Here is a 55,932-nt window from a genome sequence, read left to right as displayed (position 1 = left end):
GGCCAGCTCGCCCTGGATGGCGCCCGATGCCTGGGAACAGGCCGCCGTGCGACACGAAGGCTCCTGGTGGGAGGCCTGGAACGACTGGCTCAAGGCCCGCAGCCGTGGTACGGTCCAGCCTCGCACCATTCCCAGCGAGGCGGTGCTGGACGCAGCACCGGGCCGTTATGTGCACGAGTGCTACAACGACTGACGAACGTCAGGCCCCCTCTCCCACCGTCGGCACCCACCGAGGCACGCGGGCCCTTGCCGGCCTGCTGCTCGGCGCGACGCTGCTGAGTCTCTCTGGCTGCTACGTCGGCGTCGGCTACACCTGGACCGACGACGACCCGCCCAGCGTCAGCCTGGCGGTCAGCCCCAGCAGCGCCCCCCCCGGCAGCACCTTGACGCTGGCCGCCGCGGCCAGTGACGACGACTACGTCGAGCGGGTCGACTTCTACCGCATGAGCGGCGGCGGCGCCGCCTACCTGGGCAGCGACCACGGCTCGCCCTACGCGCTCACCACCGTGCTGCCCGAGACCACCGCCAGCAGCGTGAGCTACTTCGCCCGCGCGGTGGACAGCTGGGGGCAGACCACCGACAGCGAGTGGGTCAGCGTCACCGTGCTGCGCTGACCGGCTGCCGCGCCTTGCCGCCCGGAGTGCCCTGGGCGCCCTGCAGGTACACCTCGCGGATCGAGGTCGAGCCACGCTGGCCCACATCGGCGAAGTGCTCGGCCAGCCAGCGCTCACCGGCGCCGCGGCCCAGGTGGAACAGCGCATCCAGCAGCCGCGGGTCGGTGTTGCGCATGCTGGAGGTGTCGTAGGGCGCCAGCCCCTCCTCATCGGCCACGCGGTGCAGGCGCAGGTTCTTGTAGGCTTTGTCGTCCAGCCGCCCCTCGCCGACCAGCCGCTGCACGAACTCGATGGCCCGCATCTGCGCCACCAGGCTGGCGTTGAAGGTGATCTCGCTGAGCCGGTCGCTGATCTCGCCGGCCGTCTTCGGCACCCCCGGGCGCACGCGCGGGTTGATCTGCACCAGCAGCAGGTCCAGCGCGTCGGTGTGGTCGACCAGCGGCCACAGCGCCGGGTTGCCGGCGTAGCCGCCGTCCCAATACGCTTCACCGTCGATCTCCACCGCCTGGAACATGTGCGGCAGGCAGGCCGACGCCAGCAGCGCGTCGATCGTCAACTCTGCGCCGCTGAACACCCGGGCCGCGCCGGTGCTGACGGCGGTGGCGGTGACGAAGACCTGCATCGCAGGGTTCGGCTGGCACAGCCAGCGCGGCTGCACATGGCGCTCCAGGATCTGGCGCAGCGGGTTCACGTTCAGGGGGTTGAGCTGGTAGGGGCTGAACTGCTGCATCCAGGCGTTCCACATGCCGTACATCGGCCAGCTGTCCAGGTTGAACATCCAGCTCGGCCACAGCGAGTCGCTGACCCCGGCATGGCCGGGGGAACCGGCGCTCCCCGCATGGGGGCCAAAGCAGCCCGACGCCCCGCCGATCTCGCTCCAGAAGTCGCGCAGCGCCTTGCGCGCCTCACCCCGCGCCGCGGTCGCGTCGCCGTGGCTGACCGCCAACCCGCGCTCATAGCCGCAGGCCAGCACGGCCGCATTCATCGCCCCGGCGCTGGTGCCGGAGACCCCGTCAAACGCCAGTCGCCCGTCCTCCAACAGTGCGTCCAGCACACCCCAGGTGAAGGCGCCGTGCGAGCCACCGCCCTGCAGGGCGAGGTCGATGGGGGTGGATGGGGTCGTTGTACTTGCTGCGCTGTTCTTGGCCATGCTGCCTCCCGGGCGGGTGGATGAGTCGCGATGGCTGCGATATTGCCACTTCGGGTTGACGCGGATGTTGCAATGCACAAACGGTCACAAAGCGGCGTGGCGGGCGCTGCGCCCCCGCACCCCCGAACTTCACCACCCGCCGTACCGCCTGACCCGCCTGGTGACCCGGGCAAGGTAAAGGGGTAAGGGATTCAAGGGGAAAGCTGCCTCACGGCAGCATCCGGGCAAGACGGAAGCCGATGTCGAGGTCGCGGTTGGACGGCACGCTGCGGAGGCGGAAGGCGGAGCGGGCGAACCTCGGGCCGTTGAACCAGCCGCCGCCGCGCAGCAGGCGATTGCCGTCGGCACACCCTGTCGTCCAGGCCTGTCCGTCGGCCGGTGCGCTCTGGTAATTGGGGTGAGAGCAGTCCTGCACCCACTCCCACACGTTGCCGTGCAGGTCGTACAACTCCCAGGCGTTCTTCGCCAGGCTGCCCACCGGCAGGGTCTTTGACCCACCAAAGTTGGCCTGCGCCTTAATGTGGAAGACACCCAAGCGCGGACGTGTGGCTGCCTGACCTGAGGCTGGTCGGGGCCGCAAGGTCAGCAGGCAAGCGAGTCTCAGGTGGCGGTGGGGGTGGCGATGAAGCCGTGCTTGCGCAGCATTTTGAGCCAGCGCGGGGCGTTGCGCTGGACGTTCAGGGCCTCGTAGTCGACCTCCTTGTCTTGGTAGTGGGTGCCGTTGGCCAACATGGCGTAGACGGTACGCAGCATCTTGTGGGCCAGCGCCACGATGGACTTCTTGTGTCCCTTGCGAATGGCCAGCGCGTCGAACTTGGCCTTGAGCGCGCAGCGGGTACGCGCTGCAGCCTGGGCGAACTCGCACAGCAGCCTTCTGACCCAGGCGTTGCCCTTGCGGATGCGCCCGGTCTTGCGCTTGCCCGCGCTCTCGTTGTTGCCCGGGCAGATGCCCACCCAGCTGGCCAGCCGCTCGGCACTGCCGAAGACGTCCATGTCCGCGCCGATCTCCACCAGCAGCATCGCCGCGCCCTGGATGTCGATACCCGGCAAGGTCTGCAGCAGCTTGAGCTGCGGCTGCCAGGCGCGCAGTCCGTCCAGCAGGTATTGGTCCATGCGGGCGATGCGGGTCTCGATGTGCTCGATGTGCTGCATGATCTCCTGGGCCACGAAGCGGTGCGCGGCGCTGAACTGCTCGGTGCTCAGGGCCTCGAACAACTCGTCCCGGCTGGCCCGAAGGCGCCCCTTTTGATCCAGCACCTCGTACATGGCTTGGCCCGCAATGAGCGCCTTGACCATGGCGCGTGCACTGGCACCGTGGATGTCGCTGACCACCACGTTGATGCGCATGCCCGCATCTACCAGCACCTTGTGCAGCCGGTTCTTCTCGGCGCTGCACATGCCCACGAGCTTCTGCCGCTGACGCGCCACCAGACGAAGCTGGCGCAAGTCCACCGGTGGAATGAACGAGGCGCGCAACAGGCCCGCACGCGCCAGCGTGGCCAGCCACTGCGCATCGGCCATGTCGGTCTTGCGCCCGGGCACAGCTTTGACATGGCGCGCGTTGACCACCCACGCGATGATGCCCACCGCCTCCAGCGCCGCAAACGGGCTCTTCCAGTACACCCCCGTGCTCTCCATCACCACCACCTCGGGCCGAATCTCCAGCGACCATTGCGCCAAGGCACGGCGGTCGCGTCTGAAGGCTCCGAAGTCGCGCTTGGTGACCTCCACTCGGCCATCGTCATGCTCGACCACCGCACAGGCGGTGATCTTGGCCTGGTGTACGTCCAGCGCGATCACGCGTTTGTGCATCGGGGTCAGATCCATTGCCGGGCTCCTGCAGCTTGAACAACAATCACAAGCGTGCGGGCCCGCGCAGGTGCCGCCGACCAACGGCCTGCCGGGACAAAGCCTGGCGGCTCTCTTTAATGTGGGCTGTCGGGCGCCCGGGCTCCGCAAGGAACTCAGCAGCGCCCGCAGGCAATCCTGGGTACGAGTGGTCGGCAGCGGGTCAAGTTAGCGATCGCGGTCGAGTGCCATCAAAATATTGACCGACCTCTACCCGCTCAGGCCCGCACACCCTCAGTGTCTTCCATCATCCAGGGTGACCCGCCCGGGCCATGACAGTTCGTGAGACTCTCACCAAATGCATAGGGCGTGATGGTGCCGGCCCGCGCCGCGTACTCCCACTCGGCCTCGCTGGGCAGGCGGTAGGTCTGGCCGGTCTTGCCGCTCAGCCACTTCACGTACTGCTGCGCGTCGCTCCAGCTCACATTGATCACCGGGCGCTGACCGCGACCCCACCCCTCATCGCCCGGCTTGTGCTTGCAGCCACCGGCCCCCACGCAGGCATCCCACTGGCGGAAGGTCACCTCGTACTGCCCGACCGCGAACGACGCCACCTTCACGCGGTGCTGCGGGCCTTCGTCATCGTCGCGCCCCGGCTCGCTCTCGGGCGACCCCATCATGAAGCTCCCGGCCGGCAGCACGACCATCCAGGGGCAGCTGTCGTCGTCGCAGTCGCGGAAGCGTTGGCCGACGGCGAGCGGCTGGGGCTGCGGCGGGGGCTCCTTGGGCTTCAGTTGGAGGCTGTTGTAGATCTCCTGACCGTCCGGCTTGGCCTGGCGCAGCGCCTCGGCCTGGGCGGCCGTGAGGGCGGGTGGTACCGCCGGGCTGGCCGCCGCGGCGGGCTCTGCCTTCGATGAGGGCGGCGCTTGAACCGGGGCAGAAACCGGGTTGGGCGCGACCGACGCTGCCACCTCGGCGGGCGCAGCGGCCAGTGCCGGCCTGGACGGCTGGTTGGCATACCAGACAGCGCCAAGCGCCAGGGCGCCCACACCCGCGGCCATTCCGGCGGTCTTCGCCGTCCAGCCGGGGCCAGCACCGACAGCGGCGCCCGCGGGCTTGGGGGTGGCCTCACCGGCTGGCGCGCCCGGCAGCATCCTGCGCAGGCTGCCGACCAGCCGGCCAATGTCGGCATCGAAGCGCTGGAAGTCCAGGTCGATCTTCTGCCGCCGCGCCAGCGGCTCCAGGTCGGCCGGCAGGTCCACCGTGCGCGGCATGGGGGCACCGTCCAGCAGCACCGGCACCACGCGGATGTTGCGCTGCAGCGCGGTGCGCAGCTCGATGCGCACAAAGTCGTTCACATCATCGAGCCGCCGCCGGCCGCTGCCGTCCTTCGCGTCAATCCACCCCGGGCCGATCAGCGCCAGCATCACCTGGCAATGCTGCAACTGCCGCTCCAGCGAATCGACGAAATCCACCCCGTAGTCCAGCCCCTCCTGGTCGATGAACACCTGATGGGCGCCGAACTCGCGCGACAGTCTTTCAAAAATCGCCCGCGCCTCCTTCAAGGAATCCTGGCGGCGGTAGCTGATGAAGATGCCGGCGGGCATGGTGCTTGGCGTTGTTCTGTGGCGCCGAAGCCCCTCCCCGGCGTGGGGGTCATTCTAGGCAGCGTGGGGGTTTTCGCAGATCGGTGCCGGCGACAGCGGGCGACAACGCGGTGGTTCAATCCCCCGCCGCCAGCACCCGCAGGATCTCCACCCCATAGGCTTCCAGCTTCTTCGCGCCGACGCCGGTGATCTCGCCCAGCTCGGCCGGGTTGCCCGGCTGGCGGCGGGCCATCTCGGCCAGGGTGGCGTCGTGGAAGATGACGTAGGCGGGCAGGCTGTGCTCGCGGGCGATCTCGGCGCGCCAGCGCTTGAGCGCCGCGTAGCGCGCCTGGGCGGAGGCGTCCAGCTGCCCCTCGGCCGCGCCCCGGCTGCCCGCCGACTTGCCGCGTGCGCCCTTGCCGCCTCGACGCGATGGGGCCTCCGGCGCCTGGCGCAGCAGCACCCGCACCTCGCCCTTGAGCACCGCGCGGGCGCTGTCGGCCAGTGTGAGGGTGTTGTATTCGCCCTCGGCCACCACGTGGCCCTGGGCGACGAGCTGGCGCAGCACGGCGCGCCACTGCTGCTCGCTCAGATCCGCGCCGATGCCGAAGGTGGTCAGCTCGGCGTGGCCGTACTGGCTGACCTTGTCGGTGGTCTTGCCGCGCAGCACGTCGATCAGGTGCCCGGCGCCGAAGCTGCGCGCGCCAAAGCGCTGCTGGCCATGCTGCTGGAATCGATAGATGCAGCTCAGCAGCTTGCGCGCCGCCTCGGTGGCATCCCAGATCGCTGGCGGATGCAGGCAGTTGTCGCAATTCCCGCAGGGTGAACTCTCTTCACCGAAATAGGCCAGCAGCGCCACGCGGCGGCAGGCGGGCGACTCGGCCAGGGTGAGCAGCGCGTCGAGCTTGCTGCGCTGGACGCGCTTGTACTCTTCGCCCGCCGGGCTCTCGTCGATCATGCGGCGCTGGTTGACCACGTCGGCCAGGCCGTAGGTCATCCAGGCGTCGGCGGGCTCCCCGTCGCGGCCGGCGCGGCCGGTCTCCTGGTAGTAGCCCTCGATGTTCTTGGGCAGGTCCAGGTGGGCGACGAAGCGCACGTCCGGCTTGTCGATGCCCATGCCGAAGGCGATGGTGGCCACCATGACGATGCCGCCGTCCTGCGACTCCTGGCGCAGGAAGCGGTCCTGGTGGCGGCGGCGCAGGTCGGCGTCCAGGCCGGCGTGGTAGGGCAGCGCCTGGATGCCCTCGTCGTTCAGCCAGGCGGCGGTCTCCTCGACCTTCTTGCGGCTGCCGCAGTAGACGATGCCGCTGTCGTGGCCGTCGCCGCCCTCATGCTCGTCGCGGATGAAGCGCAGCAGCTGGCGCTTCGGGTCGCTCTTCTCGACGATGGTGTAGCGGATGTTGGGCCGGTCGAAGCTGCTGATGAAGAGGCGCGCGGCCTGCAACTGCAGCCGCTCGACGATGTCGGCGCGGGTGTGGTCGTCGGCCGTGGCGGTCAGCGCCACCCGCGGCACGCCCGGGAACTGCTCATGCAGCACCGACAGCTGCAGGTACTCCTCGCGGAAGTCGTGGCCCCACTGGCTGACGCAGTGCGCCTCGTCGATGGCGAACAGCGCCAGCCTGCCGCGCTCGTGCAGCGACACCAGCATGCCCTGCAGGCGCGGCGTCATGAGCCGCTCGGGCGCCACGTAGAGCAGCACCAGCCGGCCCGAGAGCAGCTCGCGCTCGACCTGCTGGGCCTCGTCCAGGCCCTGGCTGGAGTTCAGGAAGGCGGCGTGCACGCCCACCTCTTCGAGCGCGCCGACCTGGTCGTGCATCAGGGCGATCAGCGGGCTGACAACCACCGTCACGCCCCGGCCAGCACGATGGCGCACGATGGCGGGCACCTGGTAGCACAGGCTCTTGCCGGCACCGGTGGGCATCAGCACCAGCGCGTCATGGCCGCTGACGACGTGATCCACCACCGCCTCCTGCTGGCCGCGGAAGGTGGCGTAGCCGAAGACGTCGGCCAGCACGCGGCGGGCGGCGCCGAGATCGGCGTCGGCGGGGAAGGCAGGGTCCAGGGCGGCAGCAGGGGTCATCGCGGCCGAGATGGTAGCGGTGCGGCCACATCCGGCCACACCCCGGCCGGGCAGCGGCGGTCGCACCCTGGGGTGAGTGCTGCAGCAGCGGCGCTGGTTCTTTGTCACACTGCGCAGGCAATCCCGCGCTCCGGCCCCGGCCGGCGGCTCCTCGCTTCCAACGACGGCAGGTGATTCCACGTGACGCCCATCCCTTCCTGGACCCCGACCCAGCCCTCCCGGGCCCGCCGTTGGCGGTTCACCGCAGCGCTGGTCGCCTGCGCGGGCATCGCCCTGCCGGCCATGGCGCAGAGCCCTGGCGCCGCCACAGCCGCGCCCGCGGCAGCCGCGTCGCCCGCCGCTGCCCTGCCGGTGGCCCCGGTGCGCGACGTGCCAGAGACCTTCTACGGCACCACGGTGCCCGACCCCTACCGCTGGCTGGAGGACAAGTCCGGTGCCGAGGCGCAGGCCTGGATGCGCGCCCACAGCGACCACGCCCGCGCGACGCTGGAGCGCCTCCCGGGGCGCGCGGCGATGCTGGAGCGGCTGCTGAAGGTGGACGCCTCGGTCACCGGGCGGGTCTCGGCGGTGGTGCGCGAAACCGGTGACCGCTGGTTCTTCGAGCGCCGCGGCGCGCAGGACAACCAGTTCAAGCTCTACCTGCGGCAGGGGCTGGCGGGCGCCGAGCGCCTGCTGGTCGACCCTGAGGCGATGGAGAAGGCCACCGGCAAGCCCCACGCCATCAACTACCACCGGCCCGCGCCGGGCGGGCGGCTGCTGGCCTACGGCGTCTCGCAGCAGGGCTCGGAAGAGGCCGTGCTGCACCTGCTGGACACGCGCAGCGGCAAGGCGGTGGGTGAGCCGATCGACCGGGTCAACTGGGGCATCCTGGGCTGGTCGCCACGCGGTGACGCCCTGCTGTTCAACCGGCTGCAGGCGCTGAAGCCCGGCATGGCGGAGACGGAGAAGTACCAGAACAGCCGGGTCTGGCTGCTCAGGCCGGGCGCAGCGGCCGACAAGGCCGTGCCCGTGTTCGGCCCCGGCCTGCCCGGCGTGACGATGAGCCCGGCCGAGCTGCCGGCCGTGTCGATCACGCACGACGGCCGCTGGGCGCTGGGCCTGGCCATCAACGGCACGCAGCGCGAGCTGGGCCTGTACCTCAGCCCGGCCGCCGACCTGCTGGCCGGCCGCCCGCGCTGGCGCCAGCTCTTCGACGCCCGCGCCGAGATCACCGGCGTGAGCTACCAGCGCAACACGCTCTACCTGCTCAGCCACCAGGGCGCCAGCCGCTCCCAGGTGCTGAGCCTGGACCTGGCGCGGCCGGACCTCGCGGCGGCGAAGGTGATCGTGCCCGCCAGCGAGCGGGTGGTCACCGGCATCGCCACGGCGGCCGACGCGCTGTACATCGAGCTGCGCGACGGCAACGTCAAACGCCTGTTCAAGCGCGCCCACCGCGCCACAGCGCCGGTGGTGGAGGTGCCGCTGCCGCTGGCCGGATCCTTCCAGCTCAATGACGACGAAGGCGGCCCCAGCAGCGCCGACCCGCGCCTGCCCGGTGTGGTGATCGACCTGCAGGGCTGGACCCGGGCGCGGCAGATCTACCAGGTCAGCGCCGACGGCCGGGTGCGCAACACCGGCCTGCAGCCCAGCGGGCCCTACGACGAACTCAAGGACGTCGAGACCCGCGAGGTGCTGGTCAAGAGCCACGACGGCGCGATGGTGCCGATGTCGGTGATCCTGCGCCGCGGCACCGCGCTCGATGGCAGCCGCCCGACGCTGATCTACGGCTACGCCAGCTACGGCGTGACCGAGGAGCCCTTCTACAGCATCAGCCGCACCGCCTGGCTGGACGCGGGCGGCGTTCTGGCGGTCATCAACCCGCGGGGCAGCAGCGTCTACGGCGAGGACTGGTACCGCGCCGGCTTCCAGACCACCAAGCCCAACACCTGGAAGGACACCATCGCCTGTGCCGAGTGGCTGATCGCGCAGGGCTACACCCGGCCGGCGAAGCTGGGCATCTGGGGCGGCAGCGCGGGCGGCATCCTGGTGGGCCGGGCGATCACCGAGCGGCCGGACCTGTTCGCCGCTGCGGTGCCGATGGTGGGCGCGCTGGACATGGTGCGCGCCGAGGTCACGCCCAACGGCGTGCCCAACATCCCCGAGTTCGGCACGCGCACCACCGAGGCGGGCTTCCGCGCCCTGCTGGCGATGAGCACCTACCACCAGATCCGCGACGGGGTGAAGTACCCCGCCGTGCTGCTGACGCACGGCGTCAACGACCCGCGGGTGGAGGTCTGGCACAGCAGCAAGGCGGCGGCGCGCCTGCTGGCCGCCAGCACATCCGGTCGGCCGGTGCTGCTGCGGCTGGACTGGGACGCCGGCCATGGCATCGGCAACACCAAGCGGCAGATGTGGGAGGAGCGCGCCGATGTGTTCAGCTTCCTGCTCTGGCAGATGGGTGAGCCGGGCTTCCAGCCACCACCCTGAATCACACGGGACACCCCCGCAGGGGTGAAAGCCACCGCCAACCCGTCGGGCAAAATCCACGGTTTCGCACACACACAGCAGCAACCCGCCCCCGCCCCGCCGTCATCGGCACCGGGTGGGGCGGCGCAAACAGGAACAGCAGCCATGGCATCGGTCAACAAAGTCATCCTCGTCGGCAACCTCGGCCGCGACCCCGAAGTGCGCTACTTCCCCAACGGCGGCGCGGTGTGCAACGTCACGCTGGCCACCACACGGAACTGGAAGAGCAAGGACACCGGCGAGCGCCAGGAGGAGACCGAGTGGCACCGCGTGGTCTTCCGCGACAAGCTGGCCGAGATCGCCGGCCAGTACCTGCGCAAGGGCCGCTCCGTCTACGTCGAAGGCCGCCTGAAGACCCGCAAGTGGCAGGACAAGGAAGGCCGCGACAGCTACACCACTGAGATCCTGGTCGACGAGATGCAGATGCTCGGCGGCCGCGAGGGCATGGGCGGGCCCGGTGGCGCGGCCGAGGGCGGCGACGACATGGGCGGTGGCTACGAGCCGGCCCCCGAGCGCCGCGCCGCCCCCGCCCCCAGGGCGGCGGCCCCCGCACCGCGCGCCCCGGCACCGGCACCGGCACCGAAGTCGGCCACCGGCTTCGATGACATGGACGACGACATCCCCTTCTGACCCCCAGGTGCCGGGCTGAGCCCGGCCCGGCGTCTCAGGGAGGGCCGCGAACATGCGGCACCGGGGGAAGTCCGCTGAACCGGCAATCCTGCCGCGTCGGGTCTGGCCACCCCCTTGATTCCGGAGCCTCGCGCCCGATAACTAGGGATAACCCCTAGAATCGGCCGCCATGGATACCGCCACCACCTCCACCGGGGCTGCCCAGCCTCCTCTGCGCCGCTGGCTGGGCCCGCTCGGCACGGCGCGCTGGTGGGATTGGGTGCCCATCTGCCAACTGGGCGAGCAGCACGGGCCGCTGATCGAGGCGCACTTGCTGGCGCTGGGTGACCGTGATCGCTACCTGCGTTTTGGCTACCCGGCCACCGACGAGCGCATCCGTCAGCACGCGGCACAGCTGGACTTTGGCCGGCACGAGCTGTTCGGCATCTTCAATCGCCGCCTGCAGCTGGTGGGCACCGCCCACCTGGCCTACGCCGACCTGTCACGCAGCATGTGCGAGTTCGCCGTCTCGGTGCTGCCGCACACACGCGGCCGTGGCTATGGCAAGCGCCTCTTCGCCCACGCGGTACGGCACTGCCAGAATCGCCGCGTCGACCAGCTCTTCATCCATGCCCTGAGCGAGAACACGGCCATGCTGCGCATCGCCCGCGGCGCGGGCGCCCGGCTGCAGCACGAGGGCGGGGAATCGGAAGCCTGGCTGCAACTGCCACCCGACAGCGTGGGCTCGCACATGACCGAGTTGGTGGACACGCGCGCTGCCGCGCTCAACCACCTGTTCAAGCGCCAGCAGGAGCTGCTGCGCTGGAGCCTCGGCTTGGTGGTCGATGTGAAGGCCCGCCTGGCGCACCTGCGCGGCATTGCCAGCCAGTGAGCGCCCCCATCCCCCGATAAAAGGCCACCCTCGCGGTGGCCTTTTTGCTGGTTTGCTGCCGCTTCAGCGCCTGGCAGAACCCCGGTCCACCCGACGTTGGCGGCCGATTTCGCATTCGGGCGGCCTGGATGGCCCTTCATCGCACTCAGCCCAGGGATTCACAAGTAGTTACAAACTTTCGTAGGATGCAACCCGAAGTGAAACGCCGAAATTGCCGATGACCTCTGGCAACCCCCGGTGTCACCAACCTTTGGAACCCCCATCACCATGTCCATTCCCGCCTGGATCTTCGCCGTCGCCGCGGCTGCCGTGGTCGCCGGCCTGGTCGTGCTGGCCATGCGGCGCGGCGCACCCGGCAAGGCCGGAGAAACCGAACTGCCCGAGGAGTGGCCGCTGATCCAGCGCTCCATCTTCTCGGCCGAGGAACGCGCGCTGTACCGCCAGCTGCGCGCCGCGCTGCCGCACCACACCATCCTGGCCAAGCTGCCACTGGTGCGCTTCTGCCAGCCGATGGACCGCAACGATCTGGGCTACTGGTTCAAGCTGCTGGGACCGATCCACGTGAGCTTCGTCGTGTGCGCCGAGAACGGCCGCGTGCTGGCTGCGCTGGACATCGAGAAGGCCTCGCGCCCCACCGCCAAGCGGGTCGCCACGATCAAGCAGTCGGTGCTGGAAGCCTGCCGCATCCGCTACGTGAAGTGCCGCAGCGACCAGCTGCCCACCGCCGCCGAGCTGCAGCTGCTGGTGCCGCAGCAGGGCGAGATGTCGCGCCCGCTGGTGCCCCCCCACGTGCAGGACCTGGCCGAGCGCCGCAGCACGCTGGCCCATGCGGTGCGTGATCCGCGCGGCGAACGCGAGACGCAGTGGTACGAATCCGGCTATGCGCAGGACTCCTTCTTCGCCCCGGACAGCCAGCGCGACACCTTCAGCGAGCAGGCCACCCCGAGCGCAGCGGCCACCGAGCGCCGCTCGCCGCTCGACTCCGGCCCGCGCCGCCCGTCCGTGGCGGCCCGCCATGCCCCGGCCGGCGGGCCAGCGGGCAAGCTGCCCGGCGAGGACGACCTCGGCGCCAACATCATCGGCCGGCGCTGACGCGGCCGCCCCAGCGGCGCGAGCACATCACGATCACGCCACTGGTCTAGGATGCGTCGGATGACTTCCGACGCGCACGCCCTTGCCCCGCCACCAGACGCCCTGTCAGGCCAGCCCTATGCCGGCCTGACGCCGCACGAGGTGCTCGACGCGCTGGACGCGGCGGGCCTGCGCGGCGACGGCCGCATCCTGCAGCTCAACTCCTACGAGAACCGCGTCTTCCAGGTGCACCTGGAGGACCCCCACCCCACGGGTGGCCCGGTGGTGGTGGCCAAGTTCTACCGCGCCGGGCGCTGGAGCGATGCGCAGATCCTCGAAGAGCATGGCTTCGCGCTCGAACTGGCCGCCGCCGAAGTGCCGGCGGTGCCGCCCCTGGCCCTGAGCGTGGCCGCTGACGATGTGCGCCTGGTCGGCGAGCCGCCCACGCTGGCCCAGCGCGGACCGTGGCGCTACGCCGCCAGCCCGCGCTGCGGCGGCCGTGCGCCGGAGCTGGAAGACCCGCAGGTGCTGGAGTGGATCGGCCGCTTCCTGGCCCGGCTGCACGCGGTCGGCCAGCGCCGACCCTTCGTCCACCGGCCGACGTTGGCCGGCACCGGGCCAGCACGCGCCTCACTTGCCTGGCTGCTCGACCAGGACCTGCTGCCGCCCACGGTGCGCAGCCGCTGGCACGAGGCGGCACAGGCCGCGCTGGCCGCCGTGGATGCCGCCTTTGCCCGCCACGGCCAGCTCCAGCTGCTGCGCCTGCACGGCGACTGCCACATCGGCAACCTGCTGTGGACGCCCGATGGTCCGCATTTCGTCGACCTGGACGACGCGGTCAACGGCCCGGCGGTGCAGGACCTGTGGATGCTGCTGGGCGGTGACCGCCCCGAGATGCAGGCCCAGTTGGGCGCGCTGCTGGACGGCTATGAGTCGATGCGCGAGTTCGACCGCCGCGAGCTGGCGCTGATCGAGCCGCTGCGCACGCTGCGCGTCCTGCAGCACAGCGTGTGGATCGCGCGGCGCTGGGACGACCCGGCCTTCCCGATCGCGTTTCCGTCATTCGAGAGCCCGGCCTACTGGGACCAGCAGGCCATGCTGCTGCGCGAGCAGATCGACGCCATCGACGCACCGCCACTGGTGGCCTGAGCCGCCGCGGCGTTGGCCGCACCGACGGCGTCAGCTGGCTCAGGGAATCACGAGGTCGAAACCGCAGGTCGCATTGCCCAGCCCGCCGATGCAGCTCACCTCGCGGGCCTGCACGTCCTTCTTCAGGATCGAGCCGACGGCGCCCGCGATCAGCCCGCCCTCGAAGTGGCAGAGCACCCGCCCCACCGGCGTCATGCCCGAGCAGGTGACGCACTCGCAGACGTCGACGTGGATGAGGTGATCGGTCAGGGTCGGGATCTTGATCAGCCCGATCTTCAGCTGGTCGCACAGGGCCAGGAAGTCATCGAGCTTGGTCAGCCCCAGCTCGCGGCCGAGCTTCTTGCCGGCGTAGTAGGTGACGGCCGAGGCGCCGGCCCCCAGGATGTCCTCCATCGCCACCAGGCGGACGAGGCGGAACAGCGCGAGCCCGACGGTATCGCCGAGGACGGGGCGGTGGATTTGCAGCGCGTTGTGCAGTTCGACGGGATTCATGGCGGGCGGCGCAGGCTGGCCGGAGTGCGACCGCCCGGACCCCTCGACGCACCCCCATGGCCGTGCCCGGATCCGATCGGCCGGGCCATGCTAGTGCCCGGCCTGCACAGCACCGCCGCACATGTCGGTGCTCAATGACGAGGGTCAAAGCCCTGCACGCAGGGCAGGGGTGCAGCGTGCAAAGTGGGCGCTTGCCTGTGCGGCCCGATCCACAGGAGCAGGCCGCACCAGGCGTTGGCAGGGAGCCTCAGCCCAGGATCAGCGCCTGGATGCGGCGCACGTGCGCGGCCGGATCTTCCAGCTGGCCGCCTTCGGCCAGCAGGGCGTTGTCGAACAGCACCTGCGCCAGGTCGTCGAAGGGCGCCGCGCCCTCCGGCAGCGCGGCCAGCTTCTTCACCAGCGCATGCTCGGCATTGACCTCCAGGATCGGCTGCGAAGCCGGTGCGCTCTGGCCGGCCTGCTTGAGCAGGCGCGCCAGGTGGCCGCTCATGTCACCCTCTTCGGTGACCAGGCAGGCCGGCGAGTCCACCAGTCGGGTGGTCACGCGCACGTCCTTGGCACGGTCGCCCAGCGCGGCCTTGATGCGCTCCAGCGTCGGCTTGAAGGACTCGGCGGCCGCTTCGGCCTGCTTCTTCTCTTCCTCGTCCTGCAGCTTGCCGAGGTCGACGGCGCCCTTGGCCACGCTCTGCAGCGACTTGCCCTCGAACTCGTAGAGGTGACTGAGCATCCACTCGTCGACGCGGTCGGTCAGCAGCAGCACCTCGATGCCCTTCTTGCGGAAGATCTCCAGCTGCGGGCTGTTCTTGGCGGCAGCCAGGGTGTCGGCGGTGATGTAGTAGATCGCCTCCTGGCCTTCCTTCATGCGCGACACGTAGTCAGCGAAGGACACGCCCTCGTCCGCCTGGGTGGAGGCAAAGCGCAGCAGCTTGGCCAGGCGCTCCTGGTTGGCGTGGTCCTCGCCGATGCCCTCCTTGAGCACGGCGCCAAACTGCTTCCAGAACTCGGCGTACTTGGCCTTGTCGTCAGCGCTCTCGCTGTCGGCCAGCGATTCGAGCATCGACAGCACCCGCTTGGTCGAGCCCTCGCGGATCGCCTTCACGTCGCGGCTTTCCTGCAGCAGCTCGCGGCTGACGTTCAGCGGCAGGTCGGCCGAGTCGATCACGCCCTTGACGAAGCGCAGGTAGACCGGCATCAGCGCCTCGGCGTCGTCCATGATGAACACGCGCTTGACGTACAGCTTCACGCCGCCGCGCTTGTCGCGGTTCCACAGGTCGAAGGGCGCCTTGGCCGGGATGTAGAGCAGCTGGGTGTACTCGCTGCGGCCTTCGACGCGGTTGTGCGTGTAGGCCAGCGGGGCGGTCTGGTCGTAGGTCAGCTGCTCGTAGAAGGCCTTGTACTCGGCGTCCGTCACGTCGCTCTTGCTGCGGGTCCACAGCGCGGCGGCCTTGTTGACGGTCTCCCACTCGTCGGAGATGACGTTCTCGCTCTTCTCGGCGTCCCAGGTCTCCTTGCGCATCAGGATGGGCAGGGAGATGTGGTCGGAGTACTTGGAGATGACCGACTTGATCTTCCAGGTGGAGAGGAACTCGTCCTCGCCCTCGCGCAGGTGCAGGATGACGTCGGTGCCGCGCTGCTCGCGGGTGATGGTCTCGACCTCGAAGTCCCCGGTGCCCTCGCTGCTCCAGCGCACGCCCTCGCCCTGCGGCAGGCCGGCGCGGCGCGATTCCACCGTGATGCGGTCGGCCACGATGTAGCCCGAGTAGAAGCCCACGCCGAACTGGCCGATCAGGTTGGCGTCCTTCTTCTTGTCGCCTTCCAGCGCCGCCATGAACTCCTTGGTGCCGCTCTTGGCGATGGTGCCCAGGTGGTCGATGGCCTCCTGCGCCGACAGGCCGATGCCGTTGTCGCTGATGACGATGCGGCGCGCCAACTTGTCGTAGCTCACCCGCACTTCAAGGTTGGGCTGGTCCTCGAACAGGCCGGCGTTGTTCAGCGCCTCGAAGCGCAGCTTGTCGCAGGCGTCCGAGGCGTTGGAGATCAGCTCGCGCAGGAAGATCTCCTTGTTGGAGTACAGCGAGTGGGTGACGAGGTGCAGCAGCTGCTTCACTTCGGCCTGGAACGACAGGGTCTGCTTCGTCATGGTCGGTGGCTTTCTGGGAATGAACAAAAGAAAAGGAAAGGAGGGCGGAAACGACGATGGCCGGGAAATGGCGCTGCCTGCGCGGATTTCAAGGGCGCGCCCAGGGCCGGATCGGCCCCGCGGCTGTGACAGGTCGCGGCAATTTGCAAGCAAATGCAGGCCCGAAGCGCCATGCCGGCGCCGCGTGGACGTGCTGGCCCCGGTACCGCAGCCTGGCAACGCCGGAATGATCCCCCGGGCGCGGGCTTGCGTGCCACAATTTACGGCGCCCCACGTGGGCCACCTTCCCAGCCTCTGCGCCCCCATCCCAGCTCGTTTCGTACCGCCCTGACTCCAACGTGGCCACCGAGATCGTCACCGAACCGCCCCAAAGCACCCTGTCGGGAGTCGCCCGTGTGCTGGTGCATGCCGGCAAGCTCAATGCCCGCACAGCCGAGGAGGTGGCCCGTTCGGCGCGCGACCAGCGCCGCAGCTTCGTCTCCGCCGTGATCAGCGCACAGGCGCTCACCTCTGCCGAGCTGGCGCATACGCTGTCGAGCGCATTGGCGGTGCCGCTGCTGGACCTGGACGCGGTGGACGTGCAGCGCCTGCCGCAGAACCTGGTCGACACCCGCACGCTGTCGCAGTTCCAGGTGCTGGTGCTGGGCAAGCGCGGCAACCGGTTGTTCATCGGCGGGGCCGACCCGACCGACCAGGAAGCGGTCGACCGCATCAAGTTCGCGACCCAGCTCACGCCCGAGTGGGTGATCGTCGAGTACGACAAGCTGATCAAGATCGTCGACGCGAAGTCGGCCACCGCGAGCGAGACGCTGGAGTCGATCGTCGCGGGCGATTTCGACTTCGACGTCGAGGAACAGGACCCCAACGCCAAGGCCGACGAGGACGTCAGCACCGAGGTCGAGGACGCGCCGGTGGTGCGCTTCCTGCAGAAGATGCTGATCGACGCGATCAACATGCGCGCCTCGGACCTGCACTTCGAGCCCTATGAGGCCACCTACCGGGTGCGTTTCCGCATCGACGGCGAGCTGCGCGAGATCACCCAGCCGCCGGTGGCGATCAAGGACAAGCTGGCCTCGCGCATCAAGGTGATCAGCCGCCTGGACATCGCCGAGAAGCGCGTGCCGCAGGACGGGCGCATGAAGCTGAAGTTCGGCAACCGCGCCATCGACTTCCGCATCAGCACGCTGCCCACGCTGTTCGGCGAGAAGATCGTGATCCGGATCCTGGACCCGTCGTCGGCCCGCCTGGGCGTGGACGCGCTGGGCTACGAGAAGGACGAGAAGGACCGCCTGATGCAGGCGATCCGCCGGCCCTACGGGATGATCCTGGTCACCGGCCCGACCGGCTCGGGCAAGACGGTGTCGCTCTACACCTGCCTGAACATCCTGAACCAGCCGGGCGTGAACATCTCGACCGTCGAGGATCCGGCCGAAATCAACCTGCCGGGCATCAACCAGGTCAACGTCAACGACAAGGCGGGGATGAACTTCGCCACGGCGCTGAAGGCCTTCCTACGCCAGGATCCGGACATCATCATGGTTGGCGAAATCCGCGACCTGGAAACCGCCGACATCGCGATCAAGGCCGCCCAGACCGGCCACCTGGTGCTGTCCACGCTGCACACCAACGACGCCCCGACGACGCTGACCCGGCTGTCCAACATGGGTGTGCCGGCCTTCAACATCGCCTCCAGCGTGATCCTGATCACCGCCCAGCGCCTGGCACGGCGGCTGTGCGAGAGCTGCAAGGCGCCGGCGGACTACCCGCGCGAAGCGCTGCTGCGCGCCGGCTACCGGCCCGAGGAGATCGACGGCAGCTGGAAACCCTACAAGGCGGTGGGCTGCTCGGCCTGCAACAACGGCTATCGCGGCCGCGTGGGCCTGTACCAGGTGATGCCGATCACGGAGAGCGTGCAGCGCTGCATCCTGTCCGAAGGCACCGCGCTGGACATCGCGCAGCAGGCCCTGCGTGAAGGGGTGCGCGATCTGCGCCAGTCCGGCCTCATCAAGGTCCGCGCCGGGGTGACGACACTGGAGGAGGTCATCTCGGTGACCAATCAGTAAGCACGGCAAGCGCAGCCGGCGGTCAACCGCCGGCAACGAGCGGCGCGCCGCCCCGAGGGCACGGCGACCTCGCCCGCATCAATTTTCGGAGGCTCAATGGCCACAGCAGCTGCACCGGCGGCGAAGAAGATCAAGGAATACGTCTTCGAATGGGAAGGCCGGGACCGCAACGGCAAGGCGGTGCGCGGCGAGCTGCGCGCGGGTGGCGAGGCCATGGTCAGCGCCAGCCTGCGCCGCCAGGGCATCCTGGTCAGCAAGGTCAAGAAGCGCCGCACCTCCGGCGGCAAGTCGATCAAGGGCAAGGACATCGCCGTGTTCACGCGCCAGCTGGCCACGATGCTCAAGGCCGGCGTGCCGCTGCTGCAGTCCTTCGACATCGTGGCGCGCGGCAGCCCGAACCCGCGGCTGACGCGCATGCTCACCGACATCCGCTCCGACGTGGAGACCGGCACCAGCCTGTCAGCGGCGTTTCGCAAGCACCCGATGCAGTTCGATGCGCTGTACTGCAACCTGGTCGAGGCGGGCGAGGCCGCCGGTATCCTGGAAACTCTGCTGGAGCGCCTGGCGGTCTACCAGGAAAAGACCATCGAGCTGCAGAACAAGATCCGCTCGGCACTGATCTACCCGGTGGCGGTGCTGGTGGTGGCCTTCGTGGTGGTGGCGGTGATCATGATCTTCGTGATCCCCTCATTCAAGGAGATCTTCCAGTCCTTCGGCGCCGACCTGCCACTGCCCACGCTGATCGTCATCGCGATCTCGGAGTTCTTCGTCCAATACTGGCTGCTGATCTTCGGCGGCATCGGCATGGGCGTGTACACGCTGCTGGAGAGTTGGAGGCGTTCGCCGAAGATGCAGATGAGCATGGACCGGCTGCTGCTGAAGGTGCCGATCTTCGGGCCGCTGGTGCACAAGGCGGCGGTGGCGCGCTGGTCGCGCACGCTGTCGACCATGTTCGCCGCCGGCGTGCCGCTGGTCGAGGCGCTGGACTCGGTGGGCGGCGCCGCCGGCAACGCGGTGTTCACTTCGGCCACCGAGCAGATCCAGCGCGACGTCTCCAGCGGCACGGCGCTCACCGCCTCGATGCAGGCCACCGGCATCTTCCCGAACATGGTGCTGCAGATGAGCTCGATCGGCGAGGAGTCCGGCTCGCTGGACCAGATGCTGGGCAAGGTGGCGGACTTCTACGAGCAGGAGGTGGACGAGGCGGTCAAGGGCCTGTCCACGCTGATGGAGCCGATCATCATCGTCGTGCTGGGCACCATCATCGGCGGCATCGTCGTCTCGATGTACCTGCCGATCTTCAAACTGGGTCAAGTCGTCTGATCACCCACCCCCGTAGCGACTCACGCCGCTCCCCCTCAAGGGGGCGCAACCAGTGGACCGGCAAAGCCGGATCCACGGTTGCCGCTTGAATGGGCAGCAACGCAACCCCCGGCAGTCGCCTTTGAGATGTTGATGGTCATTGATCTGCAGGGCGCGCTGGCCGCGCTGAGTCATCCGCTGGGCCTGGCGCTGCTGGGCCTGTGCATCGGCAGCTTCCTGAACGTGGTCGTGCACCGCCTGCCGCTGATGATGGAGCGGCAGTGGTGGAGCGAGGTGTCGCACCAGCTCGCCGACGAGGACGGGCACCGCCGCGTGCTCGGCGCCGAGCCGGCGGCCGGCATGGCAGCGATGGCAGCCACCCTGACCAAGGCCCTCTCCGGCCTCACACCGCTGGGCCTGGCGCGGCCGGCGTCGCGCTGCCCGCACTGCGGCCACGTGATCCGCTGGCACGAGAACCTGCCGCTGCTGGGCTGGCTGCGCCTGCGCGGGCGCTGCTCGGCCTGCCAGGCACCGATCGGGGTGCGCTACCCGCTGGTCGAGGCGGTCACCGCGCTGCTGTTCGTGGCGATCGGCAGCCGCTTCGGTGGCGCGCCGGTGGCGCTGCTGTGGTGCGGCTTTGCCGCCGTGCTGCTGGCGGCCAGCCTGATCGACTGGGACACCACGCTGCTGCCCGATGCCCTGACCCTGCCGCTGGCCTGGGCCGGGCTGATCGCTGCGGCCCTGGGCTGGACGCTACCGCTGGCCGAGGCGCTGTGGGGCGCGGTGGCCGGCTACCTGAGCCTGTGGTCGGTGTACTGGCTGTTCAAGCTCACCACCGGCAAGGACGGCATGGGCGGCGGCGACTTCAAGCTGCTCGCCGCGCTGGGGGCCTGGCTGGGCCCGACGATGCTGCTGCCGGTGATCCTGGGCGCCTCGGTGATCGGTGCGGTGGTGGGCATCGGCATGAAGCTCTCGGGTGCGCTGCGCGAGGGTCGCTACGTGCCCTTCGGCCCCTTCCTGGCCGGTGGTGGGCTGGTCGCGCTGCTGGCCGGGCCGGAGCGCGTGATGCGCTGGATGGGCTGGGCCTGATGAGCGCCGCCCCCACGATCCGCAAGATCGGCCTGACCGGCGGCATCGGCAGCGGCAAGAGCACCGTGGCGAACCTGCTGCGCGACCTCGGCGCCTGGGTGATCGACAGCGACGCGGTGGCGCACGAGCTCACCGCCCCGGGCGGCGCGGCGATCCCGGCCATTGCCGAGCGATTCGGCGCCGCGGCGATCGATGCCAGCGGCGCGCTGGACCGGGCCCATATGCGCGAGCGGGTGTTTGCCGACCCGGATGCCCGCAAGGCGCTGGAGGCGATCCTGCACCCGATGATCGGCGTGGCCACCCAGGCCGAGGCCGACCGGGCACCGGCCGATGCGCCGATCGTCTTCGACGTGCCGCTGCTGGTCGAGTCGCGCCACTGGGCCGGCCGGGTCGAGCGGGTGCTGGTGGTCGACTGCGCCGAGGCCACCCAGGTGCAGCGCGTGATGCAGCGCAATGGCTGGACGGCCGAAGCGGTCGAGCGCGTGATCGCCCAGCAGGCCAGCCGCAGCGCCCGGCGCGCGGTGGCCGATGCGGTGATCTACAACGACGGGCTCACGCTGGCACAGTTGCAGGCCCAGGTGCGCAGCCTCTGGCAGGCCTGGATCGGGCCGCTGCCGCCTTGAATGCCGCCGCTCGCTGCACTGCTGTGAAACAATCCCGCTGGTCGCCACAGGGCATTGCTGCGCACCCCCTGTGACCCCCTTCCCGATGTGCTGCCAGCGCGGGAGCCCGCTGCCTTGATCTTCTACGAATACCCGTTCAACGAGAGCATCCGCACCATGCTGCGGCTGGAACACCTGTTCCGCCGCCTGACGCTGCTGCTGCCGCGCGACGACGCGGTGGACCACCACTTCGCACTGGCCACGCTGTTCGAGGTCATGGACGTGGCCTCGCGGGCGGACCTCAAGAGCGACCTGCTGCTCGAACTCGACCGCCAGCGCCTGCAGCTGGCGGGCTACCGCGGCAACCCGTCGATCTCCGAGGCGGCGCTGGACCTGGCGATCCGCCGCCTCGACCAATCGCGCGAGCGCCTCGTGTCGCTGCCCGGCAAGGCCGGCGCGAGCCTCTCGAACAACGAGTGGCTGATGGGCATCCGCAGCCGCATCAACATCCCCGGCGGCACCTGCGAGTTCGACCTGCCCGGCTACTACGCCTGGCAACAGGAGAGCGCGCAACATCGGCGCGGCGACCTGCTGCGCTGGGTCGGCACGCTCGACCCGCTGGCCGAAGCGCTGGAGGTCTGCCTGGCGCTGCTGCGTGAAACCGGCTCGGCCCAGTCGGTGCGGGTGCGTGGCGGCGTGTACCAGCAGAGCCTGGGCAACGGACGCAGCTTCCAGCTGGTGCGCCTGCGCATCGACCCGGCGCTGCGCATCGTGCCGGAGATCAGCGGCAACCGGCTGCTGCTGGCGGTGCGGCTGATGCGCGCCGATGCCGATGGCCGCCTGCGGCCCGCGCCGGAGGACGTGTCCATCGACCTGACGCTGTGCGCCTGAGAGGCTGAGAACCCACCGTGACGACCGACCTCACGCCGGGCAGCCGGCGCCCGCCACCCACCGTCGCCTGCCCCACCTGTCGCCGGCCCAGCCTGTTCGCCCCCTCCAACCCCTGGCGGCCCTTCTGCTGCGAACGCTGTCGGCAGATCGACTTCGGCGCCTGGGCGGCCGGGGACTACAGCGTCCCCGCCGACGCGCCGCCAGACGACGATCCACGCCAACCCCCGCCGCGCGGGGACTGACACCCGCACCCTGGCCCCCGGCCGCAGCCGGTGCTTCAATCGCCGCGGTGCGTGGCACCGGCGAATTCGCGCTCGGCCGCCAGCCACTGCAGCACCGGCACCGTGCCCGGCAGCACCGGCACGACCTCGGTCGGCAGCGTCTGCCAGGCCATCGCCTGCTGCTCGCGCATCTCGAACTCGCCCGACCAGCCGAACACCTTGCAGAAGTGCAGGCGCACGCGCGCGTGCGGGTAGTCCATCACCAGCTCCTGCCAGCGCTCCACCTGGGCCGTGTCGATGGTGACGCCCAGTTCCTCGTGCAGCTCGCGCGCCAGCGCCGCCTCCACCGATTCGCCCGCCTCCAGCTTGCCGCCCGGGAATTCCCAGTAGCCGGCGTAGACCTTGCCCTCGGGCCGCGAGGTCAGCAGGAAGCGGCCTTCCCGGCCGGCGGCATCGCGCTCGATCAGCACGCCCACCGCCACGTCCACCGGCGTGCGCTCGCCCGCTGGCCCCGGCACCGCTTCAGACATGGTCCAGCCCGGCCGGGATGTCGTCACTTCCTGCGGCCATCGCGCCGGCGGCCGCACCGCCAACATCGCCCTGCGGCAGGCCGCGGCCGACGTAGTCGCGCGCAAACTGCTGCGCCACCCGGCCCGAGCGCGACCCGCGCTCCAGCGCCCAGACCAGCGCCTCCTGACGCGCCGCGGCGATGGCCGTCTCGTCCGCACCGAAGTGGCGCAGCCACTGGGCCGCGATCGCCAGGTACTCGCGCTGGCTGAAGGGGTAGAAGCTGATCCACATGCCAAAGCGCTCGGACAGCGAGATCTTCTCCTCCACCGCCTCGCCCGGGTGCAGCTCACCCTCGTCGGTGTAGGTGGCGCCGAGGTTGTCCAACATCCGCTCGGGCAGCAGGTGGCGGCGGTTGCTGGTGGCGTAGATCAGCACGTTCTCGCCGCCCTGCGACACCGTGCCGTCGAGCATCGACTTCAGCGCCTTGTAGCCGGCCTCGCCCTCCTCGAAGCTGAGGTCGTCGCAGTAGATGACGAAGCGCTCCGGCCGCCCGGACACCAGCTCGGCCAGGTCGGGCAGGTCGGTCAGGTCGGCCTTGTCCACCTCGATCAGCCGCAGGCCCTGCGGCGCGAACTCGTTCAGGCAGGCCTTGATCAGCGAGCTCTTGCCGGTGCCGCGCGCGCCGGTCAGCAGCACGTTGTTGGCCGGACGGCCGGCCACGAACTGCGCGGTGTTGCGCAGCAGGCGCTCCTTCTGCGCGTCGACCTCCTGCAGGTCGCCCAGGCGGATGGTCGCCACGTGGCGCACTGGCTCCAGCCAGCCGCTGGCGCCGCGCTTGCGGTAGCGGAAGGCCACGCCGGCATCCCAGTCGGGCGCCGTGAGGGGGTGAGGGAGAACGGCCTCCAGGCGCGCCAGCAGCGCCTCGGCCCGGGTGAGAAAAGTATCCAGATCAGCCATGGCGGGAAGTGTACGGGCCGCCCAAGGTCGGCCGCAGCCCCGGCCGCTGCGGTCAGCCGCCCGGCAGCGCCACCACCGCGTCGTCAGCGATGACGTACAACCGCTCGTCCGCCTGCGGCCGCACCGGGTGCATGCCGGTGAAGGCGCCGAAGGCCGGCAGCACGCCCGCCTCGGCCCCCAGCTGGAAGCAGGGCAGCCGCAGCCGGTCCCGCGCCCGCCCGCCCAGGTTCACGCAGGGGTGGACGTGCCCGGCCAGGGCGTAGGCGCCCGCCACCGTCTGCGGGTGGTGGCACAGCGCAAAGGGGCCGACGCGCCATGGTTCGTCGACCAGGGCGATGCCCAGATCGGCGGGCGGATCGCCGGCGCGGTCATCGTGGTTGCCGCGCACCAGTGTCACGGCCAGGCCGGCGTGGCGCTGCCGCCAGGCGCGCAGCAGCGCCGCTGGCGCCTCGTCGTGGGCGTGGCGCGAGTGCAGCAGGTCGCCCAGGAAGACCAGCTCTTCTACGCCCAGGGTGTCGATCAGCCCGCTCAGCCGCGCCAGGGTTTCACTGCCACTGCCACCCGGCACCGGCACGCCCAGGCGGCGAAAGCTCTGCGCCTTGCCCAGATGCACATCGGCCACCAGCAGCATCGCGCGTGCCGGCCACCACAGCGCGCGCTCGGGCAGCAACCAGAGGGCTTCGCCTGCCAGTGTCAGCGCCAGGGCGCCAGCGGACGGGGATCGGTCGTGGTTCAGAGCACCAAGTGCCGCAGCGCGGCGTCGAGGTGCTCGGTCGGGCTGCGCTTGAAACCCGAGCGCGCGTAGCGCTGCAGCCGGCCAGCGCAGAAGCTGGTCAGCACCGAGGCCAGCGCGCTGGACTCCACCGTCGGCGTGGCCGAGCCCCGCGCCTCGGCGGCCAGGCGCAGGCTCTGGCGCAGCTGCGACTCGATGCGGTCGAAGAACTGGTTCATGCGTGCCTGCAGCCGCTCGTGCTCGAATACCAGCGCGTCGCCCACCATCACCCGTGTCATGCCCGGGTTCTTCTCGGCGAACTGCAGCAGCACCGCCACCGTGCGCGCCGCCTGGGCCTGGCCGGTCGCCTCGCGCTCGCTGATCTGGTTGACGAGGGTGAAGATGCTGGTCTCGATGAACTCGATCAGCCCCTCGAACATCTGCGCCTTGCTGGCGAAGTGGCGGTACAGCGCCGCCTCGCTCACCTCCAGCCGCGCGGCCAGCGCCGCGGTGGTGACGCGCTCGGCGCCGGGCTGCTCCAGCATCTGCGCCAGCGTCTGCAGGATCTGCACCCGGCGCTCGCCGGGCTTGGGCCGCTTGCGGGCCGGCGCGGCGGCCGGGGCCGCTGCGACCAGGGCGGCGTCATCACGGGCCGAAGGCTCCGGCAATGGCGACAGCGATGGTGGCCCCGCGGCATCCGTCCCCTCGGCCAGCGGCTGCACGAGGTCATCGGCGGGCAAGCCAGGAGCAGAGACGGACGACTCGGTCATGGGTGACAGCAGGGGGAGCGGGCAGAGCGGGGGGAACGGCGAAAGGGGCAGCGATGGCCGCTGCGCCGCGGCTCGAATCCATCAAGGCACTCAGGCGCGACCAGCGATCAGCCGCACCGCCGCAGGACCACCGACCGGGTCAGCGCCTGCAGGCTGCGGATTCTGTCACACACGTACACAGGTCGGCGGTGCAGGCGGACCCCCACCTCGGGGCCGTGCGCGTTGCGCCGCAGCCAGCGCTGCATCCACACGGTGCCCATGCCCACGCGCCGCGCCGCCTTCTGGTGGCCCAGCGTGTCCTCGACCAGCACGCAGCGCCCGGGCGGCACGCGCAGCTGCACCGCCACGCGGCGCAGCATGCGCACGTCCGGCTTGGGGCGCAGCTGGCCGAACATGCGCATCTGGTCGATCGCGATCACGCCATTGAACAGCCGCGCCATGCCCAGTGCGCCCAGCACCCGCTCGGCATAGGCCAGCGGCGCGTTGGTCAGGATGAACTTCGCCCCCGGCAGCCGCGCCAGCGCGGCGAGGTCATGCGCGTGGGCACGCAGCCGGCTCTCCAGCCCCGGCAGCACATGGGTGTGATGCAGGAAGTGCGGCGCCTTCACGCCGTGGTGGCGCATCAGGCCGAGCAGCGTGGCGCCATAGCGGTGCCAGTAATGCCCGCGCAGCCGGTTGGCCTCCTCGGCCGACACCGCCAGCTCGCGCTCGATGTAGTCGTTCATCGACCGGTCGATCATCCCGAACGCCGCGTGCGAGGCGTCGTGCAGGGTGTTATCGAGGTCGAACAGCCAAACCGGCCGGCCTGACCTGGATGAGCGGGCAGCGCGGTCGCCGCTCACGCCTGCAGGTCGCCGAAGGTGTCCGCCGCGGTCAGGTCCAGGCCGATGCTGGTGAGCGGCAGCAGCGCGGCATCGCCCTCGCCCACCGGTTCGTGCAGCACCCAGCCCACCGTCTCGCGGCGGAACAGCTCCAGCCGGCGCGCATCGATGTCGACCAGCAGGTACTCCTGCAGCGAGGGCAAGCGGCGATAGGCCGCGAACTTGGCGCCCCGGTCGTAAGCCGCCGTCGAGTCCGACAGCACCTCCACGATCAGGCAGGGCGCCTGGATCGCCAGCGCGCGTGAGCGGTCCGCCTCGTCGCAGCTGACCATCACGTCGGGGTAGAACACCGCGTCGGCCGCCTCGACCTCCAGCTTCATGTCCGTCGGGTAGGCACGGCAACGCGTGCCGCGCAGGTGTTCGCGAAAACGGGCCGCCAGCGCGAGCGCCACCAGCGCATGCTCCTGGCGGGCGCCCACCATGGCGAAGACCTCGCCGGCCACGTACTCATTCTTGGTCGGCTGCTGGGTCTCCCAGGCAAAGTAGTCCTGGCGGTCGAAGGGCACTTTCGGCTGGGGCAGTCCCATGGCGGCAGTCCTCGGAGGGCAGGTGGAGGTCGGGCGGTCAATGCGACCGGATCATCGTCCCGTAGGCCTGATCCGTCAGGATCTCCAGCAGCATCGCGTGCGGCACGCGGCCGTCGACGATGTGCACCGTGTTCACGCCGCTCTTGGCCGCGTCCAGCGCGCCGGCGATCTTGGGCAGCATGCCGCCGGAGATGGTGCCGTCGGCCACCAGCTCGTCGATGCGCCGCGCGGTCAGGTCGGTCAGCAGGTTGCCCTCCTTGTCCAGCACGCCCTTGATGTTGGTCAGCAGCATCAGCTTCTCGGCCTTGAGCACCTCGGCCAGCTTGGAGGCCACCAGGTCGGCGTTGATGTTGTAGCTCTCGTTGGCCGCGCCGAAGCCGATCGGGCTGATCACCGGGATGAACTGGTCGTCCTGCAGCGCCTTGACCACGCTCGGGTCGATGGACTCGATCTCGCCGACCTGGCCGACGTCGTGCTCCTTGCTCGGGTCGTCCTTGTCCAGCAGCTTGAGCTTGCGCGCGCGGATCAACCCGCCGTCGCGGCCGGTCAGGCCCACGGCCTTGCCGCCCGCGGCGTTGATCAGGCCGACGATCTCCTGCTGCACCTCGCCGGCGAGCACCCACTCGACCACGTCCATGGTCTCCTCGTCGGTGACGCGCATGCCCTGGATGAAGGTGCCCTTCTTGCCGATCTTGGCCAGCGCCGAGTCGATCTGCGGGCCGCCGCCGTGCACCACGATGGGGTTCATGCCCACCAGCTTGAGCAGCACGATGTCCTCGGCGAAGTCCTGCTGCAGCGCCGGGTCGGTCATCGCATTGCCGCCGTACTTGATCACCAGCGTCTTGCCGTGGAACTTGCGGATGTAGGGCAGCGCCTGCGACAGGATCTCGGCCTTGTCGCGCGGAACGATGTGGGAGAGGTCGATGGGCGCGTGCGTCATGGCGGGCTCCGTTGAAATCGGTTGGCAGGCAGTTCGAGGAAGAACCTTTTCAGCCGATTCTAGGGAAGCCCCAGGGCAGGGGCGCCCCTGCCTCTGCCGTGAATGCAGTCCGCCTCAGCCCAGGTAGCGCCGCTCCAGGTGCGCCCGGTAGTGCGCCGGGTTGAGCGGCTCGCCACTGGCGCGCAGGGCCAGCTCGGGCGTGGGCCAGCGCGAGGCGGGCAGCCAGATGTGCTCGCGCAGCCAGCCGAACACCGGCGCTAGATCGCCCGCGGCGATGCGCGCGTCCAGGTCGGGCGTGGCGCGGCGCATCGCGGCGAACCACTGCGCCGCGTACATCGCCCCCAGCGTGTAACAGGGGAAGTAGCCGAAGGCGCCGCTGGGCCAGTGCACGTCCTGCATCGCGCCGTCGCGGAAGTTGCCCCGCGTGTCCACGCCCAGGTAGGCCGCCATCTTCTGATCCCAGAGCGTGGGGATGTCCTCCACCTCGATCTCGCCGCCGATCAGGGCCTGCTCGATCTCGAAGCGCAGCATCACATGCGCCGGGTAGGTCAGCTCATCGGCATCGACGCGGATGAAACCGGGGTGCACCCGCGTCAGCAGGCGCGCCAGGTTGGCCGGCGCGAAAGCCGCCTGGTGCCCGAAGTGCTGCTCGATCAACGGCACCAGCAGGCCGATGAAACCGGGGTGCATGCCCAGCTGCATCTCGAAGGACAGGCTCTGGCTCTCGTGGATGCCGAAGGAGCGCGCCCGGGCCACCGGCTGGCCGAGGAGGCTGCGCGGCAGGCTCTGCTCATAGCGGGCGTGGCCGGTCTCGTGGATCACGCCGTACAGCGCCTGCTGCAGGTCGTCGTCGAGGTAGCGGGTGGTCAGGCGCACGTCCTCGGGCACGCCGCCGGAGAAGGGGTGGGTGCTCTCGTCGAGCCGCCCGGCATCGAAGTCGAAGTCCAGCAGCCGCATCGCCGCCTCGCCCAGCGCCTTCTGCGCCGCCCGGTCGAAGGGCCCCGTCGGGCGCAGCACCGTCTCGCCGGCCTGGCGCTCACGCACCCGCGCGATCAGGTCCGGCAGCCAGCCGCGCAGGTCGCCAAACAGCCGCGCCAGTTCAGTCGCACGCATGCCGGGCTCGAAGCGGTCGATCAGCGCGTCGTACGGCGCCAGCCCGGTGGCCTGCGACAGGCAGATCGCCTCCTCGCGGGCGATGCGCACCACCGGGCGCAGGTTCTCGACGAAGCCGGCCCAGTCGTTGGCCGGGCGCTGCGTGCGCCAGGCGTGCTCGCAGCGCGCGGTCGCCAGGGTGCGCTGCTCGACCAAGCCGCCCGGCAGCGCGTTGTTGGCCACCCAGTCGCGCCGCATCTCGCGCAGGTTGGCACGCTGCAGAGGGTCCAGCGGCTCCTGCTCGGCGCGGTCGAGCAGCTCGGGCAGGAGCGGATCGGTGGCCAGGCCGTGCAGCAGCGAGCCTAGCTCGGCCAGCGCGGCGGCGCGCGCCTCGTTGCCCTTGGGCGGCATGTTGGCGGCCTGGTCCCAGCCGGCGATGGAGCCGAGGTGCTCCAGGCGCCAGGCACGCTCGTTGCGGCGGGTCAGCTCGTCGTAGGCCGGGGTGGTGGGTGCGGTCGTGCCGTTGGTCATGCCGGTGCTTGTGCTGGTGGGCGTCATCGTCGGGGCTCCTGGTGCGCAGTATGAACGGCGCCCGCCGATCGGCTCTCCCGCCAAAGGGGGAAGGCCGCAGACCCGCGAGGGGCAAGGCGCACACCCGGGCCGCCTGGATCCGTTCGGACCGGACGGCATCAGGGCGTGAACGTGCCCGGGAAGAACCACAGCAGCGCCGCGGTCATCACCACGTAGCGGCCGAACTTGCCGATCGCCATGTAGAGCACGCAGGGCCAGAAGGGCAGGCGCAGCCAGCCGGCCACGGCGCACAGCGGGTCACCGACCACCGGCAGCCAGCTCAGCAGGCAGGCCTTGGCGCCAAAGCGCTGCAGGATGACCAGCGCGCGCACCTCGGGGCTGTGGTGGGTGACGCTCTCGTAGGCCTTCTCCGCCCCCCAACCCATCCACCAGGAGATCGCCCCGCCCAGCGTGTTGCCCGCGGTGGCCACCAGCACGGCCGGCCAGAACAGCTCCGGGTTGAGCTTGACCAGGCCGAACACCGCCGGCTCGGAACCCAGCGGCAGCAGCGTGGCGGAGATGGTGGCGACGATGAAGACGGTCGACAGCCCGTACTGCGGCAGCGCGAGCGCCGTGAGCAGGGAGGCGACCAGGGATTCGAGCCAGGCTTCCATCGGATCATTGTCCTCGTTGCGGGTCGACACAGGATCGCGCCGGGGATCGTGCAAAGGTTCACGCCGCTATACTCCTGCCTCCTTTTGCAGCACCTCACGCCCCGCCCCATGCACATCGGGCCCCACGAACTGCCGAACCGCCTGTTCGTCGCGCCGATGGCCGGCGTGACCGATCGCGCCTTCCGCCAGCTCTGCAGGCGCCTGGGCGCGGGCCATGCGGTCAGCGAGATGGTGAGTTCGCAGCCCCAGCTGCGCGACAGCCGCAAGACCCGCCACCGCCTGAACCACCAGGGCGAACCGGGCCCGATCGCGGTGCAGATCGCCGGCACCGAACCGCAGGTGATGGCCGAGGCCGCGCTTTTCAACATCGACGCGGGCGCGCAGATCATCGACATCAACATGGGCTGCCCGGCCAAGAAGGTGTGCAACGTCTGGGCCGGCTCGGCGCTGATGCGCGACGAGCCGCTCGCGCTGGCCATCGTCGAGGCCGTGGTGGCCGCCTGCGCACCGCGCGGCGTGCCGGTGACGCTGAAGATGCGCACCGGCTGGTGCGAGGCCGAGCGCAACGCGCTGCGCCTGGCCCGCGCCGCCGAGTCCGCCGGCATCGCGCTGCTGACCGTGCATGGGCGCACCCGCGAGCAGGGCTACAAGGGCGCGGCCGAGTACGAGACCATCGCTGCGGTGAAGGCCGCGCTGCGCATCCCGGTGGTCGCCAACGGCGACATCGACGGGCCCGAGAAGGCCGCCGCCGTGCTGGCCGCCACCGGCGCTGACGCGCTGATGATCGGCCGTGCCGCCCAGGGCCGGCCCTGGATCTTTGGCGAGATCGACCATTTCCTGCGCCACGGCGAGCACCGTGCCCCGCCCGCCACCCAGGCGGTGCGTGGCTGGCTGCTGGCCCACCTGGACGACCACTACAGCCTCTACGGCGAACACCTGGGCGTGCGCAGCGCCCGCAAGCACATCGGCTGGGCCGTGCATGCCCTGCCGGGTGGGGGAACCTTCCGCGCGGCGATGAACCGCATCGACAGTGCCCGCGCCCAGCACGAGGCGCTCGACCACTTCCTGGGTGAACTGGCCGAGCAGCACCCGAGCTGGCCGCTGCCCACCGCTGCCGATCCCCTCGCCGCGAATCAAGCCCTCTTCGAACTGGACCACGCCGCATGAGCAGCGACGACACCCTGCAGCCGACCGATGCCTCCCACCCCGCCGCCACGCCGGACGCTGCTGCCCCTGCCGACGCCGCACCCCTGCCCATCGACGCTGCCGTGCGCGCCAACCTGGGCATCTACTTCCGCGACCTCGAAGGCATGGAGCCCAACGGCCTGTACGACATGGTGATCAAGGCCGTGGAGCGCCCGCTGCTGGAAGTCGTGCTGGCCCAGGCCGAAGGCAACCAGAGCCGCGCCGCCGAGTGGCTGGGCATCAACCGCAACACGCTGCGCAGGAAACTCCTGGAGCACAAATTGGCCGAATGAGCCGGGCTCCCTCGACGCGTCCCAAACAACTCACTTCCTACCTGAACACACCATGACCACCGCCCTGCTCTCGGTCTCGGACAAGACCGGCATCGTCGAATTCGCCCAGGCCCTGCACGGCCACGGCATCCAGCTGCTGTCCACCGGCGGCACCGCCAAGCTGCTGGCCGGCGCCGGCCTGCCAGTGACCGAGGTGAGCGAGATCACCGGCTTCCCGGAGATGCTCGACGGCCGCGTCAAGACCCTGCACCCGCGCGTGCACGGTGGCCTGCTGGCGCGCCGCGATGTGCCCGAGCACATGGCTGCGCTCAAGGAGCACGGCATCGGCACCATCGACCTGCTGATCATCAACCTGTACCCGTTTGCCCAGGCCACCGCCAAGGCGGACTGCACCTTCGAGGACGCGATCGAGAACATCGACATCGGTGGCCCGGCCATGCTGCGCGCCGCGGCCAAGAACTGGCAGGACGTGGGCGTCGTGATCGACCCGGCCGACTACCCGCAGGTGCTGGCCGAGCTCGCTGCCTCCAACGGCAGCAGCCTGACGCGCGCCACCAAGTTCAGGCTGGCCAAGAAGGTGTTCTCGCACACCGCCGCCTACGACGGCATGATCAGCAACTACCTGACCGCCATCGAGCCGGGCGCCGAGGAAAACACCGCCGCCGTGCCGAAGCGCGAGGAGTACCCCGCCGTCTTCAACCTGCAGCTGCACAAGGTGCAGGGCATGCGCTACGGCGAGAACCCGCACCAGTCGGCCGCCTTCTACAAGGAGGCCGCCCCGGCCGCCGGCCTGCTCGCGGGCTGGACCCAGATCCAGGGCAAGGAACTGAGCTTCAACAACATCGCCGACGCCGATGCGGCCTGGGAATGCGTCAAGGCCTTCGACGTGCCGGCCTGCGTGATCGTCAAGCACGCCAACCCCTGTGGCGTGGCCATCGGCGCGACCCTGCTGGAAGCCTATGAGAAGGCGCTCAAGACCGACCCGACCTCGGCCTTCGGCGGCATCATCGCCTTCAACCGCCCGCTGGACGCCGACGTGGTCGAGAAGATCAACGCCAACAAGCACTTCGTCGAAGTGGCGATCGCCCCGGCCATCACCCCGGCCGCCCGCGCCGCCTACGCCAGCAAGGTCAATGTGCGCCTGCTGGAGGTGCCCATCACCACGGCCGTCAACGCGCTGGACTTCAAGCGCGTGGGCGGCGGCATGCTGCTGCAGTCGGCCGACAACGTGGACATCGTCGGCGAGGTCAAGGTGGTCACGAAGCTGGCGCCGACCGAGCAGCAGATGCAGGATCTGCTGTTCGCCTGGAAGGTGGGCCGCTTCGTCAAGAGCAACGCCATCGTCTTCTGCAAGGACGGCATGACCTTCGGCGTCGGCGCCGGCCAGATGAGCCGCCTCGACTCGGCCCGCATCGCCAGCATCAAGGCCCAGGCCGCCGGCCTGAGCCTGCAGGGCACCGCGGTGGCCAGCGACGCCTTCTTCCCATTCCGCGACGGCCTGGACGTGGTGGTCGATGCGGGCGCCACTAGCGTCATCCACCCGGGTGGCTCGATGCGCGACCAGGAGGTGATCGACGCCGCGAACGAGCGCGGCATCGCGATGGTCTTCACCGGCACGCGCCACTTCCGCCACTGACCCAGCGCGCATGGCCGTCCTGCGCATCCTTGGCATCGACCCCGGGCTGGCCACCACCGGCTTCGGGCTGATCGACGCGGACGGCCAGCGGCTGGCCTACGTGGCCAGCGGCACGGTGCGCACCAAGGAGGCCGCACTGGGCGACCTGCCCGGGCGGCTGAAGATCCTCTTCGACGGCATCCGCGAGGTGGTGGACACCTACCAGCCGGACTGCGCGTCGGTGGAAATCGTCTTCGTCAACGTCAACCCGCAGAGCACGCTGCTGCTCGGCCAGGCCCGCGGCGCGGCGCTGACGGCGCTGGTGTCCAAGGACCTCGCGGTGACCGAGTACACCGCGCTGCAAATGAAGAAGGCCGTGGTCGGCCACGGCCAGGCGCGCAAGGCGCAGGTGCAGGAGATGGTCAAGCGCCTGCTGAACCTGGCCGCCGCGCCACCGCAGGACGCCGCCGACGCGCTCGGCCTGGCGATCGCCCATGCCCACGCTGGCGCCTCCATGGCCGCGCTCGGCAAGGTGACCGAACTGACCCGGCGGCAGCACGCCCACTTCCGCGGCGGACGGGTGTATTGACACACTCTCACCCAGGATCAGGACGAAGACCATGAGTGACTCTCCCATCCGCACGCAGTGGATCCGCCTCGGCGAGGCCGGCGTACTGCCCTTCGACGCCTACCTGGCCCTGCCGCCCGCCGGTCACGGCCCCGGGCTGTTGCTGCTGCAGGAGATCTTCGGCGTCAACGCGCACGTCCGCGCCGTGGCCGAGCAGTACGCGCTGGCTGGGTACGTGGTACTGGCGCCGGACCTGTTCTGGCGCCAGGCGACGCGCATCGAGCTGGGCTATGAAGGGGCGGAGCGTGATCGGGCGATCGCGATGATGAAGGCCGCGGCGCCGGCGGAACTGGGCGCGGACGTCGCCACCGCCATGCAGGCGCTGCGCGCGCGGCCCGAGGTGGCGGGGCGCCGCGCCGGTGCCATCGGCTACTGCATGGGCGGCCGGCTGGTCTGGGCAGCGGCAGCCGCCGGGCAGGTCGATGCCGCGGTGGCCTACTACGGCGGTGGCATCCAGGACCAGCTGCAGCTCGCGCCCGCCGTCGGCTGCCCCATCCAGCTGCACTACGGCGACCGCGATGCCGCGATCCCGCTGGAGGCGGTGGAGCGGGTGCGCGACGCACTGCAGCCGCAGATCGAAGCGAACTCAGCCGAGGTGCACGTCTACGAGCAGGCCGGCCACGGCTTCAACTGCTGGGCCCGCCCGGCCTACCAGCCGGCAGCCAGTGCGTTGGCGCTGGGCCGCTCGCTGACCTTCCTGGCGCAGCGGTTGTTCTGATCCGACCGGAGCGGGTTCACACCGCGATCGCGATGCGCTCCAGCAGCAGCACGGCAAAGAAGGCCAGCCCGGCGATCACGGTCCACTTCAGGATCAGCAGGCCGCGGCTCATCCAGCGGCGGTCCTGCGTGCCGATGTAGAGCGCAAAGCTCAGTGCCGAGCCCACCAGCAGCCCGATGATGACGAAGCGGAAGATCAGCATGGTGGCTCAGTGGCGTATCGGTGGGCAGCTCACCAGGCCGGGGCCAGTTCGGCGAAGCCGGCCGGGGCACGGGCCTCGTCCTCGAAGGTGACGATCTCCCAGGCGCTCTGGTCATCCAGCAGCGCGCGCACCAGCCGGTTGTTGAGCGCGTGGCCGCCGCGGAACGAGCTGTAGGCGGCCAGCAGCGGCTTGCCGGCCAGGGCCATGTCGCCGATGGCGTCGAGGATCTTGTGCTTGACGAACTCGTCGTCGTAGCGCAGCCCCTCGGCATTGAGCACGCGGTAGTCGTCCACCACGATGGCGTTGTCCATGCTGCCGCCCAGTGTCAGGCCGCGCGAGCGCATCATCTCCACGTCCTTGGTGAAGCCGAAGGTGCGCGCCCGGGCGATGTCGCGCCGGTACTGGCCGCTGCCCATGTCAAAGACGTAGCGCTGCCCGGTGGCGTCCAGCGCGGGGTGGTGGAACTCGATCTCGAAGCCGAGCTTGTAGCCATGGTAGGGCTCCAGCTTCGCCCAGATCGCGCTGGACCCCTCACCCTGGCGCACCTCCACGGGCTTCTTCACCTTGATGAAGCGCTTGGGCGCGTTCTGCAGCTCGATGCCGGCGCTTTGCAGCAGGAAGACAAAGGAGGCGGCCGAGCCGTCGAGGATGGGCACCTCGTCGGCGGTGATGTCGATGTACAGGTTGTCCAGCCCCAGGCCGACACAGGCCGACAGCAGGTGCTCGGTGGTCTGCACCTTGGGTGCACCCGGGTCGCCGCCGACCGAGATCGTCGAGGCCATGCGGGTATCGCAGACCATCGTCGCCAGCGCGGGGATGTCCATCGGCTCGGGCAGGTCGGTGCGGCGGAAGACGATGCCGGTGTCCGGGGCCGCCGGTCGCAGCGTGAGTTCGACCTTCTGTCCGCTGTGCAGGCCCACGCCCACGGCGCGGGTCAGGGACTTGAGCGTGCGCTGTTTGAGCATTCCGTGATTTTAGGCGGCGCCCCTTTTCCTGTGGGTGTCCAGCGGGTGTCCGGAAGCATCCGGTTTCCTGTTGCCGCCATGACGAACACCCCGGCACCTGGGGCGGGCGCCGGGGTGAGAGCGGAGGAGCAAGGATCACTGCGTGATGAGCAAGCGGCCAACCGGCAGCTCACCCACCCCCGCCTCAGTCGGCCTGCTTGCGCAGGAAAGCCGGGATCTCGATCTCTTCCATGCCGTTGGACGCCAGCGCGTCCACCCGGGCCGCGGCCTGGGTGCGGTTGGTGCGCCAGACGCTGGGCACGGCGTAGTCCGGCGCGGCGCCGACGCCCGGGTGCGAGGGCTGCACCGGCGAGTTCAGCGGCTGGGTCAGCACCGGGATGTTGTCGGTGCCGGTGCGCTGCTGTGGCTGCATGTGCGCCTGGGCAACCTGCGCATGGACATGGGCATGGGCGTGCACCTGGGTGTTCTGCACCACGCTGATCGGCGCGGCCACGCGCTTGGCCGGGGCCAGGCCGGTGGCGATCACGGTCACGCGCAGGGCGTCGCCCAGGGTCTCGTCGTAGGCGGTGCCGAAGATGACGTGCGCATCGTCCGCGGCGTAGCGGCGGATGGTGGTCATCGCGTTGCGGCTCTCGGCGAGCTTGAAGGTCTGCTTGCTGGCCGCGATCAGCACCAGCACGCCGCGCGCGCCGGACAGGTCGATGCCCTCCAGCAGCGGGCAGGCCACGGCGGCCTCGGCGGCCTTGGTGGCGCGGTCCGGGCCGCTGGCGGTGGCCGTGCCCATCATCGCCTTGCCGGGCTCGCTCATCACGGTCTTGACGTCTTCAAAGTCGACGTTCACCAAGCCCGGGATGTGGATGATGTCACTGATGCCACCCACGGCGTTCTTCAGCACGTCGTTGGCTTCGGCGAAGGCCTGCTCCTGGGTGACGTCGTCGCCCATGACTTCGAGCAGCTTCTCGTTGAGCACCACGATCAGGCTGTCGACGTTGGCCTCCAGCTCAGCCAGGCCGGCGTCGGCCTGCTTCATGCGGCGGTTGCCCTCGAACTCGAAGGGCTTGGTCACCACGCCGACCGTCAGGATGCCCATGTCCTTGGCCAGGCGGGCGATCACCGGCGCGGCGCCCGTGCCGGTACCGCCACCCATGCCCGCGGTGATGAACACCATGTGGGCGCCTTCGAGCGACTGCCGGATGCGGTCGGTCGCCTCTTCGGCGGCCGCACGGCCGGCGTCCGGGCGCGAGCCCGCGCCCAGGCCGGTGTGGCCCAGCTGCAGCAGACTGTGCGCCTGGGAGCGGTTCAACGCCTGTGCGTCGGTGTTGGCGCAGATGAACTCCACGCCCTGCACCCCCAGGTTGATCATGTGGTCCACGGCATTCCCACCGCCGCCACCCACGCCGATCACCTTGATCTGCGTACCCATGTTGAACTCTTCGATCATCTCGATACCCATGCCGTTCTCCTTGCTTGCTCCGTACCGGCCGCCTTTGCCGGCCCGCTCATCTCTTGAAACACCCCGCCGGCCATGACCCCGCCCGTGGATCGGGCCTCTGCGCGGACCTCGCACACCGGCTGTTCGGCGAGGTCCCGGACCCTTGTCGCTGTCGTGAAAACCTGTTCTGCCATCGTGATCGACCTCCCCGTCAGAAACTCTTGAGAAACCAGTCGCGTGCGCGACCGAACAACCCTTGCCCGCCACCGGTCTGCTGCGCGGCCTTCATGCCGCGCGCGCGCGCCAGCCGGGCCTCTTCGAGCAGGCCCATCGCGGTGGCCGAGCGCGGGCTGGCCACCATGTCGTAGAGCGCGCCGCCGTAGGTCGGCAGCCCCTTGCGCACCGGCTTGAGGAAGATGTCCTCGGCCAGCTCGACCATGCCCGGCATCACGGCCGAGCCACCGGTCAGCACGATGCCCGACGAGAGCAGCTCCTCGTACCCGCTTTCGCGAATGACCTGGTGCACGAGCGAAAAGATCTCTTCCACGCGCGGCTCGATCACCCCCGCCAGCGCCTGGCGGCTGAGCATGCGCGGCGCGCGGTCGCCCAGGCCCGGCACTTCGAGCTGCTCGACCGGGTCGGCCAGCAGCTGCTTGGCCACGCCATGCTCGACCTTGATCTCCTCGGCGTCCTTGGTCGGGGTGCGCAGCGCCATCGCGATGTCGCTGGTGATCAGGTCACCGGCGATCGGGATCACCGCGGTGTGGCGGATCGCCCCGTCGGTGAAGATCGCCACGTCGGTGGTGCCCGCACCGATGTCCACCACCGCCACGCCCAGGTCCTTCTCGTCGGCGGTCAGCACCGACAGGGCGGACGCCGCCGGGTTGAGCACCAGCTGCTCGACCTCCAGGCCACAGCGGCGCACGCACTTGACGATGTTCTCCGCCGCGCTCTGCGCCCCGGTGGCGATGTGCACCTTCACTTCGAGGCGGCCACCGCTCATGCCCACCGGCTCCTTGACCTCGTGGCCGTCGATCACGAACTCCTGAGGCTCCACCAGCAGCAGGCGCTGGTCGTTCGGGATGTTGACCGCCTTGGCCGTCTCGACCACGCGGGCCACGTCCACCGGGGTGACCTCCTTGTCACGCACGATCACCATGCCGGTGGAGTTCATGCCGCGCACGTGGCTGCCGGTGATGCCGGTGTAGACACGGCCGATCTTGCAGTCGGCCATCATCTCCGCCTCTTTCAGCGCCTGCTGGATGGACTGCACCGTCGCGTCGATGTTGACCACCACGCCGCGCTTGAGCCCGTGCGATGGGGCCACGCCCAGCCCGGCCAGGCGCAGCTCGCCACCGGGCTGCACCTCGGCCACGACCGCCATCACCTTGGCGGTGCCGATGTCCAGTCCGACGACGAGATCCTTGTATTCCTTGGCCATTCCTGTTCCTCGCGGGCGCATGGGTCTGCCTGCCGTTGCTTCCTGTCTCGCCGTGTTCAATGCTTGCGGCCCGCCGCTGGCGTGCCTTCTTCCGTGGTCCCCAGACCGGCCAGCCGCAGCGAGTAGCCCTCGTTGTGGCGCAGGTCGGCGTATTCGATGGCGCGGTTCTCGTGCCGGGCCCGCACCTGGCCCACCGAGGCCAGGAATCGCCGCGTGCGCTGCAGCACCTCGTCGGGCTCGCCGCGGCCGAGCTCCAGCTCGCCGCCCGTGTCCAGCCGGGCTCGCCAGGAGCCGCCGCTGGTCAGCGCCAGGTGGCTCAGGGTGGCCTGCAGCGGCGCAAACTCCGGCGCCAGGCGCTGCCACATCGCCAGCACCCGCGCGGCGCTGCCTTCCGGGCCGCGCAGCGTGGGCAGGGGCTCGTCCTCGACATCGCCGACGTTGGCCTCGAAGACCTCGCCGTGGTGGTTGACGAGCAGGTCGTCGCTGTCGTCGCGCTCCCAGAAGGCCACGGGGCGGTGCTCCTCCAGCCGCACCACCAGCTGGTTCGGCCAGACGCGCTGCACCTGCGCGCGGCGCACCCAGGGCACCGCCTCGAAGGCACTGCGCGCAGTCTGCAGGTTCATCGTCAGGTAGTTGCCCTGCAGCTGCGGCAACGCATGGGCGCGGATGCTCGCGGCACTGTTGTGCTGCACCTCGCCCTCGATGCGGATGTGGCGCAGCGCCAGCCAGGGCGACTTCGCCAGCCACACCCCCGCCGCGACGAGCAGCGCCAGCCCCGCCAGCGCGAACAGCAGGTTCGCGCCCAGGCGCATCAGGCGCACATCGGCGGGCAGGAAGGTGGGGGCGGCGAGCGTGGCCATGGTGTGGGTTCGGGCGTGATCCCCGGCGTCAGCCGAGGTGGCTCTCCGCCCCGGTGGGCACCGCGACCGCCGGGCGGGCGTCGTCCAGGCGCGCCTGGGCCAGCAGGTGCAGGCACAGGTCCTCGTAGCTGATGCCGGCCGCGCGGGCGGAGATGGGCACCAGCGAATGCCCGGTCATGCCCGGCGAGGTGTTCATCTCCAGCAGGAAGGGTTTGCGGTCGGACGCGCGGATCATCAGGTCCGCGCGGCCCCAGCCGCGGCAGCCCAGCGCGCGGTAGGCCGCCACGACGATGCGCTGGATCTCGCGCTCCTCGGCCTCGGGCAGGCCGCTCGGGCAGAGGTAGCGCACCTCATCGGTGAAGTACTTGTTCTGGTAGTCGTAGCCGGCCTCGGGCGGCTGGATGCGCACCACCGGCAGCGCCCGCGCCTCGGCGCCCTCGCCCAGCACCGGGCAGGTCACTTCCTCGCCGTCGATGAATTCCTCGCAGAGCACGTCGGGGTCGTAGCGCGCGGCCAGCTGCACGGCGTCCTGCATCTCGGAGTAGCCATGCACCTTGGTCACACCGATCGAGCTGCCCTCGCGGGGGGGCTTGACGATGAGCGGCAGGCCCAACTCGTCAGGCACCGTGCGCACGCGCTCGCGCTGCTGCTCGTCCACGCCCAGGCGCACCCAGCGCGGCGTGGGCAGGGCCTCGGCCAGCCAGACGCGCTTGGTCATGACCTTGTCCATCGCGATGGCCGAGGCCATCACGCCCGAGCCGGTGTATGGGATGCCCAGCAGCTCCAGCGCGCCCTGCACCGTGCCGTCCTCGCCGTGGCGGCCGTGCAGCGCGATGAAGCAGCGCGCAAAGCCCTCGGCCTTCAGCTCGGTCAGCGCGCGCCCGGCGGGATCGAAGGCCTGCGCGTCCACGCCCTTGGCGCGCAGCGCCGCCAGCACGCCGCCGCCCGAAAGCAGCGAGATCTCGCGCTCGGCGGAGGTGCCGCCCATCAGCACGGCGACCTTGCCCAGGGCCTGGATGTCGGCGGGCGTCATGCGCGCTCCTTCAGCAGCTCGACCACCTTGGCCGGCACGCCGCCGATCGAGCCGGCGCCCATCGCGATCACCACGTCGCCGGGCAGCGCATGCTCCACGATGGCCTGCGGCAGCTCGGCGATGTCATCGACGAAGAGCGGATCGACCTTGCCCGCCACGCGCAGCGCCCGCGCCAGGGCGCGCCCGTCGGCCGCGACGATCGGCGCCTCGCCGGCCGCGTAGACCTCGGTCAGCCAGACCGCGTCGGCGGTGCCGAGCACCTTGACGAAGTCCTCGAAGCAGTCGCGCGTGCGGGTGTAGCGGTGCGGCTGGAAGGCCAGCACCAGCCGCCGGCCCGGGAAGGCGCCGCGCGCCGCAGCGATCACTGCCGCCGTTTCCACCGGGTGGTGACCGTAGTCGTCGATCAGCGTGAACGTGCCGCCGCCGTTGGCCGCCGGCAGATCGCCCCAGCGCTGGAAGCGCCGGCCCACGCCGCTGAACTTCGCCAGCGCAGCGACGATCGGCTCATCGGCAATCTCCAGCTCGGTGGCCACCGCGATGGTCGCCAGCGCGTTGCGCACGTTGTGCTCGCCGGGAAGGTTCAGCGTGATGTCCAGATCAGGCAGCGTCACTCCGTTGCGGCGTTGCACCGTGAAGCGCATCTGCCCGCCGGGCAGTGCCTGCACGTTCACCGCGCGCACCTGCACGTCCTCGCCCAAGCCGTAGGTGATCACCGGACGCGAGATCATCGGCATGATCGAGCGCACGCCGGGGTCGTCGGCGCAGAGCACCGCCGCACCGTAGAAGGGCATCTTGTGCAGAAAGTCGACGAAGGCCTGCTTGAGCCGGGCGAAGTCGTGCCCGTAGGTGTCCATGTGGTCGGCGTCGATGTTAGTCACGACGCTGAGCACCGGCAGCAGGTTCAGGAAGGAGGCGTCGCTCTCGTCGGCCTCCACCACGATGTAGTCGCCCTTGCCAAGTGCCGAGTTGGCGCCGGCCGAGTTGAGCTTGCCGCCGATCACGAAGGTCGGGTCCACGCCGGCCTCGGCCAGCACGCTGGTGACCAGCGAGGTGGTCGTGGTCTTGCCGTGCGTGCCGGCGATGGCGATGCCGCGCTTCAGGCGCATCAGCTCGGCCAGCATCACTGCGCGCGGCACCACCGGGATGCGCTTGGCACGCGCGGCGATCACCTCGGGGTTGTCGCCCTTGACCGCGGTGGAGGTCACCACCGCCTCGGCGCCCTCGATGTGCGCAGCGTCATGCCCGATGGCGATGCGGATGCCCAGGTCGGCGAGGCGGCGTGTCACCGCGCCATCGGCCTGGTCGGAGCCCGACACCACGTAGCCCAGGTTGTGCAGGATCTCGGCGATGCCCGACATGCCGGCACCACCAACGCCCACGAAATGGATGTGCTTGACCGCGTGTTTCATGCCGCAGCCTCCTTGGAAACCAGTGATTCGATCTCGTCGGCCACGCGCGCGGCCGAGCGGGGTTGGGCCAGCGAGCGGGCCTGTTCGGCCAGCTGCAGCAGCCGGGCGCGGTCGAGGTGGCGCAGCATATCGGCCAGGCGCTCGGGCGTCAGCTCGGCCTGGGGCAGGTGGATGCCGGCCTGGTGGCTCGCCAGCCACTGCGCGTTGTCGCGCTGGTGGCTGGTGGTGCTGACGATCAGCGGCACCAGCACCGCGGCCACGCCAGCAGCGCAGAGCTCGCTCACCGTCACCGCGCCGGCGCGGCAGATCACCAGGTCGCACTCGGCCAGGCGGCGTGCCATGTCGTCGATGAAGGGCAGCAGCTCCGGCACCGGGCCGCTGTGGTCGTGGTGATTGCCGTGGTGATTGGCATGGTGATCATCGAGCAGGTCGGCGCGGCGGTAGGACTCGCGCACCGTCTCGATGTGGGCCAGCCCGGTCTGGTGGGTCAACTGCGGGCGCTCGGCCGGTGCGAGGCGGGCCAGCGCGGCCGGCAGGGTGTCGTTGAGCACCTTGGCGCCCAGGCTGCCGCCCAGCACCAGCACCCGCAGCGGGCCGCTGCGGCCGGCAAAGCGCTGCGCGGGCGGCGCGATGGCCTCGATCTCGGCGCGCACCGGGTTGCCGGTCACGACCGCCTGCGGCACCGAGCGGGCCGCCTCGCCGTCAAAGCCGAAGGCGACCCGGTCCGCCCAGCGCAGCAGCGAGCGGTTGGACAGCAGCAGCGCCGCATCCGCGTTGACCAGCACCAGCGGTTTGCGCAGCAGCCCGCGCGCCACCAGCCCGGCCGGGAAGCAGACGTAGCCGCCCATGCCCAGCACGGCCGTGGCCGCACGGCGGCGCAGGATGCCAAAGCTCTCGGCCAGCGCACGCAGCAGCTGCCAGGCACCGCGCAGCATCCCGAAGGCGCCCTTGCCGCGCAGGCCGGCAAAGCCAATACGGTCCAGTTCGATGCCGCTGGGCGGCACGAGGCGGTTCTCCATGCCCGCGGGCGTGCCCAGCCAGCTCACCGTCCAGCCGCGCGACTGCATCTCGCGCGCCACGGCCAGGCCCGGGATCACGTGCCCGCCGGTGCCGGCGGCGGCGATGACGAGGTGACGGGGGGAGGTCACGACGGTCATGCGCGCCCCCCTCGCATCAACTGCCGGTTCTCCATGTCCACCCGCAGCACCACCGCCAGGGCGATCACACACAGCAGGATCGCCGAGCCGCCGTAGCTCATCAGCGGCAGCGTCAGGCCCTTGGTGGGCAGCACGCCCAGGTTCACGCCCATGTTGATGAAGGCCTGGCCGCCCATCCACAGGCCGATGCCCTGCGCGGTGAGGCCGGCGAAGACGCGATCCAGCGCGATGGCCTGGCGGCCGATCACGAAGATGCGCCGCACCATCCAGAAGAAGGCCAGGATCACCGAGGCCACGCCGATCAGGCCGAGTTCCTCGCCGATCACGGCGAGCAGGAAGTCGGTGTGCGCTTCGGGCAGGTAGTGCAGCTTCTCGATCGAGCTGCCCAGCCCCTGGCCGAAGACCTCGCCACGGCCGAAGGCGATCAGCGAGTGCGTCAGCTGGTAGCCCTTGCCCTGAGCGTACTTGGGATCCCAGGGGGTGATATAGGCAAAGATGCGCTCGCGCCGCACCTCCGAGAAGGTGATGATCAGCACGAAGGTGCCCAGCAGCACCAGCGTGACGATCAGGAACATGCGTCCGTTCACACCGCCGAGGAAGAGGATGCCCATCGCGATCATTGCGATGACGATGAAGGCGCCCATGTCCGGCTCGGCCAGCAGCAGCAGGCCCACCACGCCGAGCGCGACCGCCATCGGCAGCACCGCGCGCATGAAGCTTTCCTTCAGGTCCATCTTGCGGACCATGTAGTTGGCCGCGTAGAGCACCATCGCGAGCTTGGCGAACTCGCTGGGCTGGAAGTTCATCACCCCCAGCGGGATCCAGCGCCGCGACTTGTTGACCACCTTGCCGATGCCCGGGATCAGCACCAGGATCAGCAGGATCAGCGCGGCCACGAAGATCCAGGGCGCCGCCCGCTCCCAGGTGCGCAGCGGGATCGCCAGGCACACCGCCCCGGCGATCACCGCCAGCACGATCGAGAGGATGTGGCGCGTCAGGAAGAAGGTGGGCGAGTAGTTCTCGAACTTCGGGTTGTCCGGCAACTGGATCGAGGCGGAATAGACCATCACCAGGCCGAGCGCCAGCAGCCCGCCGATCACCCAGGCCAGCGCAGCGTCGAAGCCGACCCACTGTGCCCGCTCGCCGCCCGACAGGCCCATGCCGTCGCGCACCGGCACGCCGGCCAGGCTGCGCGGGCGCAGCACCGCGGCCACCTGGTCGCCAAAGGCCAGCAGGCGGTCGCTCATGCGGCGCAGCCGGCCAGGCTGCGGACGGCTGACGTTGGCGCGGTTCTCGAACGTGGCGTCGCGGCTCATGCCATGAACTCCCCACGCTCGGCAGCCAGTTCAGCCACCGTGTCGGCAAAGACCTGCGCCCGGTGGGCGTAGTTGCGGAACATGTCCAGGCTGGCGCAGGCCGGGCTGAGCAGCACCGCGTCGCCGCTGCGCGCCTGCTCGAAGCACCAGCGCGTGGCCTCCTCCAGGCTGGCAAAGGCCTGCTGCGGCACCTCGGTGCCGGCCAGCACGTCTGCGATGACCGCCGCATCGCGGCCGATCAGCGCCACCGCGCGGGCATGCTCGGCAATGGCCGGCGCCAGCGGGCTGAAATCCTGCCCCTTGCCGTCGCCACCCAGGATCACCACCAGCTTGCCGGGGGCCTTCTCGGGCCCCAGGCCGTTGAGCGCCGCCACGGTGGCGCCGACGTTGGTGCCCTTGCTGTCGTCGTAGGCCTCGATGCCGCCCAGCGACTTCAGGTACTCGACTCGGTGCGGCTCGCCGCGGTACTCGCGCAGCCCGTGCAGCATCGGCGCCAGCGGCAGGCCGGCGGCCGAGGCCAGCGCCAGCGCGGCCAGCGCGTTGGCGGCGTTGTGACGGCCGCGGATGCGCAGCGCATCGGCGGGCATCAGGCGCTGCAGCAGGAGGTCGACCTCGGCGTCGCGCGCGGACGCGCGGCGGCCGCGGGTGGCGCCGGCCTGCGTCTCGTCGCTCTCATGCGCGCGCACCAGCCAGACCATGCCGTTTTCGGTCACCAGGCCCCAGTCGCCTGGATGGCGCGGCGCGTCCAGGCCGAAGCGCTGCACGCGGCGCGGCGTCCACCTGGGCTGCGCCTTCAGCGGCTTGCCGGCGCGGCTCAGCTCGGGCGCGGGCGGCTGCGGCAGCATCGCCTCGACCAGCGCATCCTCGCGGTTGATCACCATCAGCGCGGACTTGCCGAAGATGCGCGCCTTGGCATCGGCGTAGGCGGCCATCGAGCCATGCCAGTCCAGGTGGTCCTGGGTGACGTTGAGCACCGCCGCGGCGGTGGGCTCGAAGTTGTGCACGCCGTCGAGCTGGAAGCTCGACAGCTCCAGCACCCAGACCTGCGGCAGCTGCGCGAATTCGGGCGGCGGCGGGGGCGGCGGCACCAAGTGCGGGGGCGGCCCGCCACCTTCGATGATCTCGTCCAGCGAAGGCTCGGAGGCCATCTCAGTCTCGGGCTCGGGCTCGGCTTCGGGCTCGATCTGGACCTCATCGACGGGCTCCGCGACACCTTCGGCCTGCGCCGGCTCGGCAGCGCCCGCGTCCACCGACTCGGCAGAAGTCGATGCGCCCAGCGGCGTCAGCTCGCCCTGCGCGTCCAGCGCCGCGCCCAGCGTGTCGAGCAGGGTCGGCCCGATGTTGCCGGCCAGGCCGACGGTCCGGCCGGCGCGCTCGACCAGCAGCGCCGTCAGCGAGGTGGTGGTGGTCTTGCCGTTGGTGCCGGTGATCGCCAGCACCTTGGGCGCATAGCCGCAGGCCGCCTTCAGGTCGGCCAGCGCATGGGCGAACAGCGCCAGCTCGCCCAGCACCTGCAGACCGCGCGCTTCGGCGGCGTCCAGCAGCAGCTTCACGGCGGGGTCGAGCGGCGACAGGCCCGGACTCTTCAGCACCCACTGCATGCCGTTGAGCAGCTCGGGCGCGAAGGCACCGCAGCGCAGCTCGGCGCCCGGCACGCCTTCGGCCAGCTTGCCGGCCTGCGGCGGCGCGCTGCGTGTGTCGGCCACGCGGATCGCCGCCGCACCGCAGCGGCGCAGCCAGCGCGCCATCGCCAGGCCGGAATCGCCCAGGCCCAGGATCAGAACGGATTGGTCGCGGAGGAAGTTCACGGCTTCTTCCTCACCGGAGTTTCAGGCTGGCCAGGCCGATCAGGCACAGCAGCATCGTGATGATCCAGAAGCGCACCACTACCTGGGTCTCTTCCCAGCCCTTCTTCTCGTAGTGGTGGTGCAGCGGCGCCATCAGCAGGATGCGCTGGCCGGTGCCGGTCTTCTTCTTGGTGTACTTGAACCAGCCGACCTGGATCATCACCGACAGGGCCTCGACCACGAAGATGCCGCCCATGATGCCGAGCACGATCTCCTGGCGCACGATCACCGCGATGGTGCCCAGCGCGCCGCCCAGGGCCAGCGCGCCCACGTCGCCCATGAACACCTGCGCCGGGTAGGCGTTGAACCAGAGGAAGGCCAGCCCCGCCCCGGCCATCGCGGCACAGAAGATCAGCAGTTCGCCGGCGCCGGGGATGTGCGGCAGCAGCAGGTACTTCGAGAACACCGACGAGCCCGTGGCATAGGCGAACAGGCCCAGTGCGGCGCCCACCAGCACCACTGGCATGATGGCCAGGCCGTCCAGGCCGTCGGTCAGGTTGACCGCGTTGCTGGCACCAACGATGACGAAGTAGCTCATGAAGATGAAGCCGAACACGCCCAGCGGGTAGCTCACCGTCTTGAAGAAGGGCACGATCAGGTCGGCCTTGGGCGGCAGGTCGTTCGAGAAGCCCGAGGCCACCCAGCGGCCGAACAGCTCCAGCACCCGCACGGCCGAAACCTCGGACACGCTGAAAGCCAGGTAGATCGCCGCGATCAGCCCGATCAGCGACTGCCAGAAGTACTTCTCGCCCGAGCGCATGCCCTCGGGGTTCTTGTCGACCACCTTGCGCCAGTCGTCCACCCAGCCGATCGCGCCGAAGCCGAAGGTCACCACCATCACGATCCAGACGAAGCGGTTGTTCCAGTTGAACCACAGCAGCGTCGACACCGCGATCGCCAGCAGGATCAGCACCCCGCCCATCGTGGGCGTACCGGTCTTGACCAGATGGCTCTGCATGCCGTACTCGCGCACCGGCTGGCCGATCTTCAGCGCCGTCAGGCGGCGGATCACGCCCGGGCCCAGCGCCAGGCCGATCAGCAGCGCCGTCATGGCCGCCATCACGGCGCGGAAGGTGATGTACTGGAACACGCGCAGGAAGCCCAGCTGTTCCGGATAGAGGCTCTGCAGCCAGGCGGCGAGGCTAACCAGCATGCGCTGCTCCTCCGGTTGCCCCCGCCTGGCGCAGAGCCGCAACCACTTGTTCCATCTTCATGAAGCGCGAACCCTTGACCAGCACCGAGCGGGCCGGGGGTGCCTTCGCCATCTCTGCCACCGCCTGCAGCAGCGCCGCCGTGTCGGCGAAGGCGCGCACCGCGGTCGCGCCGCCAGCGGCTGCACCGGCAGCAACACAGGCCGCCGCAGCGTGCCGGGCCAACGTGCCGGCGCACCAGAACGCCTCGATGCCGCGCTCGGCCGCGAGCGCACCGACCTCGGCATGGAAGGCCGGGCCCTGGTCGCCCACCTCGCCCATGTCGCCCAGCAGCAGCCAGCGCGGCGCCGGCAGGTCGGCCAGCACCTCGATGGCGGCGCGCACCGAGTCGGGGTTGGCGTTGTAGCTGTCGTCCACCAGCGTCACGTCGCCGGCCGGCGTGTGCAGCAGCTCGACCTGCGAGCGGCCTTTCACCGGGGCGAAGGCCTGCAGGCCGCGCACGATGTCGTCCAGCGGGCAGCCTGCGGCCAGCGCACAGGCCGCCGCGGCGAGCGCATTCTTGACGTTGTGCCGCCCAGCCACCGCCAGGCGCAGGTCGGCGTCGCCCGCCGGGGTGTGCATGCGCACGGCCCAGTGGTCGCCGGCCCAGGTGGCCTGGGCACTCAGATCCGCCGGTTGATCGGCCTGCTCGCCCTCCAGCGTGGGGGCCAGCGCGAAGGTCAGCACGCGGCGTGCGCCGGCCAACTCGCGCCACAGCGGCGTGTAGGGATCGTCGGCCGGGAACACCGCCACGCCGTCGGCCGGCAGCGCCGTGAGGACCGCGCCGTTCTCGCGCGCCACCGCCTCCACCGTTTTCATGAATTCCTGATGCTCGCGCTGGGCGTTGTTGACCAGGGCGACGGTGGGCTGGGCGATGGTGGCCAGCTCGGCGATCTCGCCCGGGTGGTTCATGCCCAGCTCGATCACCGCGGCACGGTGGTGGGCGCGCAGGCCCAGCACCGTCAGCGGCACGCCGATGTGGTTGTTCAGGTTGCCAGCGGTGGCGTGCGCGGTCGCGCCGCGCCAGGCGCGCAGGATCGAGGCGATCATCTGCGTCACCGTGGTCTTGCCGTTGCTGCCGGTCACGCCGACCAGCGGCAGCGCCAGGCTGGCACGCCAGGCGGCGGCCAGCTGCTGCAGGCCAGCCAGCGCATCGGGCACTTCGAGCCCGCTCAGCCCGGCCGAGGCCAGGCCGCGCTCGGCCAGTGCGGCGACCGCCCCGGCGCCACGCGCCTGGGGCAGGAAGTCGGCCGCGTCGAAGCGCTCACCCCGCAGCGCGATGAACAGATCCCCCGCGCGCAGGCTGCGCGTGTCGCTGTGCACGCGGCGGCAGACCGTCGTTGCATCGCCGACGAGCTTCGCCTGCGGCAGGCGCGTGGCCAACATCGCATGCAGCTCGCCCAGCGGCGGCAGCGCGGCCTGCGCGGCGCGGCGCTGCAGCGCCTCGGTGGCGACGGCGGCGTCGAGGAAGGGGCGCTTCACGCCGCCCGCGTCCTGGTAGTCCTCGTGGCCCTTGCCCGCCAGCAGCAGCACGTCGGCCGGTGCCGCCTCGGCCAACGCCAGCGCGATCGCCTCCCCGCGGTCGACCACCGTGCGCACGCGCGCCGGGCCGCTGCAGCCCGCCGCCACCTGGGCGACGATCGCCGCCGGGTCTTCGAGGCGCGGGTTGTCGCTGGTGACGATCACCTCGTCGGCGCGCTCGCTGGCGATGCGGCCCATCACCGGGCGCTTGATCGCATCGCGGTTGCCGCCGCAGCCGAACACGCACCACAGCCGCCCGCCGCGGGCCCGCGCAAAGGGGCGCAGCGCCTGCAGCGCCTTGTCCAGCGCGTCGGGCGTGTGGGCGTAGTCGACCACCACCTGCGGCAGATCGGCACCGCAGTCGTCCAGCGCCGGCACGCGGTCCATCCGCCCAGGCACGGGCGTGAACTCGGCCGCCAGCGCCGCCACCTGCGCCAGCGGCAGGCCCAGCGCACGCAGCCCGCCCAGCACGGCCAGCAGGTTGCTGACGTTGTAGTCGCCGATCAGCGTGCTGCGCAGCTCGGCCCGGTCGACCGCACCGCCAGCGGCGGTCTCGACCAGCGCAAACGCCAGACCGCCTGCCTCGTAGCGCACCGCCTCGGCACGCAGCCGCGCCGGCACGCCAGGCTGCTGGCTGTAGGTCCACATGTCCAGCCGGCCCTCGCGGCCCAGTTCGCTGGCCAATTCGGCGCCCTTGGCGTCGTCCAGGTTCACCACCGCGGCGCGCAGGCCGGGCCAGTCGAACAGCCCGCGCTTGGCTGCCCAGTAGGCGTCCATGCTGCCGTGGTAATCGAGGTGGTCGGGCGTGAAGTTGGTGTACAGCGCCACCTGGATGCGCGCGGCCGCCAGGCGCTGCTCGACCACGCCGATCGACGAGGCCTCCAGCGCACAGGCCGCAAAGCCGGCCTGCCCGAAGGCGCGCAGGCTGCGGTGCAACGTGAGCGGATCGGGCGTGGTCAGGCCGGTGGCCACGACAGCGGCCTGCGGGGTGAGCCGCGTTGGCGGCTCACCCACGCCCAGCGTGCCGACCACGCCGCAGCGCTGGCCGGCCAGGCTGAGCGCCTGCGCGGTCCACCAGGCGGTGGAGGTCTTGCCGTTGGTGCCGGTGGTGGCGACCAGGCTCAGGCGGGCCGAGGGCTCGCCGTACCAGGCGTCGGCGATCGCGCCGGTGGCTGCCTTCAGGCCGGGCAGCGCAGCGATGCGCTCGTCGTCGAAGCCCCAGGCCTCCAGCCCATCGGCCTCGACCAGGCAGGCCGCGGCGCCCGCCGCCAGCGCAGCGGCGACGAAGGCCCGGCCGTCGTGCGCGTAGCCCGGCCAGGCGATGAAGGCCTCGCCGGGCGCGACCTGGCGGCTGTCGGTGCGCAGCTCGGCCGTCGCGGCCACGCGAGCGCGCAGCCAGGCCACCGCCTCGGCCGCGCTGGTGAGGAAGCGCTGCGCCGCCATCAGAAGGACTCCTGTTCGGCCGGCGCAGCCTGGGCGCGCGCGACGATCTGCGGCTGCACCGGCATGTCCGGCGGCACGCCAAGGATCTGCAGGCTGCGCTGCACCACCGAGCTGAACACGGGCGCAGCGACATCGCCACCGAAGTAGCGGCCGTTGCTCGGCTCGTCGACCATCACCGCCACCACCACGCGCGGCGCGCTGATCGGCGCGATGCCGACGAACCAGGCGCGGTACTTGTTGCCCGCATAGCCGCCGCCTTCCTGCTTGTGCGCGGTGCCGGTCTTGCCGCCCACCGAGTAGCCGATGGCCTGTGCCTTCGGGGCGGTGCCGCCCTCGCCGGCCGCCATCTGCAGCATCTTGCGCACCGAGCGCGCCACCTCGGGTGAGAACACCGGGGCGCCGCCCGCGGCGTGCTCGGCGCGCAGCAGCGTCATCGGTGCCACGTCGCCATCCCGGGCGAACACCGTGTAGGCGCGCGCCAGCTGGAACAGCGAGGTGGACAGGCCGTAGCCGTAGCTCATGGTGGCCTGCTCGATCGGCCGCCAGCTCTTGTAGGGGCGCAGCCGGCCCGAGGCCATGCCCGGGAAGGGCAGCGCCGGCTTCTGGCCGAAGCCCACCGCGCTGAAGGTCTCCCACATCTCGCGCGGCTGCATCTGCATCGCCATCTTGACGGTGCCGACGTTGCTGGACTTCTGGATCACCTGTTCCACCGACAGCGCACCGTGCGGGTGGGCATCGTGGATGGTCGAGCCGGTGATGCTGATGCGCCCGGGCGCGGTCTGGATCACCGTGTCGGGACGCACGCGGCCGGTCTGCAGCGCCAGCGCGGCGATGAAGGGCTTCATCGTCGAGCCGGGCTCGAAGGTGTCGGTGACCGCGCGGTTGCGCAACTGCGGCCCGCTCATGCTGGCGCGCTCGCCCGGCACGTAGCTGGGGTAGTTGGCCAGCGCCAGCACCTCGCCGGTCTGGGTGTCGAGCACGACCACGCTGCCGGACTTGGCTTTGTGCTCCACCACCGCGTCGCGCACACGCTGGTAGGCGTAGAACTGCACCTTGGAGTCGATGGCCAGCGCGATGTCGCGGCCGTCCTCGGCGTCGACCATCTCGCCCACGTCCTCGACCACGCGCCCCAGCCGGTCGCGCACCACGCTGCGGCTGCCGGAGCGGCCCTGCAGGTCCTTCTGGAAGGCCAGCTCGACGCCCTCCAGGCCACGCTCCTCGATGTTGGTGAAGCCCACGACGTGCGCCGCCGACTCGCCCTCGGGGTACTGGCGGCGGAATTCGCGCTGCACGTACACGCCCTTGGCGCCCAGCGCCTTGACCTGCGCGGCCACCACCTCGTCCACCTGCCGGCGCAGCCAGACGAAGCCGCTCTTGCCGGACAGGCGGCGCGCCAGGTCGTTGGCGGGCAGCCCCAGCAGCTTGGCCAGTTCACGCTGCTGCTCCGGGCTGACCTTGGCCTCGCGCGGCACGGCGAACACCGATGGCGCCGGCACGCTGGCCGCCAGGATCTGGCCATTGCGGTCGACGATGCGCCCGCGGCTGGCCTGCAGCGCGAAGGTGTGGCCGTAGCGGATCTCGCCTTCTTTCTGGAAGAAGGCCGGGTTGATGACCTGCACATACAGGGCCCGCCCCGCCAGCACGCAGAACCCCAGGCCCAGCCCGAGCACGAGCAGGCGCGAACGCAGCGGCGGCGTTTTGGCCGCCAACAGCGGGCTGGTGGCGTAGCGCACCGCCTGGGCCTCGTTGGCGGTCGGCCGCTCGCGCCGACGCGCGCCGGCACGGTTGCGCGCCACGGGGGCGAGGCGGCTGCGGGCGCCGGCGGCGACGCGCTGGAGGAATGAGCCCTTCATGGCCGGCCTCCCTGCGCCGCGGCCGCGGTGCGGGCCGGGTCGGTCACGTACTCGGTCACTGCCGGCGTGGCCGCGCGCATGCGCAGCTCCTCGCGGGCCACGCGTTCGACGCGCAGGCTGGTGGCGTAGGCACGGCGCGCCACGTCCAGGCCCTCGGCCTCGACGTCGAGCTGGTGCGCCGCGTTGCGCTCGCGCTCCAGCGCGGCGTAGAGGCGGCGCGACTCATAGGAGGTCTGCACGAGGTAGATCGCGCTGCACACCAGCACCACCAGGAGCAGCAGGTTCAGCCGGGTCATGCGCGCCTCCGCGACGCCGGGGCCACCGGCACCTCAGGCAGCGGCGCGTCGGTGCGTTCGGCCACGCGCAGGATGGCCGAGCGCGAGCGCGGGTTGGCCTCGACCTCGGCCTCACTCGGCTTGATGCGTGCCACCGCATGCAGCAGCGGCGCCGCCCCCACGGCCAGCGGCATGCGTCGGTCGTAGGCCTCGCGCGAATGACGCGCGATGAAGGTCTTGACGATGCGATCCTCCAGCGAATGGAAGCTGATCACCACCAGCCGGCCGCCGGGCGCCAGGCGGGCCAGCGCCGCATTCAGACCCTGTTCGAGCTCCTCGAGCTCAGCGTTGACGAGAATCCGTAGAGCCTGAAACGTGCGCGTTGCAGGGTCCTGGCCGCGCTCGCGGGTCTTGACCGCGCGAGCCACGACCTCGGCAAGCTCGGCGGTACGCCGAACTGGAGCCCCAGCTTCGCGGCGAGCGACAAGCGCCTTTGCAATCGCAGCAGCAAACCGTTCTTCTCCGAGATCACGTATCACCTCCGCGATGCGCCGCTCGTCGGCGCGTTCAAGAAACTGGGCCGCGCTCTCGCCGCGGGTGGGATCCATGCGCATGTCCAGCGGCCCGTCGAAACGGAAGCTGAAGCCACGCTCGGGGTTGTCGATCTGGGGCGAGGACACGCCCACGTCCAGCAAGATGCCGTCGAGCTGCGCCACGCCGGCGGCGTCCAGCACGGCAGGGAAGTCGGCGTAGCGGGCGTGCGCGATCGAGAAGCGCGCATCGTCGATGCGCTGCGCCCCGGTGGAGGCATCGGCCAGGGCCTCGGGGTCGCGGTCGGTCGCCAGCAGGCGGCCGGTGGGCGACAGCTGCTGCAGGATCAGGCGGCTGTGGCCGCCGCGCCCGTAGGTGCCGTCCAGGAAAATACCGTCCGGGCGCTGGACCAATGCGTCCACCGCCTCGTGCAGCAGGACGGTGCGGTGCTGCCAAGGAGTCATCGGGTTGTCCATGGCGGCTAGAAGCTGAAGTCCTGCAGCACATCCGGCATGGGCTGCTCCAGCACCTTGGCCTCGGCGGCGGCGTAGCGCGCCGCGTCCCAGAGTTCCAGGTGGTTGCCCATGCCGATCAGCAGCACATCGTGGTCCAGGCCCGCTGCGCTGCGCAGCTCGGGCGAGACCAGCACGCGCGAGCCGCTGTCGATCTCGACGTCCATCGCGCTGCCCAGGAAGATGCGCTTCCAGCCCGAGGCGGACAGCGGCATGGCCTCCACCTTGGCACGGAAGCCTTCCCAGACCGGACGCGGGAACACCATCAGACAGCCCTCGGGGTGCTTGGTGATCGTGAGCTGGCCGCCAGCCAGGGACGTGAGCAACTCGCGATGGCGCGCAGGGACGGTCAACCGCCCCTTGGCGTCCAGCGCAAGCGCCGAAGTACCCTGGAAATGAAAGTCAGCCACAAAAACCCACGAAAAGACACCTTCTCCCACTGTAGCGGAGAAAAAGTTCGAGGGTCAAGGCGAGTCGTGAGAAATTGCCAATGAAATCAAGCACTTACGATAGCGTTCGGCGAAAACGGTGCATATCAAAAAAGTGTTATGAATGAAGGACTTGCGATCCTCATTGGAAGTGGCGCTTGAGATGTGGGGGCCGATTTCCAGCCGCCCGCCGAGCCCGGCTGCCCCGCAATGAAAAAAGGGCTGCCGCTGGCAGCCCTGAACAGGGGGTGTGACTTTTGTCGCGCGAAACGCCCTCCCATACTCACGGGGGTCGCCGGGTCGCTGTGGACCGTGGGCTACACGCGACTGGCGACCTGGTTACATCATGTCGCCCGTCGGACGGTCGCACTGCATCAGTGGATCAGTTGGATTCCTTGATCAAGCGGCCCGCGTTGGGCTGGATCGGCCGCGCATTCATCGGGTAGAGGCGGGCAAAGACGCCGACCTGCTCGGGCGAGACCGGCACCGGCTGCTTCATCACCATCCACAGCACCCCCTCGCTGCAGGGCGGCGTGGTGAGCGAGCCCATGTAGGTGAAGTAGCGCCGGTCTTCGGGCAGCAGCAGGTTCAGGTCCAGCGGCACCGGGGCCGGGTTCTCCAGGTTCTTCTCCAGCGGCAGGCTGTTCCAGACCATCTGGATCGCCGGCTGGGCGCGGCCCTGCTCCAGCATCACCGCGACCACGGCCAGGCGGCCCTCCGGGTCCTTGTGGACCAGGTGGATCACCATGTCGTACTGGCGGCCGTTGATGCGCTCCTCGGAGGGGCGGTGGAAGTGGAACTGCAGCAGGTCGTAGCGCCGCCCACCGATTTCGATGCTGTTGCTGCCCGCGATGTTGGCCTGCACGGTGTGGCCGTTGTCGAGCACGCTGAAGGCCGAGGGGCGGTAGTCGAAGCGGATCGGCTCCAGGTCGACGCGGATGCCGCCGCGGATGTCGATCGGGCTCTGCCGCGCGCCCAGCCCGCAGGTGGCGAACTCGGGCTTGAGCGCGGCCCATTGCGCCGGGCCGCCCTCGCCGCCATAGGACCAGTGGATGTGTGCAGCGCCGGCGGCGTGGTTTGCGGCAGCGGCGGGCTCGGCGACCGTCGGCTTGGCCGCCACCATGCGACGGGGCGCGGGTTTGGCCGCGCCGTGCCCATCCGCTGCGCCATGCCCCCCGCTGTTGGCTACACGCAGGACCGGCGCACGCTCGGTGCGGCTGCGGGTGTCGGTCAGCTTGGCATTGAGGCGCTCCCGCAGGGTGGCGAGGTCCGCCTCACCGCCGCCGTGGGGATCCGCCTTCCCCTCGGCTTTCCCCTCGGCTTTCACCTCGGCCTTGCCGGGGCCGCGCGCGGCGGGCTTCGGCGCCTCGTGGCCGGACTCCTTGGGAGCCGCCTTGGCGGGACCCTTGGCCTGCGCAGGCTCGCCGTGGGCGTCGGAGGCCAGGGCCACGCCGGGCACCCAGGCCAGGACAGCGGCCAGCGCCAGCCCCCCCAGGGGCAGGACAGGAAAACGGGACTTCCGCAGGGACCTCATGCCACACACTCCACACGCTCGACAACCATGACCGGGGCCCGTCCCCGACGGGAGTGCGGGCCACAACGGGCATTTCGGCGGGGTACGGGGTGACTTGAGCCACCGGCGCAGCGCCAGCGTCCGCCGGCCGCCGTCAATGGGGCGGCAGCGGTACCTGCGCACGCACCCGGTGCCAGGCGACCAGGCCGATGCCCATCAGCAGCGCGGAGGCCAGGGCCAGTTGGCGCGTGTCGTGCACCACCAGCGGCACCAGCACGCCGGCGACCACGGCGTTGGCCACGCTGCCCACGCTGGCCTGCAGCGAGGAGGCCAGCCCGCGGCGCTCGGGGCACAGGTCCAGCACCATCAGCGTGACCACCGGCACCAGCAGGGCCCAGCCGAAGGCATAGGCGGTCAGCGGCACGAAGGCCCAGGGCAGCGCGGCGGGCCAGACCCAGTTGCCGACGACGCTGGACAGCGAGGCCAGCGTGGTCACGGCAAAGCCCAGCCGCACCTGGCGCGCCGCGGGCATGCGCCCGGCCAGGCGGCCGCTGGCCCAGGCACCGGCCATGATGCCGGCGATGTTGGTGACGAAGAACCAGCCGAACTGGGTCGGACCCAGCCCCAGGTGTTCGGTCAGGAAGACCGGCGTGCTCAGCACATACAGGAACAGGCCGTTGAAGGGCACGCCGGAGGCCAGCGCCAGCAGCCAGAAGCGCCGATCCGACCCCAGCAGCACGTAGCCGCG

Annotated in this window: 52 protein-coding genes (2 of these 52 cut by a window edge); 18 read left to right on the top strand and 34 right to left on the bottom strand. The window is 70.4% G+C overall.

Annotation, left to right across the window (positions count from 1 at the left end):
* A protein-coding gene (locus NGK70_RS06210; protein WP_251972405.1) for a PHA/PHB synthase family protein crosses the window boundary here: on the top strand, window positions 1-193 show its 3' end. 1,601 nt of this gene lie to the left of the window's left edge; the window shows 193 of its 1,794 coding nt (coding positions 1,602-1,794); the start codon falls outside the window, past its left edge; it ends in the stop codon at window positions 191-193.
* Window positions 168-614, top strand: a complete 447-nt coding sequence (locus NGK70_RS06205; RefSeq protein WP_251972404.1) for an Ig-like domain-containing protein — start codon at window positions 168-170, stop codon at window positions 612-614. Before NGK70_RS06210 ends, NGK70_RS06205 begins: the two co-directional genes overlap by 26 nt.
* On the opposite strand, the gene NGK70_RS06200 is transcribed toward NGK70_RS06205, so the two are convergent.
* The 5 genes from NGK70_RS06200 to recQ form a co-directional block, all read right to left on the bottom strand.
* Entirely contained in the window at window positions 598-1,764 is a 1,167-nt protein-coding gene (locus NGK70_RS06200; protein ID WP_251972403.1) for a patatin-like phospholipase family protein, read from the bottom strand. The two genes, NGK70_RS06205 and NGK70_RS06200, sit on opposite strands and share 17 nt — an antisense overlap.
* 208 nt (window positions 1,765-1,972) lie before the next feature.
* Entirely contained in the window at window positions 1,973-2,299 is a 327-nt protein-coding gene (locus tag NGK70_RS06195; RefSeq protein WP_251972402.1) for a formylglycine-generating enzyme family protein, read from the bottom strand.
* A gap of 65 nt (window positions 2,300-2,364) precedes the next feature.
* Window positions 2,365-3,591, bottom strand: a complete 1,227-nt coding sequence (locus tag NGK70_RS06190) for an IS110 family RNA-guided transposase (protein ID WP_251969229.1) — start codon at window positions 3,589-3,591, stop codon at window positions 2,365-2,367.
* A 239-nt stretch (window positions 3,592-3,830) separates the two neighbouring features.
* The gene (locus NGK70_RS06185; protein WP_251972401.1) at window positions 3,831-5,159 is read right to left on the bottom strand and encodes an SUMF1/EgtB/PvdO family nonheme iron enzyme; all 1,329 of its coding nucleotides are present in this window, start codon (window positions 5,157-5,159) and stop codon (window positions 3,831-3,833) included.
* 115 nt (window positions 5,160-5,274) lie between these two features.
* Complete coding sequence (gene recQ, locus NGK70_RS06180) at window positions 5,275-7,218, bottom strand: DNA helicase RecQ (RefSeq protein ID WP_251972400.1); 1,944 nt, start codon at window positions 7,216-7,218, stop codon at window positions 5,275-5,277.
* Between the two features lie 180 nt (window positions 7,219-7,398).
* Between recQ and NGK70_RS06175 the strand changes: the two genes are divergently transcribed.
* From NGK70_RS06175 to NGK70_RS06155, 5 genes are all read left to right on the top strand, one after another.
* Window positions 7,399-9,684 (top strand): prolyl oligopeptidase family serine peptidase, encoded by a 2,286-nt coding sequence (locus NGK70_RS06175; protein ID WP_251972399.1) that lies wholly within the window; start codon window positions 7,399-7,401, stop codon window positions 9,682-9,684.
* Window positions 9,685-9,828: 144 nt separating this feature from the next.
* Window positions 9,829-10,353, top strand: a complete 525-nt coding sequence (ssb, locus tag NGK70_RS06170) for a single-stranded DNA-binding protein (RefSeq protein WP_251972398.1) — start codon at window positions 9,829-9,831, stop codon at window positions 10,351-10,353.
* 169 nt (window positions 10,354-10,522) lie between these two features.
* Window positions 10,523-11,224, top strand: coding sequence for a GNAT family N-acetyltransferase (locus tag NGK70_RS06165; RefSeq protein WP_251972397.1), 702 nt, complete (start codon window positions 10,523-10,525; stop codon window positions 11,222-11,224).
* A gap of 267 nt (window positions 11,225-11,491) precedes the next feature.
* Complete coding sequence (locus NGK70_RS06160; protein ID WP_251972396.1) at window positions 11,492-12,316, top strand: DUF2726 domain-containing protein; 825 nt, start codon at window positions 11,492-11,494, stop codon at window positions 12,314-12,316.
* A 60-nt stretch (window positions 12,317-12,376) separates the two neighbouring features.
* Window positions 12,377-13,444, top strand: a complete 1,068-nt coding sequence (locus tag NGK70_RS06155) for a serine/threonine protein kinase (protein ID WP_251972395.1) — start codon at window positions 12,377-12,379, stop codon at window positions 13,442-13,444.
* Window positions 13,445-13,483: 39 nt separating this feature from the next.
* Here the strand turns inward: NGK70_RS06155 and NGK70_RS06150 are convergent, their stop codons facing one another.
* Together NGK70_RS06150 and htpG are read right to left on the bottom strand one after the other, a co-directional pair.
* On the bottom strand, window positions 13,484-13,936 hold the full coding sequence (locus NGK70_RS06150) for a V4R domain-containing protein (protein ID WP_251972394.1): 453 nt from the start codon (window positions 13,934-13,936) through the stop codon (window positions 13,484-13,486).
* Between the two features lie 247 nt (window positions 13,937-14,183).
* Window positions 14,184-16,076 (bottom strand): molecular chaperone HtpG, encoded by a 1,893-nt coding sequence (gene htpG / locus NGK70_RS06145; RefSeq protein WP_251972393.1) that lies wholly within the window; start codon window positions 16,074-16,076, stop codon window positions 14,184-14,186.
* A 338-nt stretch (window positions 16,077-16,414) separates the two neighbouring features.
* Here htpG and pilB point away from each other — a divergent pair, with 338 nt between their 5' ends.
* From pilB to NGK70_RS06115, 6 genes are all read left to right on the top strand, one after another.
* A complete protein-coding gene (gene pilB, locus NGK70_RS06140; protein WP_251972392.1) occupies window positions 16,415-18,139 on the top strand; it encodes a type IV-A pilus assembly ATPase PilB in 1,725 nt (574 codons plus the stop codon).
* A 96-nt stretch (window positions 18,140-18,235) separates the two neighbouring features.
* Window positions 18,236-19,462, top strand: coding sequence for a type II secretion system F family protein (locus NGK70_RS06135; RefSeq protein ID WP_251972391.1), 1,227 nt, complete (start codon window positions 18,236-18,238; stop codon window positions 19,460-19,462).
* 132 nt (window positions 19,463-19,594) lie between these two features.
* Window positions 19,595-20,530, top strand: a complete 936-nt coding sequence (locus tag NGK70_RS06130) for a prepilin peptidase (RefSeq protein ID WP_251972390.1) — start codon at window positions 19,595-19,597, stop codon at window positions 20,528-20,530.
* Window positions 20,530-21,153, top strand: coding sequence for a dephospho-CoA kinase (gene coaE, locus NGK70_RS06125; RefSeq protein WP_251972389.1), 624 nt, complete (start codon window positions 20,530-20,532; stop codon window positions 21,151-21,153). The genes NGK70_RS06130 and coaE overlap by 1 nt, the downstream gene beginning before the upstream one ends.
* A 114-nt stretch (window positions 21,154-21,267) precedes the next feature.
* Entirely contained in the window at window positions 21,268-22,023 is a 756-nt protein-coding gene (gene zapD / locus NGK70_RS06120) for a cell division protein ZapD (RefSeq protein WP_251972388.1), read from the top strand.
* 17 nt (window positions 22,024-22,040) lie between these two features.
* A complete protein-coding gene (locus NGK70_RS06115) occupies window positions 22,041-22,265 on the top strand; it encodes a DNA gyrase inhibitor YacG (protein ID WP_251972387.1) in 225 nt (74 codons plus the stop codon).
* Window positions 22,266-22,300: 35 nt separating this feature from the next.
* Here NGK70_RS06115 and NGK70_RS06110 read toward each other — a convergent pair whose 3' ends face one another.
* From NGK70_RS06110 to NGK70_RS06070, 9 genes are all read right to left on the bottom strand, one after another.
* A complete protein-coding gene (locus NGK70_RS06110; protein WP_251972386.1) occupies window positions 22,301-22,774 on the bottom strand; it encodes an NUDIX domain-containing protein in 474 nt (157 codons plus the stop codon).
* Window positions 22,767-23,711, bottom strand: coding sequence for an ATP-binding protein (locus NGK70_RS06105; protein ID WP_251972385.1), 945 nt, complete (start codon window positions 23,709-23,711; stop codon window positions 22,767-22,769). The genes NGK70_RS06110 and NGK70_RS06105 overlap by 8 nt, the downstream gene beginning before the upstream one ends.
* 52 nt (window positions 23,712-23,763) lie before the next feature.
* Window positions 23,764-24,447, bottom strand: coding sequence for a ligase-associated DNA damage response endonuclease PdeM (gene pdeM, locus NGK70_RS06100; RefSeq protein ID WP_428985606.1), 684 nt, complete (start codon window positions 24,445-24,447; stop codon window positions 23,764-23,766).
* The gene (gene slmA, locus NGK70_RS06095; RefSeq protein WP_251972383.1) at window positions 24,444-25,193 is read right to left on the bottom strand and encodes a nucleoid occlusion factor SlmA; all 750 of its coding nucleotides are present in this window, start codon (window positions 25,191-25,193) and stop codon (window positions 24,444-24,446) included. Before slmA ends, pdeM begins: the two co-directional genes overlap by 4 nt.
* A gap of 107 nt (window positions 25,194-25,300) precedes the next feature.
* Complete coding sequence (locus NGK70_RS06090; protein ID WP_251972382.1) at window positions 25,301-26,035, bottom strand: pyrimidine 5'-nucleotidase; 735 nt, start codon at window positions 26,033-26,035, stop codon at window positions 25,301-25,303.
* A complete protein-coding gene (locus tag NGK70_RS06085; protein WP_251972381.1) occupies window positions 26,032-26,601 on the bottom strand; it encodes a Uma2 family endonuclease in 570 nt (189 codons plus the stop codon). Before NGK70_RS06085 ends, NGK70_RS06090 begins: the two co-directional genes overlap by 4 nt.
* A 37-nt stretch (window positions 26,602-26,638) precedes the next feature.
* Entirely contained in the window at window positions 26,639-27,541 is a 903-nt protein-coding gene (gene argB / locus NGK70_RS06080) for an acetylglutamate kinase (protein WP_251972380.1), read from the bottom strand.
* Window positions 27,542-27,655: 114 nt separating this feature from the next.
* Complete coding sequence (locus NGK70_RS06075; protein ID WP_251972379.1) at window positions 27,656-29,191, bottom strand: carboxypeptidase M32; 1,536 nt, start codon at window positions 29,189-29,191, stop codon at window positions 27,656-27,658.
* A 131-nt stretch (window positions 29,192-29,322) separates the two neighbouring features.
* Window positions 29,323-29,817 carry a YqaA family protein gene (locus NGK70_RS06070; RefSeq protein ID WP_251972378.1) on the bottom strand — a complete coding sequence of 165 codons (495 nt, stop codon included), beginning with the start codon at window positions 29,815-29,817 and terminating at the stop codon, window positions 29,323-29,325.
* A gap of 108 nt (window positions 29,818-29,925) precedes the next feature.
* Here NGK70_RS06070 and dusB point away from each other — a divergent pair, with 108 nt between their 5' ends.
* The 5 genes from dusB (at window position 29,926) to NGK70_RS06045 (ending at window position 34,256) form a co-directional block, all read left to right on the top strand.
* Window positions 29,926-30,984: a tRNA dihydrouridine synthase DusB gene (gene dusB, locus NGK70_RS06065; protein ID WP_251972377.1), complete on the top strand. Its 1,059-nt coding sequence runs from the start codon at window positions 29,926-29,928 to the stop codon at window positions 30,982-30,984.
* A gap of 83 nt (window positions 30,985-31,067) precedes the next feature.
* A complete protein-coding gene (locus NGK70_RS06060; protein WP_251973696.1) occupies window positions 31,068-31,295 on the top strand; it encodes a helix-turn-helix domain-containing protein in 228 nt (75 codons plus the stop codon).
* Between the two features lie 52 nt (window positions 31,296-31,347).
* Window positions 31,348-32,931, top strand: coding sequence for a bifunctional phosphoribosylaminoimidazolecarboxamide formyltransferase/IMP cyclohydrolase (gene purH, locus NGK70_RS06055; protein WP_251972376.1), 1,584 nt, complete (start codon window positions 31,348-31,350; stop codon window positions 32,929-32,931).
* Window positions 32,932-32,950: 19 nt separating this feature from the next.
* The gene (gene ruvC / locus NGK70_RS06050) at window positions 32,951-33,499 is read left to right on the top strand and encodes a crossover junction endodeoxyribonuclease RuvC (protein ID WP_251973695.1); all 549 of its coding nucleotides are present in this window, start codon (window positions 32,951-32,953) and stop codon (window positions 33,497-33,499) included.
* Window positions 33,500-33,545: 46 nt separating this feature from the next.
* A complete protein-coding gene (locus NGK70_RS06045; protein WP_251973694.1) occupies window positions 33,546-34,256 on the top strand; it encodes a dienelactone hydrolase family protein in 711 nt (236 codons plus the stop codon).
* A gap of 16 nt (window positions 34,257-34,272) precedes the next feature.
* Here NGK70_RS06045 and NGK70_RS06040 read toward each other — a convergent pair whose 3' ends face one another.
* The 18 genes from NGK70_RS06040 to NGK70_RS05955 all read right to left on the bottom strand — a co-directional run.
* Window positions 34,273-34,458, bottom strand: a complete 186-nt coding sequence (locus NGK70_RS06040) for a hypothetical protein (RefSeq protein WP_251972375.1) — start codon at window positions 34,456-34,458, stop codon at window positions 34,273-34,275.
* Between the two features lie 29 nt (window positions 34,459-34,487).
* Entirely contained in the window at window positions 34,488-35,423 is a 936-nt protein-coding gene (lpxC, locus tag NGK70_RS06035; protein WP_251972374.1) for a UDP-3-O-acyl-N-acetylglucosamine deacetylase, read from the bottom strand.
* Between the two features lie 184 nt (window positions 35,424-35,607).
* A complete protein-coding gene (ftsZ, locus tag NGK70_RS06030; RefSeq protein WP_251972373.1) occupies window positions 35,608-36,876 on the bottom strand; it encodes a cell division protein FtsZ in 1,269 nt (422 codons plus the stop codon).
* 190 nt (window positions 36,877-37,066) lie between these two features.
* A complete protein-coding gene (gene ftsA / locus NGK70_RS06025; RefSeq protein ID WP_251972372.1) occupies window positions 37,067-38,296 on the bottom strand; it encodes a cell division protein FtsA in 1,230 nt (409 codons plus the stop codon).
* A 56-nt stretch (window positions 38,297-38,352) separates the two neighbouring features.
* Complete coding sequence (locus NGK70_RS06020; RefSeq protein ID WP_251972371.1) at window positions 38,353-39,156, bottom strand: cell division protein FtsQ/DivIB; 804 nt, start codon at window positions 39,154-39,156, stop codon at window positions 38,353-38,355.
* A 28-nt stretch (window positions 39,157-39,184) separates the two neighbouring features.
* Entirely contained in the window at window positions 39,185-40,189 is a 1,005-nt protein-coding gene (locus tag NGK70_RS06015) for a D-alanine--D-alanine ligase (RefSeq protein WP_251972370.1), read from the bottom strand.
* The gene (gene murC / locus NGK70_RS06010; RefSeq protein WP_251972369.1) at window positions 40,186-41,598 is read right to left on the bottom strand and encodes a UDP-N-acetylmuramate--L-alanine ligase; all 1,413 of its coding nucleotides are present in this window, start codon (window positions 41,596-41,598) and stop codon (window positions 40,186-40,188) included. The genes NGK70_RS06015 and murC overlap by 4 nt, the downstream gene beginning before the upstream one ends.
* The gene (gene murG, locus NGK70_RS06005; protein ID WP_251972368.1) at window positions 41,595-42,755 is read right to left on the bottom strand and encodes an undecaprenyldiphospho-muramoylpentapeptide beta-N-acetylglucosaminyltransferase; all 1,161 of its coding nucleotides are present in this window, start codon (window positions 42,753-42,755) and stop codon (window positions 41,595-41,597) included. Before murG ends, murC begins: the two co-directional genes overlap by 4 nt.
* Window positions 42,752-44,002, bottom strand: coding sequence for a putative lipid II flippase FtsW (gene ftsW, locus NGK70_RS06000; protein WP_428985605.1), 1,251 nt, complete (start codon window positions 44,000-44,002; stop codon window positions 42,752-42,754). The genes murG and ftsW overlap by 4 nt, the downstream gene beginning before the upstream one ends.
* Window positions 44,003-44,067: 65 nt before the next feature.
* Window positions 44,068-45,879: a UDP-N-acetylmuramoyl-L-alanine--D-glutamate ligase gene (murD, locus tag NGK70_RS05995; protein WP_251972366.1), complete on the bottom strand. Its 1,812-nt coding sequence runs from the start codon at window positions 45,877-45,879 to the stop codon at window positions 44,068-44,070.
* A gap of 10 nt (window positions 45,880-45,889) precedes the next feature.
* Window positions 45,890-47,071 (bottom strand): phospho-N-acetylmuramoyl-pentapeptide-transferase, encoded by a 1,182-nt coding sequence (gene mraY / locus NGK70_RS05990; protein ID WP_251972365.1) that lies wholly within the window; start codon window positions 47,069-47,071, stop codon window positions 45,890-45,892.
* Window positions 47,061-50,072, bottom strand: a complete 3,012-nt coding sequence (murF, locus tag NGK70_RS05985) for a bifunctional UDP-N-acetylmuramoyl-L-alanyl-D-glutamate--2,6-diaminopimelate ligase MurE/UDP-N-acetylmuramoyl-tripeptide--D-alanyl-D-alanine ligase MurF (RefSeq protein ID WP_251972364.1) — start codon at window positions 50,070-50,072, stop codon at window positions 47,061-47,063. Before murF ends, mraY begins: the two co-directional genes overlap by 11 nt.
* Window positions 50,072-51,925: a peptidoglycan D,D-transpeptidase FtsI family protein gene (locus NGK70_RS05980; RefSeq protein ID WP_251972363.1), complete on the bottom strand. Its 1,854-nt coding sequence runs from the start codon at window positions 51,923-51,925 to the stop codon at window positions 50,072-50,074. The genes murF and NGK70_RS05980 overlap by 1 nt, the downstream gene beginning before the upstream one ends.
* Window positions 51,922-52,221: a cell division protein FtsL gene (gene ftsL / locus NGK70_RS05975; RefSeq protein ID WP_251972362.1), complete on the bottom strand. Its 300-nt coding sequence runs from the start codon at window positions 52,219-52,221 to the stop codon at window positions 51,922-51,924. Before ftsL ends, NGK70_RS05980 begins: the two co-directional genes overlap by 4 nt.
* Window positions 52,218-53,207: a 16S rRNA (cytosine(1402)-N(4))-methyltransferase RsmH gene (gene rsmH / locus NGK70_RS05970; RefSeq protein WP_251972361.1), complete on the bottom strand. Its 990-nt coding sequence runs from the start codon at window positions 53,205-53,207 to the stop codon at window positions 52,218-52,220. The genes ftsL and rsmH overlap by 4 nt, the downstream gene beginning before the upstream one ends.
* A gap of 5 nt (window positions 53,208-53,212) precedes the next feature.
* On the bottom strand, window positions 53,213-53,653 hold the full coding sequence (gene mraZ, locus NGK70_RS05965) for a division/cell wall cluster transcriptional repressor MraZ (RefSeq protein WP_251972360.1): 441 nt from the start codon (window positions 53,651-53,653) through the stop codon (window positions 53,213-53,215).
* Between the two features lie 400 nt (window positions 53,654-54,053).
* The gene (locus NGK70_RS05960; protein ID WP_251972359.1) at window positions 54,054-55,205 is read right to left on the bottom strand and encodes a carbonic anhydrase; all 1,152 of its coding nucleotides are present in this window, start codon (window positions 55,203-55,205) and stop codon (window positions 54,054-54,056) included.
* A gap of 133 nt (window positions 55,206-55,338) precedes the next feature.
* A protein-coding gene (locus tag NGK70_RS05955) for a multidrug effflux MFS transporter (RefSeq protein ID WP_251972358.1) crosses the window boundary here: on the bottom strand, window positions 55,339-55,932 show its 3' portion. Its footprint extends 624 nt past the window's final position; the window shows 594 of its 1,218 coding nt (coding positions 625-1,218); the start codon falls outside the window, past its right edge — the gene reads right to left on this strand; its stop codon occupies window positions 55,339-55,341.

Origin of the sequence: Sphaerotilus microaerophilus (genome assembly GCF_023734135.1) — a bacterium.
Taxonomy (GTDB): domain Bacteria; phylum Pseudomonadota; class Gammaproteobacteria; order Burkholderiales; family Burkholderiaceae_C; genus Sphaerotilus; species Sphaerotilus microaerophilus.
This window is presented reverse-complemented; position numbering and strand designations above follow the sequence as displayed.

What these genes read in the sequence shown, in the direction of transcription:
- NGK70_RS06155 (WP_251972395.1), top strand. Translation starts at nt 12,377, where the DNA reads ATGACTTCCGACGCGCACGCCCTTGCCCCGCCACCAGACGCCCTGTCA.
- dusB (WP_251972377.1), top strand. Translation starts at nt 29,926, where the DNA reads ATGCACATCGGGCCCCACGAACTGCCGAACCGCCTGTTCGTCGCGCCG.
- NGK70_RS06165 (WP_251972397.1), top strand. Translation starts at nt 10,523, where the DNA reads ATGGATACCGCCACCACCTCCACCGGGGCTGCCCAGCCTCCTCTGCGC.
- coaE (WP_251972389.1), top strand. Translation starts at nt 20,530, where the DNA reads ATGAGCGCCGCCCCCACGATCCGCAAGATCGGCCTGACCGGCGGCATC.
- NGK70_RS06040 (WP_251972375.1), bottom strand. Translation starts at nt 34,458, where the DNA reads ATGCTGATCTTCCGCTTCGTCATCATCGGGCTGCTGGTGGGCTCGGCA.
- slmA (WP_251972383.1), bottom strand. Translation starts at nt 25,193, where the DNA reads ATGACCGAGTCGTCCGTCTCTGCTCCTGGCTTGCCCGCCGATGACCTC.
- NGK70_RS05960 (WP_251972359.1), bottom strand. Translation starts at nt 55,205, where the DNA reads ATGAGGTCCCTGCGGAAGTCCCGTTTTCCTGTCCTGCCCCTGGGGGGG.
- lpxC (WP_251972374.1), bottom strand. Translation starts at nt 35,423, where the DNA reads ATGCTCAAACAGCGCACGCTCAAGTCCCTGACCCGCGCCGTGGGCGTG.
- NGK70_RS06015 (WP_251972370.1), bottom strand. Translation starts at nt 40,189, where the DNA reads ATGACGCCCGCCGACATCCAGGCCCTGGGCAAGGTCGCCGTGCTGATG.
- purH (WP_251972376.1), top strand. Translation starts at nt 31,348, where the DNA reads ATGACCACCGCCCTGCTCTCGGTCTCGGACAAGACCGGCATCGTCGAA.
- NGK70_RS06160 (WP_251972396.1), top strand. Translation starts at nt 11,492, where the DNA reads ATGTCCATTCCCGCCTGGATCTTCGCCGTCGCCGCGGCTGCCGTGGTC.
- NGK70_RS06130 (WP_251972390.1), top strand. Translation starts at nt 19,595, where the DNA reads ATGGTCATTGATCTGCAGGGCGCGCTGGCCGCGCTGAGTCATCCGCTG.
- NGK70_RS06205 (WP_251972404.1), top strand. Translation starts at nt 168, where the DNA reads ATGTGCACGAGTGCTACAACGACTGACGAACGTCAGGCCCCCTCTCCC.
- htpG (WP_251972393.1), bottom strand. Translation starts at nt 16,076, where the DNA reads ATGACGAAGCAGACCCTGTCGTTCCAGGCCGAAGTGAAGCAGCTGCTG.
- NGK70_RS06070 (WP_251972378.1), bottom strand. Translation starts at nt 29,817, where the DNA reads ATGGAAGCCTGGCTCGAATCCCTGGTCGCCTCCCTGCTCACGGCGCTC.
- argB (WP_251972380.1), bottom strand. Translation starts at nt 27,541, where the DNA reads ATGACGCACGCGCCCATCGACCTCTCCCACATCGTTCCGCGCGACAAG.
- ssb (WP_251972398.1), top strand. Translation starts at nt 9,829, where the DNA reads ATGGCATCGGTCAACAAAGTCATCCTCGTCGGCAACCTCGGCCGCGAC.
- NGK70_RS05980 (WP_251972363.1), bottom strand. Translation starts at nt 51,925, where the DNA reads ATGAAGGGCTCATTCCTCCAGCGCGTCGCCGCCGGCGCCCGCAGCCGC.
- NGK70_RS06185 (WP_251972401.1), bottom strand. Translation starts at nt 5,159, where the DNA reads ATGCCCGCCGGCATCTTCATCAGCTACCGCCGCCAGGATTCCTTGAAG.
- NGK70_RS06200 (WP_251972403.1), bottom strand. Translation starts at nt 1,764, where the DNA reads ATGGCCAAGAACAGCGCAGCAAGTACAACGACCCCATCCACCCCCATC.
- NGK70_RS06190 (WP_251969229.1), bottom strand. Translation starts at nt 3,591, where the DNA reads ATGGATCTGACCCCGATGCACAAACGCGTGATCGCGCTGGACGTACAC.
- NGK70_RS06105 (WP_251972385.1), bottom strand. Translation starts at nt 23,711, where the DNA reads ATGGCTGATCTGGATACTTTTCTCACCCGGGCCGAGGCGCTGCTGGCG.
- ftsL (WP_251972362.1), bottom strand. Translation starts at nt 52,221, where the DNA reads ATGACCCGGCTGAACCTGCTGCTCCTGGTGGTGCTGGTGTGCAGCGCG.
- recQ (WP_251972400.1), bottom strand. Translation starts at nt 7,218, where the DNA reads ATGACCCCTGCTGCCGCCCTGGACCCTGCCTTCCCCGCCGACGCCGAT.
- murC (WP_251972369.1), bottom strand. Translation starts at nt 41,598, where the DNA reads ATGAAACACGCGGTCAAGCACATCCATTTCGTGGGCGTTGGTGGTGCC.
- NGK70_RS06110 (WP_251972386.1), bottom strand. Translation starts at nt 22,774, where the DNA reads ATGTCTGAAGCGGTGCCGGGGCCAGCGGGCGAGCGCACGCCGGTGGAC.
- NGK70_RS06135 (WP_251972391.1), top strand. Translation starts at nt 18,236, where the DNA reads ATGGCCACAGCAGCTGCACCGGCGGCGAAGAAGATCAAGGAATACGTC.
- rsmH (WP_251972361.1), bottom strand. Translation starts at nt 53,207, where the DNA reads ATGGACAACCCGATGACTCCTTGGCAGCACCGCACCGTCCTGCTGCAC.
- murF (WP_251972364.1), bottom strand. Translation starts at nt 50,072, where the DNA reads ATGGCGGCGCAGCGCTTCCTCACCAGCGCGGCCGAGGCGGTGGCCTGG.
- NGK70_RS06150 (WP_251972394.1), bottom strand. Translation starts at nt 13,936, where the DNA reads ATGAATCCCGTCGAACTGCACAACGCGCTGCAAATCCACCGCCCCGTC.
- murG (WP_251972368.1), bottom strand. Translation starts at nt 42,755, where the DNA reads ATGACCGTCGTGACCTCCCCCCGTCACCTCGTCATCGCCGCCGCCGGC.
- mraY (WP_251972365.1), bottom strand. Translation starts at nt 47,071, where the DNA reads ATGCTGGTTAGCCTCGCCGCCTGGCTGCAGAGCCTCTATCCGGAACAG.
- NGK70_RS06075 (WP_251972379.1), bottom strand. Translation starts at nt 29,191, where the DNA reads ATGACGCCCACCAGCACAAGCACCGGCATGACCAACGGCACGACCGCA.
- ftsW (WP_428985605.1), bottom strand. Translation starts at nt 44,002, where the DNA reads ATGAGCGACCGCCTGCTGGCCTTTGGCGACCAGGTGGCCGCGGTGCTG.
- NGK70_RS06085 (WP_251972381.1), bottom strand. Translation starts at nt 26,601, where the DNA reads ATGGGACTGCCCCAGCCGAAAGTGCCCTTCGACCGCCAGGACTACTTT.
- ftsZ (WP_251972373.1), bottom strand. Translation starts at nt 36,876, where the DNA reads ATGGGTATCGAGATGATCGAAGAGTTCAACATGGGTACGCAGATCAAG.
- ftsA (WP_251972372.1), bottom strand. Translation starts at nt 38,296, where the DNA reads ATGGCCAAGGAATACAAGGATCTCGTCGTCGGACTGGACATCGGCACC.
- NGK70_RS06020 (WP_251972371.1), bottom strand. Translation starts at nt 39,156, where the DNA reads ATGGCCACGCTCGCCGCCCCCACCTTCCTGCCCGCCGATGTGCGCCTG.